Annotated in this window: 49 protein-coding genes; 27 read left to right on the plus strand and 22 right to left on the minus strand. The window is 64.9% G+C overall.

The features are described 5' to 3' along the window. Nucleotides 1-307: 307 nt before the first annotated feature. The 4 genes from MNBBLIKP_RS02680 to MNBBLIKP_RS02690 all read right to left on the minus strand — a co-directional run bounded on the left by MNBBLIKP_RS02680 (nt 308) and on the right by MNBBLIKP_RS02690 (nt 4222). Complete coding sequence (locus MNBBLIKP_RS02680; RefSeq protein WP_140420508.1) at nt 308-775, minus strand: hypothetical protein; 468 nt, start codon at nt 773-775, stop codon at nt 308-310. A gap of 1113 nt (nt 776-1888) precedes the next feature. Further along, nucleotides 1889-2401: a hypothetical protein gene (locus MNBBLIKP_RS02685; protein ID WP_217896643.1), complete on the minus strand. Its 513-nt coding sequence runs from the start codon at nt 2399-2401 to the stop codon at nt 1889-1891. After that, nucleotides 2356-2499 (minus strand): hypothetical protein, encoded by a 144-nt coding sequence (locus tag MNBBLIKP_RS17925; protein WP_176399624.1) that lies wholly within the window; start codon nt 2497-2499, stop codon nt 2356-2358. Before MNBBLIKP_RS17925 ends, MNBBLIKP_RS02685 begins: the two co-directional genes overlap by 46 nt. A gap of 1 nt (nt 2500) precedes the next feature. Continuing rightward, a complete protein-coding gene (locus MNBBLIKP_RS02690) occupies nt 2501-4222 on the minus strand; it encodes an amidohydrolase (RefSeq protein ID WP_176399625.1) in 1722 nt (573 codons plus the stop codon). A 132-nt stretch (nt 4223-4354) separates the two neighbouring features. On the opposite strand from MNBBLIKP_RS02690, the gene MNBBLIKP_RS17930 reads away from it, so the two are divergent. From MNBBLIKP_RS17930 to MNBBLIKP_RS02700, 3 genes are all read left to right on the plus strand, one after another. Then, nucleotides 4355-5155 carry a hypothetical protein gene (locus tag MNBBLIKP_RS17930; RefSeq protein WP_176399626.1) on the plus strand — a complete coding sequence of 267 codons (801 nt, stop codon included), beginning with the start codon at nt 4355-4357 and terminating at the stop codon, nt 5153-5155. 334 nt (nt 5156-5489) lie between these two features. Continuing rightward, on the plus strand, nt 5490-6314 hold the full coding sequence (locus tag MNBBLIKP_RS02695; RefSeq protein WP_088307201.1) for a flagellin N-terminal helical domain-containing protein: 825 nt from the start codon (nt 5490-5492) through the stop codon (nt 6312-6314). 115 nt (nt 6315-6429) lie between these two features. Further along, on the plus strand, nt 6430-8034 hold the full coding sequence (locus MNBBLIKP_RS02700; RefSeq protein ID WP_088307203.1) for a lysine--tRNA ligase: 1605 nt from the start codon (nt 6430-6432) through the stop codon (nt 8032-8034). Nucleotides 8035-8068: 34 nt separating this feature from the next. Here the strand turns inward: MNBBLIKP_RS02700 and MNBBLIKP_RS02705 are convergent, their stop codons facing one another. The 3 genes from MNBBLIKP_RS02705 to MNBBLIKP_RS02715 all read right to left on the minus strand — a co-directional run bounded on the left by MNBBLIKP_RS02705 (nt 8069) and on the right by MNBBLIKP_RS02715 (nt 11546). Further along, entirely contained in the window at nt 8069-8842 is a 774-nt protein-coding gene (locus MNBBLIKP_RS02705) for a DUF2189 domain-containing protein (protein WP_088307205.1), read from the minus strand. Between the two features lie 166 nt (nt 8843-9008). Then, nucleotides 9009-10838, minus strand: coding sequence for a DUF885 domain-containing protein (locus MNBBLIKP_RS02710; RefSeq protein ID WP_254912893.1), 1830 nt, complete (start codon nt 10836-10838; stop codon nt 9009-9011). Then, entirely contained in the window at nt 10839-11546 is a 708-nt protein-coding gene (locus tag MNBBLIKP_RS02715) for a prolyl hydroxylase family protein (protein WP_254912894.1), read from the minus strand. An 83-nt stretch (nt 11547-11629) separates the two neighbouring features. Between MNBBLIKP_RS02715 and MNBBLIKP_RS02720 the strand changes: the two genes are divergently transcribed. Further along, nucleotides 11630-12187 (plus strand): cytochrome b, encoded by a 558-nt coding sequence (locus MNBBLIKP_RS02720; RefSeq protein WP_088307209.1) that lies wholly within the window; start codon nt 11630-11632, stop codon nt 12185-12187. 77 nt (nt 12188-12264) lie between these two features. Here the strand turns inward: MNBBLIKP_RS02720 and MNBBLIKP_RS18215 are convergent, their stop codons facing one another. Together MNBBLIKP_RS18215 and ettA are read right to left on the minus strand one after the other, a co-directional pair. Continuing rightward, nucleotides 12265-12495: an RcnB family protein gene (locus tag MNBBLIKP_RS18215; protein WP_088307282.1), complete on the minus strand. Its 231-nt coding sequence runs from the start codon at nt 12493-12495 to the stop codon at nt 12265-12267. A gap of 989 nt (nt 12496-13484) precedes the next feature. Further along, a complete protein-coding gene (gene ettA / locus MNBBLIKP_RS02730) occupies nt 13485-15164 on the minus strand; it encodes an energy-dependent translational throttle protein EttA (RefSeq protein WP_088307211.1) in 1680 nt (559 codons plus the stop codon). Between the two features lie 236 nt (nt 15165-15400). On the opposite strand from ettA, the gene MNBBLIKP_RS02735 reads away from it, so the two are divergent. The 3 genes from MNBBLIKP_RS02735 to MNBBLIKP_RS02745 all read left to right on the plus strand — a co-directional run bounded on the left by MNBBLIKP_RS02735 (nt 15401) and on the right by MNBBLIKP_RS02745 (nt 20469). Continuing rightward, nucleotides 15401-18118, plus strand: a complete 2718-nt coding sequence (locus MNBBLIKP_RS02735) for a TonB-dependent receptor (RefSeq protein WP_088307213.1) — start codon at nt 15401-15403, stop codon at nt 18116-18118. Between the two features lie 93 nt (nt 18119-18211). Further along, complete coding sequence (locus MNBBLIKP_RS02740) at nt 18212-19096, plus strand: FkbM family methyltransferase (protein ID WP_088307215.1); 885 nt, start codon at nt 18212-18214, stop codon at nt 19094-19096. A 41-nt stretch (nt 19097-19137) separates the two neighbouring features. Continuing rightward, nucleotides 19138-20469: a M28 family peptidase gene (locus MNBBLIKP_RS02745; RefSeq protein WP_088307217.1), complete on the plus strand. Its 1332-nt coding sequence runs from the start codon at nt 19138-19140 to the stop codon at nt 20467-20469. On the opposite strand, the gene MNBBLIKP_RS02750 is transcribed toward MNBBLIKP_RS02745, so the two are convergent. From MNBBLIKP_RS02750 to MNBBLIKP_RS02790, 9 genes are read right to left on the minus strand one after another with little or no spacing between them, the layout of a single operon-like run. Then, nucleotides 20456-21478 carry a hypothetical protein gene (locus MNBBLIKP_RS02750; protein WP_140420509.1) on the minus strand — a complete coding sequence of 341 codons (1023 nt, stop codon included), beginning with the start codon at nt 21476-21478 and terminating at the stop codon, nt 20456-20458. The genes MNBBLIKP_RS02745 and MNBBLIKP_RS02750 overlap by 14 nt on opposite strands. Nucleotides 21479-21489: 11 nt before the next feature. Further along, on the minus strand, nt 21490-22467 hold the full coding sequence (gene virB11 / locus MNBBLIKP_RS02755; RefSeq protein ID WP_088307221.1) for a P-type DNA transfer ATPase VirB11: 978 nt from the start codon (nt 22465-22467) through the stop codon (nt 21490-21492). Continuing rightward, nucleotides 22464-23528 carry a TrbI/VirB10 family protein gene (locus tag MNBBLIKP_RS02760; protein ID WP_088307223.1) on the minus strand — a complete coding sequence of 355 codons (1065 nt, stop codon included), beginning with the start codon at nt 23526-23528 and terminating at the stop codon, nt 22464-22466. The genes virB11 and MNBBLIKP_RS02760 overlap by 4 nt, the downstream gene beginning before the upstream one ends. Then, nucleotides 23525-23890: a TrbG/VirB9 family P-type conjugative transfer protein gene (locus MNBBLIKP_RS02765; protein ID WP_254912895.1), complete on the minus strand. Its 366-nt coding sequence runs from the start codon at nt 23888-23890 to the stop codon at nt 23525-23527. The genes MNBBLIKP_RS02760 and MNBBLIKP_RS02765 overlap by 4 nt, the downstream gene beginning before the upstream one ends. Beyond that, nucleotides 23887-24660: a virB8 family protein gene (locus MNBBLIKP_RS02770; protein WP_088307225.1), complete on the minus strand. Its 774-nt coding sequence runs from the start codon at nt 24658-24660 to the stop codon at nt 23887-23889. Before MNBBLIKP_RS02770 ends, MNBBLIKP_RS02765 begins: the two co-directional genes overlap by 4 nt. Further along, on the minus strand, nt 24657-25883 hold the full coding sequence (locus tag MNBBLIKP_RS02775) for a type IV secretion system protein (RefSeq protein ID WP_088307227.1): 1227 nt from the start codon (nt 25881-25883) through the stop codon (nt 24657-24659). The genes MNBBLIKP_RS02770 and MNBBLIKP_RS02775 overlap by 4 nt, the downstream gene beginning before the upstream one ends. 1 nt (nt 25884) lies before the next feature. Beyond that, nucleotides 25885-28257 carry a VirB4 family type IV secretion/conjugal transfer ATPase gene (locus tag MNBBLIKP_RS02780; RefSeq protein ID WP_088307229.1) on the minus strand — a complete coding sequence of 791 codons (2373 nt, stop codon included), beginning with the start codon at nt 28255-28257 and terminating at the stop codon, nt 25885-25887. After that, nucleotides 28236-28523: a type IV secretion system protein VirB3 gene (locus MNBBLIKP_RS02785; RefSeq protein WP_088307231.1), complete on the minus strand. Its 288-nt coding sequence runs from the start codon at nt 28521-28523 to the stop codon at nt 28236-28238. Before MNBBLIKP_RS02785 ends, MNBBLIKP_RS02780 begins: the two co-directional genes overlap by 22 nt. Nucleotides 28524-28526: 3 nt before the next feature. Further along, nucleotides 28527-28835, minus strand: a complete 309-nt coding sequence (locus MNBBLIKP_RS02790) for a TrbC/VirB2 family protein (RefSeq protein WP_254912896.1) — start codon at nt 28833-28835, stop codon at nt 28527-28529. Between the two features lie 221 nt (nt 28836-29056). Here MNBBLIKP_RS02790 and MNBBLIKP_RS02795 point away from each other — a divergent pair, with 221 nt between their 5' ends. From MNBBLIKP_RS02795 to MNBBLIKP_RS02810, 4 genes are all read left to right on the plus strand, one after another. Further along, nucleotides 29057-29680, plus strand: coding sequence for a dienelactone hydrolase family protein (locus MNBBLIKP_RS02795; RefSeq protein WP_088307235.1), 624 nt, complete (start codon nt 29057-29059; stop codon nt 29678-29680). A gap of 69 nt (nt 29681-29749) precedes the next feature. Then, nucleotides 29750-30697, plus strand: coding sequence for an HPr kinase/phosphorylase (locus MNBBLIKP_RS02800; protein ID WP_088307237.1), 948 nt, complete (start codon nt 29750-29752; stop codon nt 30695-30697). Next, nucleotides 30697-31572, plus strand: a complete 876-nt coding sequence (locus tag MNBBLIKP_RS02805; protein ID WP_088307239.1) for a sulfotransferase domain-containing protein — start codon at nt 30697-30699, stop codon at nt 31570-31572. The genes MNBBLIKP_RS02800 and MNBBLIKP_RS02805 overlap by 1 nt, the downstream gene beginning before the upstream one ends. After that, a complete protein-coding gene (locus MNBBLIKP_RS02810; protein ID WP_088307241.1) occupies nt 31569-32012 on the plus strand; it encodes a lasso peptide biosynthesis B2 protein in 444 nt (147 codons plus the stop codon). Before MNBBLIKP_RS02805 ends, MNBBLIKP_RS02810 begins: the two co-directional genes overlap by 4 nt. On the opposite strand, the gene MNBBLIKP_RS02815 is transcribed toward MNBBLIKP_RS02810, so the two are convergent. Continuing rightward, entirely contained in the window at nt 32009-32629 is a 621-nt protein-coding gene (locus MNBBLIKP_RS02815; protein WP_088307243.1) for an aspartyl/asparaginyl beta-hydroxylase domain-containing protein, read from the minus strand. The genes MNBBLIKP_RS02810 and MNBBLIKP_RS02815 overlap by 4 nt on opposite strands. A 43-nt stretch (nt 32630-32672) precedes the next feature. On the opposite strand from MNBBLIKP_RS02815, the gene MNBBLIKP_RS17935 reads away from it, so the two are divergent. From MNBBLIKP_RS17935 to MNBBLIKP_RS02845, 7 genes are all read left to right on the plus strand, one after another. Beyond that, nucleotides 32673-33905, plus strand: coding sequence for an aspartyl beta-hydroxylase (locus MNBBLIKP_RS17935; RefSeq protein ID WP_176399627.1), 1233 nt, complete (start codon nt 32673-32675; stop codon nt 33903-33905). A 52-nt stretch (nt 33906-33957) separates the two neighbouring features. Continuing rightward, complete coding sequence (locus MNBBLIKP_RS17940; RefSeq protein ID WP_176399628.1) at nt 33958-34233, plus strand: PqqD family protein; 276 nt, start codon at nt 33958-33960, stop codon at nt 34231-34233. 16 nt (nt 34234-34249) lie between these two features. Next, the gene (locus MNBBLIKP_RS02825; RefSeq protein ID WP_088307247.1) at nt 34250-36184 is read left to right on the plus strand and encodes an asparagine synthetase B family protein; all 1935 of its coding nucleotides are present in this window, start codon (nt 34250-34252) and stop codon (nt 36182-36184) included. Nucleotides 36185-36695: 511 nt separating this feature from the next. After that, nucleotides 36696-37232, plus strand: coding sequence for a phage tail protein (locus MNBBLIKP_RS02830; RefSeq protein WP_088307249.1), 537 nt, complete (start codon nt 36696-36698; stop codon nt 37230-37232). A 46-nt stretch (nt 37233-37278) separates the two neighbouring features. Next, the gene (locus MNBBLIKP_RS02835; RefSeq protein ID WP_088307251.1) at nt 37279-37824 is read left to right on the plus strand and encodes a phage tail protein; all 546 of its coding nucleotides are present in this window, start codon (nt 37279-37281) and stop codon (nt 37822-37824) included. Between the two features lie 18 nt (nt 37825-37842). Further along, nucleotides 37843-38382 (plus strand): phage tail protein, encoded by a 540-nt coding sequence (locus MNBBLIKP_RS02840; protein WP_088307253.1) that lies wholly within the window; start codon nt 37843-37845, stop codon nt 38380-38382. Between the two features lie 25 nt (nt 38383-38407). After that, the gene (locus tag MNBBLIKP_RS02845; protein WP_088307255.1) at nt 38408-38944 is read left to right on the plus strand and encodes a GNAT family N-acetyltransferase; all 537 of its coding nucleotides are present in this window, start codon (nt 38408-38410) and stop codon (nt 38942-38944) included. On the opposite strand, the gene MNBBLIKP_RS02850 is transcribed toward MNBBLIKP_RS02845, so the two are convergent. After that, nucleotides 38937-39254, minus strand: a complete 318-nt coding sequence (locus tag MNBBLIKP_RS02850; RefSeq protein ID WP_088307257.1) for a DUF6916 family protein — start codon at nt 39252-39254, stop codon at nt 38937-38939. The genes MNBBLIKP_RS02845 and MNBBLIKP_RS02850 overlap by 8 nt on opposite strands. A 4-nt stretch (nt 39255-39258) precedes the next feature. On the opposite strand from MNBBLIKP_RS02850, the gene MNBBLIKP_RS02855 reads away from it, so the two are divergent. The 8 genes from MNBBLIKP_RS02855 to MNBBLIKP_RS02890 all read left to right on the plus strand — a co-directional run bounded on the left by MNBBLIKP_RS02855 (nt 39259) and on the right by MNBBLIKP_RS02890 (nt 49694). Next, on the plus strand, nt 39259-40485 hold the full coding sequence (locus tag MNBBLIKP_RS02855) for a nucleotidyltransferase domain-containing protein (RefSeq protein WP_217896644.1): 1227 nt from the start codon (nt 39259-39261) through the stop codon (nt 40483-40485). Then, nucleotides 40482-41195 carry a polysaccharide biosynthesis/export family protein gene (locus MNBBLIKP_RS02860; protein WP_088307261.1) on the plus strand — a complete coding sequence of 238 codons (714 nt, stop codon included), beginning with the start codon at nt 40482-40484 and terminating at the stop codon, nt 41193-41195. The genes MNBBLIKP_RS02855 and MNBBLIKP_RS02860 overlap by 4 nt, the downstream gene beginning before the upstream one ends. 140 nt (nt 41196-41335) lie before the next feature. After that, entirely contained in the window at nt 41336-41620 is a 285-nt protein-coding gene (locus tag MNBBLIKP_RS02865; RefSeq protein WP_140420510.1) for a hypothetical protein, read from the plus strand. Nucleotides 41621-41696: 76 nt separating this feature from the next. Then, on the plus strand, nt 41697-43007 hold the full coding sequence (locus MNBBLIKP_RS02870) for an O-antigen ligase family protein (RefSeq protein ID WP_088307265.1): 1311 nt from the start codon (nt 41697-41699) through the stop codon (nt 43005-43007). A 120-nt stretch (nt 43008-43127) separates the two neighbouring features. Further along, the gene (locus MNBBLIKP_RS02875) at nt 43128-45395 is read left to right on the plus strand and encodes a GumC family protein (protein WP_088307267.1); all 2268 of its coding nucleotides are present in this window, start codon (nt 43128-43130) and stop codon (nt 45393-45395) included. Further along, nucleotides 45392-46012 (plus strand): hypothetical protein, encoded by a 621-nt coding sequence (locus tag MNBBLIKP_RS02880; RefSeq protein ID WP_088307269.1) that lies wholly within the window; start codon nt 45392-45394, stop codon nt 46010-46012. The genes MNBBLIKP_RS02875 and MNBBLIKP_RS02880 overlap by 4 nt, the downstream gene beginning before the upstream one ends. After that, complete coding sequence (locus MNBBLIKP_RS02885) at nt 46009-47793, plus strand: ABC transporter ATP-binding protein (protein WP_176399630.1); 1785 nt, start codon at nt 46009-46011, stop codon at nt 47791-47793. Before MNBBLIKP_RS02880 ends, MNBBLIKP_RS02885 begins: the two co-directional genes overlap by 4 nt. Next, nucleotides 47790-49694 (plus strand): acyltransferase family protein, encoded by a 1905-nt coding sequence (locus MNBBLIKP_RS02890; protein ID WP_088307273.1) that lies wholly within the window; start codon nt 47790-47792, stop codon nt 49692-49694. The genes MNBBLIKP_RS02885 and MNBBLIKP_RS02890 overlap by 4 nt, the downstream gene beginning before the upstream one ends. Before the next feature lie 210 nt (nt 49695-49904). Here the strand turns inward: MNBBLIKP_RS02890 and MNBBLIKP_RS02895 are convergent, their stop codons facing one another. Next, complete coding sequence (locus MNBBLIKP_RS02895) at nt 49905-50858, minus strand: glycosyltransferase family A protein (protein ID WP_088307275.1); 954 nt, start codon at nt 50856-50858, stop codon at nt 49905-49907. Nucleotides 50859-50935: 77 nt separating this feature from the next. Here MNBBLIKP_RS02895 and MNBBLIKP_RS02900 point away from each other — a divergent pair, with 77 nt between their 5' ends. Further along, nucleotides 50936-52015, plus strand: a complete 1080-nt coding sequence (locus tag MNBBLIKP_RS02900) for a glycosyltransferase (RefSeq protein ID WP_088307277.1) — start codon at nt 50936-50938, stop codon at nt 52013-52015. On the opposite strand, the gene MNBBLIKP_RS02905 is transcribed toward MNBBLIKP_RS02900, so the two are convergent. Beyond that, nucleotides 51991-52948: glycosyltransferase family 4 protein (locus tag MNBBLIKP_RS02905; RefSeq protein WP_088307278.1), on the minus strand; the 958-nt coding region annotated here is incomplete at its 5' end. The two genes, MNBBLIKP_RS02900 and MNBBLIKP_RS02905, sit on opposite strands and share 25 nt — an antisense overlap.

Raw genomic sequence — 52948 nt, forward strand, 5'->3', positions numbered from 1 at the left:
ATTTTGCGGGAGGGGTAGGGGGTGGAGTGATCTCAATTCCGCAGTAGGGCATGATTTGGAATTCCTGAGTACTTCCTTCACTTGCCCTTGGTCGAGGTAGAATTTTTTAGGGATTATGCACCTTACATACCCACTCACAACTGGCGGTGCCGAGCCTGAGAGGCCGACACTCGAAATCACGCCAGAGTTGATCGCGTAGGGGGCTACCGAACTTGCTTTTGATAGCGAGTTGATCAGGGCAGACGTAGTTATCGATGTTCTAATCGCCGCCCTAGAAGCAGGGGGTTTTAAAGTCACCTTGCATCGCCTAGACTAGCCGAAGACTTGCCTCCAATTTCTTGATTTTCTTGGTCCGCAATGCGCAACCTCGTTGCATAACGAGCACCCAAATTCCGCAACAAGCCATCTCATATTTCAGCCTATGGCTCGATACTTCTCGCCCTTTTGGCATATCGGGATATTCATAATCCGCTAGCTTGTCGCAAACCATCTGAATGCCTTCATCTCCGAACCCGATTGGTTGAAGCGCATGGGCAAACTGGTTTCGCAGATCTCGTATGAGATCCAAATCCTGCTGCTCACGTTCGGTTAGCAACCCCATAGCCCGAGCTGCCACAATTCGATTGCTAAACGTCCCAAAGGGCGCGCCTTGATCGTAGAAGAGAGCGGCCTTAGGCTCATCGTAAACTAGGAAGGCCTTGATGCTCTCAACGAGTGCGTCCTCAACTAGCGCCGCCCCTATCAAGGCTGAAACGCGATCACCCCCCATGTGCATTTCGCGTACACCCGAAATAAACTCATCATCATCGAGTTCTTTCCGGGAATAGCGGCTGCTTAGAGACTTTTTTTAGCCATCGAATCCCCCACCTAGAGGGCTATCTAGGATTACGGTGAGAGGTGTGCAAACCTCCAAATAGCAGCATCAATCCTTAGCAAAGCCTGATAGCACCGCGTTACACGCCATCTCCGGATTTTCGGGTTCACGCAGAGGCCGCAGAGGAAGAAGAGGGGCGCGGAGGGGGTGTTCTGGGCCGTGGGAACTGCTTCCTTCTCCACGCTCCGGTTGGCGGGGCTGGGAGGACGGGTGCGCAGTCCCCCAAACCCAACCACCTCGTCGCCCGCGTAGCTAGGCACGTGGCTCGCGGAGCCTTGATCCGGGGCCGGGCTGCCTTTGCGGGCCTCACACTTTGCCGCCAGCGCGCAGCAGAAAAGCCAAGGACCATGCCAGGAACGGGGCGACAGGTTCTGGTGTTTGCTATCGAACGCCTGCCCCGCAAAACCATTTTCCTACACGCCCCCAAACTGTCACTCTCGCCCCGGCCCCCGACGAATCGTTGTGGCTGGGCTTCTTTGACATTGTCGATGCAGCGGTGTTTCCCGGGGTTTGAACGTGCCGCGCCCAGGGACCGGGCGAGGGCCTTGGGGAGGGCCTTGGGGAGGAGACCTGTGGGCAGAACGGAAAGTGACACACAGGGCACGTTTTCGGCATCGCCTGGGCGGAATATTTACGAGCTTGATCAGCAGCTTGATCGCCTTTGCCAGGTTCCGAAAGTCACAGCAATTCCCCCACGTTTGGGTGTCAACCAGGTCCGCGTTTTGCCGGAGAGGCCAGCGCCTGAATTGCGGGTTCACGCAGAGGCCGCAGGGGGACGCAGAGGGGGTGTTCAGGGCCGCAGGCGCAGCTTCCTTAGCCAGGGGTGCGGTTGGAGGGATGGAGGCAGCGGAGAGCGGCAAAGCCGCTGGCGCGGCATCTCTGCGCCGCTACTTTCTTCTCTGCGGGCTCTGCGTGAACCCCCTTTTTCTAAACCCGCCGGTGGACGCAAAGCCCATGCCCCCTCCGCCTCGCTGAGCTCGGCACCTCCCCCAGAGGGGGAGGATTTTCGCCGACTTATCCCCCCGCCAGCGCCTTCCTTGCCCGCACCTGTTCCAGCAGCAACCGTTCCAGCCGCGCGGCATCAGGAACGCCCAGAATGGTGAAAGCATCGGTGCGGCGATCACGGTTGCGGTCGATGAATTGGGTGGTGGCGATGGAGAGGCGGCCATAGCCGTCGGGATCGTGCTGGGCATCGACTTGCCCGACCTGATCGATCTGGACCGACTGCACTTTGGTGCTGCGCCCGGCATAGAGCTGGATCACACGCTGGTCGGTCAGGGCATAGACCACGCGGCGCGCGCGCAGCAGCAGGCGGAACGGGGTGGCCAGCATGCCCAGCCCGATCAGGATGAAGGGCAGGCCGAACAGCGGAAAGCCATATTCGATATAGCCGCCGATGTGCTGCCCTTCACGCAGCGGGGTGGCGGCCAGCCAGGTCCAGAACAGCGCGAACGCGGTCCACGGGATCGCGAACAGCCAGATCAGGAACACCAGCCCTGCTTGCGCGGGCGCGGCTGGGCGCTCCACAGTACGCGTTCCCCCAGCAGCAATTGCGCGCGCAAGGCCGCATCGAACTGCGGCGGCAGGGCTTGCGGGAACAGGCCGGGGGGCAGATCGGGGTTCACTCTATTCCCCGCGCCGCTGCCACACGCTTTGCCCCTGCTTGACCGTTTCCAGCACCTTGATGGCGCGGATCTGATCGACCGGGGTGGTCAGCGGATTGCGGCTCAGCACCACGAAGTCTGCCAGCAGGCCGGGCTTGATCCGGCCCTTGCGGCCTTCCTCAAACACTTGCCAGGCCGGACCGGTGGTCAACATCTGCAGGCCCTGCCATGCCGAGAGCCGCTGGTTCGCCCCGCTGACCACGCCGGTCAGCGACTGGCGCGCCATGCTGCTCCACAGCTGGGTCAGCGGATCGAGCGGGGTGACCGGCGCGTCCGAATGGTTCGACGGGTGCAGCCCGGCCTTCAGCGCCGATTGGAACGGACTGATGAAATCGACCACTTCCCTGGGGAAGTTGCTGCGGTGGATATCGGCAAAGTAATAGGTGTGGTTGCTGAAATAGGCGGGGCCGACGCCGATCCGGGCATAGTCCTTCAACTGGTCAGGGCGCTGGAACTGCGAATGGATCACCACCGGGCGGGCATTGTCTTTCGCCTTGATCCCGACCGCGTCGAAGCCCTTGATCGCCATGTCGATCGCGGCATCGCCGTTGGCGTGGACGAACAGCTGCCAGCCCTTGTCATGCGCGCGTTTGGCTTCGGCGTTGAACTGGTCCTGCGTCATGTTGGAGGTGCCGTGCCAGGGGTGGTGGCCATCGGGCGCGCCATTCTTGTAGTCCCGCGTGAAGAACCCGGTGCGGGCCTGGGGGGAACCATCGAGGACGAACTTGATCCCCTCCAGCTTCACATGGCCCTGATAGGGGCCAAAGGTCAGCTCCGGGCGTTTGAGCAACGCGTCGATGGTCTGGCTCGTCGGGATCATCGCCAGATCGAGCTTGAGGCGGCTGGTGGCGGCCGGGCTTTTGAGGAACAGCACGTCCGGCAGGCTCGATGCGCCGTCCTGCATATGGGTGAAGCCGTTGCTGGCGTATTTGAGCTGCGCCGCATCAAGCGCGGCCAGCCGTTGTTCCGGCGTCAACTGGGGCAGCTTCATATAGACCGGATAGGCGGCGTTTTCGAAGAACACCCCGGTCAGCTTGCCATCGGCGCCGCGCAGGGTGATCCCGCCGGTCGGGTTGGGGGTGGCCTCGGTGATCCCGGCGGCGGCCATGGCGGCGCTGTTGGCGGCCAGCCCGTGGCCAGTGAAGTGGACCAGCACCACCTTGTAATCGCCCAGCCTATCCAGCTCGGCAGCATTGACGTGGCGGTGTTCGGCCAGCTTGCCGTCGTCATACTGCCACGCGACCACCCAGCCGCCCGGCTGGATCCCGCGCGCGGCGATCCCGGCCTTCAGGGCTTCGAGCAGGCTGGGCACGTCCTTCACCGGCGCGGCGGGATCGCCCAGATCCACCCCGCTCGCCACCTGCATCGCCATCGTGAAGTGCGAATGGGCATCGACGAAGCCGGGCAGCATGGTCGCACCTTTGAGGTCACGATCGGCTGCTCCTTTGCCCGCCACCTTGCGCGCCTGCGCCAGCGGCCCGGCGAAGACGATCGTGCCGCCGCGTTCGACCACCGCCTGCACGGTGCGCGGGGCGGGGCCGTCCATGGTCAGGATCGGGCCGCCGTGCCACAGGCTGACGGACGGCGGCGGCGGGATCAGGACTGGCGGCTGATCGGCAAAGGCTGGCTGCGCGAACACCACCGACAGCAGCAGTGCCGGGGCGACCTTGTTCAGGCGTGACATGAGTTCTCTCTCCTCTTGCCGCGCACAGTGATACAGCCCGGCGCGCGGTGCAAGATGGTGGCGCTTGCCAAGCGCGCGGCAATGTCCTTTCATGTGCACAGGCGCGCTGGTTGGTATTGTTGGAGCATTTGCATGACCTTGCGCCGCGCGCTTTGCCTGATCCTGTCCCTGTCGATTGCCGGACCCGCGCTGGCCGCCCCGGCGCAGCTGCTGCGCGAACAGCGCGCGGTTACGCTGGGCGGCGCGGCGGAGACCTGGCAGCTGGTGTGGCAAGGGCGGCCGCGCTCGATCTGCGGGCCGGAAGATGTCGAGATGGCGATCACCTGTCCCTGCACCGGCTTTGCCTATGGCGAGCTCGGCAAGCTCGATCTGGTCCGGCTGCGCGGGGGCAAGGTGGTGGACCGGATGGATCTGGGCCCGCTGTTCAGCGATCTGCCGGCCGACGATGCAGACGGCCTTGCCGCGATGCAGTGGCGGCAGATGGTGTCGCGCGACTTTGATGCCGCGGCGGACGGATCGTCCAAGGCGTTCCTGGCCGAAGTTGCCAAGCGCCCCGGACCGCGGATGATGCGGCTGGCTGACTATGACCACGACGGGGTGGCGAGCGAGTTCCTGGTTCAGGTCAGCGCCGGTCCTTGCGGCCATACCGAATATGCCGCCGTCGGGGTGAGCAAGGCGCAGCCGAAACTCCATGCGCTGTCGAGCAAGGACAACCCGGCCTCGCCCTTGGTGCTGCCGGGATCGGCCTGGCAGGCGCTGCTGGGTCCCAAACCGCGCACGGTGGTCAACTATCCCTGCGGCGATCATGGGGCGGATCAGCAGGAGGAACTGGTGGTCGGCGCGGCGGGCGGCACGATCTCGGTCCAGCGGGTGCTGCGCGCTTGCAGCGATGAAGGCGGTGCCGGGGCCGAGGTGGGACGCGAGGCGATGTAGGGCGATTGCGCTGCTTGGTTCACGCAGAAACCACAGGGCAGAAAGGAAGGCGCAGAGGTGTAGCTATCCGCCTCTTTCTCCTCTTCGATCTCTGCGTGAACCCCTTCAAACCGCGCATCCGCAGATTAACGCCCCCGCTTTCACCCCAAGCGAAAAAATATTTCCCAAACCCTTAAACAGCGCAATTTCAGCATCTTGCGAACGGAAATCGCTAAAATCCGAACGGCCCGTTAACCATCCGGATTAAATTCCCCGTCCCGTTGCCGGTCTTTCCCCCAGCAACGGTGAGCGCCATTCGCGGCCCCCACCGGCTCAACCGTGAAGGGAAATTCAAATGGCTGTCATCAACACGAACATCAGTGCCATCCGGGCGGCCAACGCTTCGGTTTCGGCGAACAAGATGCTGGGCACCGCGATGGAACGCCTGTCCACCGGCAAGCGCATCAACGGCGCCAAGGACGACGCGGCGGGCCTCGCCATTTCGACCACCATGACCTCGCAGGTGCGCGGCATGAACCAGGGCATTCGCAACGCCAACGACGGCATTTCGCTCTCGCAGACCGCTGACGGCGCGCTCAACGAAGTGACCAACATGCTGCAGCGGGTGCGCGAACTGGCTGTCCAGTCGAGCTCGGGCACCTATCAGGCGTCGGACCGTACCTATATGCAGTCGGAAGTCACCGCGCTGACCGAACAGATTGACGACGTGCTGACCAGCACCAAGTTCAACGGCAATGCGCTGTTTTCGACCACGGCCGGCACCGATGTCACCTTTGACATTCAGGTCGGAGCGGATTCGGGTGAAACCATCACCATCACTTCGGCCGCGATCGATGGCACCAATATCGACGCCACTGCGCTGGACGTGACTTCGGCGGCGCTGGCCACCACCACGATCGGCAATGTCGATCTGGCCCTGGCCGACGTCAACGCCAGCCGCGCCGGGATCGGTGCGGGGCAGAACCGGCTGGAATCGGTGGTCAACAACCTGACCAGCAACGCGACCAACCTGTCGGATGCGCGCAGCCGGATCGAGGATGCGGATTATTCTTCGGAAACCACCGCGATGGCCAAGGCGCAGATCCTCAGCCAGGCCTCGACCGCGATGATCGCACAGGCCAACCAGAGCCAGCAGAACGTCCTGTCGCTGCTGCGCTAAGTCCAGATACCCGGCTCTCCAGTTCAGCTTGGGGGCAAGAGGCCGCCGCTCTGCACAGCGCAGGGCGGCGGTTTCGCTTGCCTTGAGCGCGCGGGTGCGCAAAAGCCCCGCCACTATGACCGACGCCGAACTGCATGCCGCCGCCCAAGTCTCCAAGGCCTGGCCTTTCGAGGAAGCCCGCAAGCTGTTGAAGCGCTATCCGGACGGGAAACGCGGCCCAAATGGGCAGATCGAACCCGTGCTGTTCGAAACCGGCTATGGCCCCTCGGGCCTGCCGCATATCGGCACTTTTCAGGAAGTCCTGCGCACCACCTTGGTCCGCCGCGCCTATGAAGCGCTGACCGGCGGCGCGCCGACGCGGCTGGTGGCGTTCAGTGATGATATGGACGGGCTGCGCAAGGTGCCCGACAATATCGAGAACAAGGCCGTGCTCGAAGCCAACCTGGGCAAGCCGTTGACCCGGATCCCCGATCCGTTCGGCTGCCACGAAAGCTTTGCCCACCACAACAACGCGATGCTGCGCCAGTTCCTTGACCGGTTCGGGTTCGATTACGAATTCGTCTCGTCAAGCGATCGCTACAATTCCGGCGCTTTCGACGGTGCCCTGAAAAACATCCTGCGCCATTTCGACGGGATCATGGACGTGATGCTGCCGACCCTGCGTGAGGAACGCCGCAAAACCTATTCGCCGGTCCTGCCAGTCAGTCCCACCACGGGCGTGGTGCTGCAGGTGCCGGTGCAAGTGATCGATGCCGAAGCCGGGATCGTGCGGTTTGAGGATCAGGGCCAGATGATCGAACATTCGATCCTGGGCGGCTGGTCCAAGCTGCAGTGGAAAGTTGACTGGGCGATGCGCTGGGTTGCGCTGGGCGTCGATTATGAAATGTGTGGCAAGGATCTGACCGATTCCGTGCGCGAAAGCGGCAAGATAACCCGCGTGCTGGGCGGGCGCCCACCCGAAGGGCTGATCTACGAGCTGTTCCTGGATGAGAACGGTGAGAAGATTTCCAAGTCCAAGGGCAACGGCCTGACCATCGACCAGTGGCTGACCTATGGCAGCGAGGAAAGCCTGGGGCTGTTCCTGTTCCGCGAACCCAAGAGCGCGAAGAGCCTGCACACCGGGATCATTCCCAAGAACGTCGATGAATACTGGCAGTTCCGCGAAAAGCTGCCCGGCCAGCCGATCGAACAGCAATTGGGCAACCCCGTGTGGCACCTGCTGCGCGCCAACGGTTACCATGGCGGCGATGGTGACAAGCTGCCAGTGACCTTCGGACTGCTGCTCAACCTGGTCGGTGTGCTGGGTGCCAATGCCACGCGCGATCAGGTGTGGTCGTACCTGGCAAATTACATCGCCGATGCCCGGCCCGAGGCGCATCCCGCGGTCGATGTGCTGGTTGAAGCCGCGCTCGCCACCAACCGCGATTTTATCGCCCCGACGCTGCTGCGCCGCAAGCCCGAAGCGGGCGAAGCCAAGGCTCTTGCCGCGCTCGATGCCGCGCTGGCCGAAACGGCCGGCGATGCCTCAGCGGAAGACCTGCAGAACCTGGTCTATGAGATCGGCAAGAACCCCGATTTCGGGTTCGAGAACCTGCGCGACTGGTTCAAGGCGCTGTACGAAACCCTGCTGGGTTCCAGTCAGGGCCCCCGCATGGGCAGCTTCATCGCGCTGTATGGCATTGCCAACACGCGGAACCTGATTGCCGAGGCGCTAGCCTGAGATCCTCTCGTTTTGTGCTTCACAGGAACGGGCTCTAAGCGACCACCGCGCGCCGGTACAAATGCCAGGTTGCGTGGCCCAGGACGGGCAGTGCCACCAGTAGCCCGGCGAAAGCGGGAAGCATCGCGGCGAACAGGGTCACCGCGATGAACGCGGCCCACAGTGCCATAACCACAGTGTTCGATCGCACCGTGGCCAGGCTGACGATGATCGCGGTCAGGAAATCGACATTGCGGTCCACCAGCATCGGCAGGCTGATCACGGTCACCATATAGAACACAAATGCCACGCCCGCGCCGATCACACTGCCGACCGAAAGCATCGCAATGCCGGTGCCGGTGGACAGCAAGCTGAGCGATTCTGCACCCATGCCGCTTTCAGACATGAAGATCGCGAAGATGCCGTGGGCCAGGATCATCCAGAACGTAAAACCGACGAATATGAACCCGCCCATCATCGGCAGTTGTTCATCCCCATGCCCGCGCAGTGCGCCCAGCACGCCGCCCCAGGTCAGCGGCAGGCCAGCTTCGCGGCGGCGGCTGACTTCATAAAGACCCACGGCGGTGAACGGCGCGATCAGCGGAAAGCCCGCCACCACCGGGATCAACCACATCGATTGCCCCTGCGTGGTCAGCGCGTACCACAGATACAATCCGGCCAGCAGGTAGATCGCGCCAAAGAACAGGCCGTAACCGGGAGCAGCGCAGAAGTCGCGCCACCCGGCGGCCAGCGCGGTCCGGAGGTCCGCAATCGAAAGGTCCTTCGCCACCGTGACCGGTGCGACACGCGCTTGTTGGGTGGTCACCATGCGCCCCCATCCTCGTTATCCCGCACCGGAAAGTGCCTCAAATGCCGGAGGAGGGCAAGATGGTGTCCGGCAGTTCGGCGGCAGGCGCGTCCCTCTCCCGCTTGGGGTAGGGGGAAATGCGCGCTACTTCCAATCGCGATTGCCCCGCGATGCAGCGAGTGACGAGTTACCCCCCCGCAGTGATCCAGCGGTTTATCTTGGCTTCCAGCACCGGCAGCGGCAGCGCGCCGGATTCCAGCACCTGGGCGTGGAACTGGCGCAGGTCGAACCTGGCGCCCAGCGCGGCCTCAGCCTTGCGGCGTAGCCGCTGGATGGTCAGGGCGCCGATCTTGTAGCTCAGCGCCTGCGCAGGCCAGGCGATATAACGCTCAACCTCTGCCGTTGCGTCGCTGCGTCCCATGCCGCTGTTGGCCAGCATATAAGCGATCGCCTGCTCGCGGCTCCAGCCCCTGGCGTGCAGGCCGGTGTCGACCACCAGCCGCATCGCCCGCAGCATCTCGTCATCCAGCGTGCCCCAGTGCTGCATCGGATCGCGGTAAAGCCCCATTTCGTGGCCCAGCGTTTCGGCATAGAGCGCCCAGCCTTCAACATAGGCATTGTTGCCGCCAAACCTTTGGAAATCGGGCAGACTCTTGTCCTCCTGCGCCAGACTGATCTGGAAATGGTGCCCCGGCGCGCCCTCGTGCAGGTACAGTGTGGTGATCCCGGTCAGAAAGCGGCTGGGCAGATCATAGGTGTTGTAAAAGAACACGCCGGGGCGGCTGCCATCGGCGCTGCCTTCGTTATAGCTGCCACCCGCATCGTATTTTGCCCGGTATTCGGGGTAAGGCTGGATCTCGAGCCGGGTGGCGGGGGTGTGCAGGAACAGGCGCGGGATATGGGCGTCCACGGCCCGCGCGGCCTTGGCAAAGCCATCGGCCAGTTCCTGTGCGGTCTGCGGATGATAGCGGGGATTGGTGCGCACTTCTTCAAAGAAGCCTTTGAGATTGCCTGAATAACCCAGCTTCACCTTGACCTGCTCCATCTCGCGCTGGATCCGCGCCACTTCGGCCAGGCCGAGCTGGTGGACCGCTTCGGGATCGAGCGACAGGGTGGTCTCTTTCTCGATCAGGCGGCGATACAACCCCGCGCCGCCCTTCATCGCGGACAGCCCCACCGCCTCGCGCGCGGCCGGCAGGTATTCATCGTTCAGGAACTTGCGCAGGCGGCGATAGGCCGGGAGCACATCATCACGCAGCGCCGCGCCATAGGCCTGGCGCAGTTGCGCCCGGTGCGCCTCGGGAACACCTTCGGGGAACGACGCCACTGGCGAGAGAAACGGCGACTGATCCTGCGGTTGGGCCAGCAGGGCATCGATCTGGGCGATCATGTTGGCGGTGGTCAGCCGGGTTTCCACCACTCCGCTGTCCAGCCCCTGGCGGAATCGCAGTTCGGCATTGGCGAACATGACCGGCAGCATCCGCAGCACCGCCAGATTACGCCAGTAATCGGCCTCGCTGTCATAACTGACTGCCCCGTTCGCCGCCATGATCGAAGGAAATTCGATGTGCAGGCCCCCGAAATGGTCCATCGGCCGCACCGCCGTCAGTGCGATCATGTCTGGTGCGAGCCATTCCAGCTCCTCGCGCTTGTTATCGAGGAACACATCGTAAGAGATCTGGCGCTGCGGGGTGAGGCGGCGGCGGTCGATCCGCTTCAGCGCCGCCATGCTTTGCTGGGCAGACTGGCGGGTCAGGCGCAGTTGCTCATCGGTGAAGACCCGGCGCAGCTCGCCCGGCGGCACTTCCGCGCCGTGGAACAGCAGCTGCAAAGGATCGAGCATCTGTTCGCGCCGCTGATCTTCGCGAAACAGGGCAATCAGGCGCGAATCCTCGGTGATTGCGCTCGCTGCGCTGCGCGGAGTCTGCGCCCCGGCGGGATGTGCAACCAGCGCCAGCACCAGCAGCAAAGCTGCGGCCAGTCGCTTGCCCAAATGTCGCCACGGCTCCAGCGCCACCTAGCCCCACCTGCCGACGCGGTACCATTTTGTTATGATGTACTTTGATCCCCGGATCACCGGTTTGCCGGCGTGGATCGTATCCTGGTTGAGCGAGCCGTCACGACAGGCATTGTTCCACACGATCAACGCGCCCTTTTGCGGCGGGATAGTGACGCCGATGTTGTGGAAATGGGTCTCCCCGCCTTCCGCGACATGGTTGAGATAGATCATGGCCGTAAAGCAGCGCTGCCCGCCGCGTTTGGCTTCCTGTTTCCAATAGGGGGCCTTGGTCCAGAACCAGTCCATGTGAGCCCGGAATTCCTGCCCTTCGGCATAGCGCTGGCCCTGGATCGTCTCGCCATTGTCATGCGGCAGTCCGAGCGTATCGTCGATCCGCCGCTCAATCATCCGCACGAACGGATCGTTGCGATCGAAATTGCCCGAATAGCTGGTGCGATAGGTGCTTTCATGGCCATAGCCCTGGTCAAGCAGGTCGCTGGGACGGGCGGCTTCGTCCACCAGGGCCATCAGCCGGGTGCATTCCTCGTCCGAAACGAACTCGCTGATTGCCCAGATCTCGGCTTGCTCCACTGGAACCTGCTGCGCCAGCGGTTCAGCCTCAAGCCTTCGCCGCACTTGCGCCCCGGCGCGCAGCAAGGCCAGCTTGTCCGGGTTGGGACATTCCGGATAGCGCATCGGTTGCCAGTCTTGTTCGGCGGCGGTCATGCTCGCCTGACTACCGCCTGCGCGGGCCGGAGCAAGCAAAAGCTGCTTGCCCGAAGGGCTGTTTTGCGCCAGTTTCTCCGATTATGGCCACCAACACCGCATCTGCCGATCGCTATTCGCGCGGCGCCGTCATCCTGCATTGGCTGATCGCCGTGCTGATCGTGCTCAACTATGCCGCCGCCTGGGTTGCTGAAGACATGCCCAAGGAAGCGAAGATGCAGGTGATGGGGAACCACAAGGCAATCGGGATAACGATCCTGCTGCTGACCGTGCTGCGGATTGTCTGGCGGTTGATGCACAAGGCTCCGCCGCTGGTCGAAACGCTGAAAGCCTGGGAAGCAGCGCTGGCGCGGGTGACGCATCTGGCGCTGTATTTCCTGATGCTGGCCGTGCCGGTGGCGGGCTGGGGGCTGCATTCCGCATCCAGCCAGGGCGCGCCCGTGGGCATGTTCGGCTTGTTCGGCTTTCCCGCACTGCCAGTCGGTTCGGACAAGCCGACGATCGGCATGTTCCATGAACTGCATGAGGTGTTTGCCACTCTGATGCTGGTGCTGGTGGTGGTGCACGTGGCGGCCGCGCTTAAGCATCACTTCAAGGACAAGGACGGAACCCTGCGCCGCATGGTGCCGTGGCTGCCCTGATCGGCTGATTCCAATGTGGATTGGAACAGGCCCCCGCCGCAAGGACGGGGACCTGTTCGTGTCTGCTTCCGGCGGCCTTACCAGAAGAAGTTGTTGATCACGTCCACCACTTCGCCGGTATAGACGTTCACCAGCAGGGCATCGTCGTAATAGCGCACCCAGCGGTACGGACCATAGACGTCGGGCAGGCGGTACTGCCACGGATCGTTGATCCAGTAGTTCTGGCTGAAGAACAGCGAATCCAGGAAAAACCCGATGCTCAGCCGGCGATAGGAATAGCCGCGATAGGGGGCGTAATAGCTGCCCATGCGATAGATCCCCGGGTTGCCGCGGCGATAGCTGTTCCAATCATACCGGCTGTTGCTGCGCCAGCGGTTGTCCCAGCGCCGGTAATCCTGGTTGTAGCCATGCCGCGATCCGCTCCAGCCCTGGTTGCGGTTCCAATTGTTGTTGCCGCGATAGCGATCGCCATCATGCCTGCGGTCACGATCGTGCGATCCGCTCCAGCCCTGATTGCCGGACCAGTTGCGATTGCGGTCGCGGTTCTGATCATGGTTGCGATCACGATTGGGCGATGTGGTGTAGTTGCCGTTCCAGCCACCCTGACTGGGGGCAGGGCGGTTCCAACCCTCACCGCCGCGACCTTCGCCGCCGTTCCAGCGCTGCTGCGGAGCAGGAGCCGGAGCCGGAGCAGGTGCCGGGGTGGGCTGGCGGGCACCGCCGCCGTTCCAGCCGCCACCGCCGCCGCGCTGACCGCCCGACNACCAGCCGCCGCCCGAATTCGTGCCGCCCGCTTGGCCGCCACCGTTCCAGCCGCCGCGCTGGCCGCGATCGCCGCTCCAGTTGGCGCTGGGCGCAGGAGCGGCCTGCGGAACAGGAACGGCAACCGGGGCAACACGTTCTGGGGCCTGGGGGCGGGACCATCCGCCGCTGTCATTGCCGCCGCCGCCACGACCGGCCCAGGTCTGCTGAGGCTGGGGCTGCGGCGCAGGACGGTTCCAGCCGCCTGCGCTGATATTCCCCGCCGCTTCATTGTCACCGCCGCGCCCACGCCAGCCGCCGCGATCTTCACCGCCGGGCTCAGCCGAAGCGATGCCGGGCAAGGTCAGCGCCATCAAAGCCAGTGCAATCGCACTGCTGCGACCCCTATTGGAAAGCTTGCTCACGGCCATGGCCGTATCTCCATCCATCGCGCCGCACCATCGGCGGCGACCATGGCAGCATGGCTATCCGATTCGCGCTGTCGCAAAGGTGAATGACTTGGTAAGCTATTCGTTCAGGTTTGGAGGGGCTGAAATTAACGCGTAAGCTTCTTGTAAGCGAGCCGCGTCGGGCGGTCCGCCGCATCGCCCAAGCGGCGGCGTTTGTCTTCTTCATAGGCCGCGAAGTTGCCTTCGAACCATTCGACGTGGCTGTTGCCTTCGAATGCCAGGATGTGAGTGGCGAGGCGATCGAGGAAGAAGCGGTCGTGGCTGATGACCACTGCGCAGCCGGCGAAGTTTTCGATGGCTTCTTCCAGCGCGCCCAGCGTTTCCACGTCAAGGTCATTGGTCGGTTCGTCGAGCAGCAGCACGTTGCCGCCTTCTTTCAGCATCTTGGCCATGTGCACGCGGTTGCGTTCACCGCCAGACAGCTTGCCGACGTTCTTCTGCTGGTCAGCGCCCTTGAAGTTGAACGCGCCGACATAGGCCCGGGTGCTCATGTCCTGCTTGTTGACAGTCATGTAGTCATGCCCGCCGCTGATCTCTTCCCAGACATTGTTCTTGGGGTTGAGATCATCGCGGCTCTGATCGACAAAGCCGAGGTGGACGGTGCTGCCGATTTCAACCGTGCCGCTGTCGGGCTGTTCCTTGCCGGTCAGGATCCGGAACAGGGTTGATTTACCTGCGCCGTTCGGGCCGATGATGCCCACGATTCCGCCGGGGGGCAGCATGAAGCTCAGGTCTTCGAACAGCAGCTTGTCGCCATAGGCTTTGGAAATGCCCTTGGCTTCGATTACCTTGCCGCCAAGCCGTTCGGGCACCTGGATGACGATCTGGGCCTTGCCGATCGGCCGGTTGTCCTGCGCGTTCTGCAGTTCCTCGAACTTGCGGATACGCGCCTTGCTCTTGGTCTGGCGTGCAGCGGGAGTCTGGCGAATCCATTCGAGTTCGCGGCTGAGCGCCTTCTGCTTGCCGCTTTCCTCGCGTTCTTCCTGCGCCATGCGCTTGGCCTTGGTTTCGAGGTAGGTCGAATAGTTGCCTTCGTAGGGGAAGTATTTCCCGCGATCGAGTTCAAGGATCCAGCCGACCACGTTGTCCAGGAAGTAGCGATCGTGGGTGATCATCAGCACCGCACCGGCATATTCCTTGAGGTGGTTTTCCAGCCATTCGACCGATTCCGCGTCGAGGTGGTTGGTCGGTTCGTCGAGCAGCAGGATGTCCGGCTTCTGGATCAGCAGTCGGGTCAGCGCGATGCGGCGCTTTTCACCGCCGGACAGATTGTCCACCGCCCAATCCCCCGGCGGGCAGCGCAGCGCTTCCATCGCAACTTCAAGCTGGTTGTCGAGCGTCCAGCCGTCAACCGCGTCGATCTTGCCCTGCAGCTCGCCCATTTCCTCCATCAGCGCGTCGAAATCGGTATCGTCCTGGGGATCGCCCATTTCGGCGCTGATGGCGTTGAAGCGGTCAACCAGATCGGCCGTCGCACGTGCGCCGTCCTTGACGTTTTCCAGCACGGTCTTGGTCGTATCGAGTTCGGGCTCCTGTTCAAGGTAGCCGACCGTAATGTATTCCCCCGGCCAGGCCTCGCCAGTGAAATCCTTGTCGATCCCGGCCATGATCTTGATCAGGGTCGATTTACCTGCGCCGTTCGGGCCGACGATGCCGATCTTCGCGCCCTGGTAGAATTGCAGGTTGATATTGCTCAGCACCGGCTTTTGCGCGCCGGGGAAGGTCTTGGTCATGTCCTTCATCACGAAGGCGTACTGGGCGGCCATGCTGGATCCTTGATCTTAAGCGTAATGTTCGGGTTTGGCGCGCCTCTACAGGCCCGCACGCGGCGGGGCAAGCATGACGCGCGGCAGTGAATGCGCTGCGTGACTTACGATTGGTGGCAGAGCTGCAACAGGTGCGCGCGAATGTGCATGGCCCCGGTGGCACCTCTTCATGCAGATCGCTATAGAGGGCGTCCCAAAACATATCGGCTTTACCCCTGAAGCCTTTGGAGGATACCATGAAATTCAAGCTTGTAGCGGCCTTTGTTGCCAGCACGTCGGCCTTTGCCTGGACGCCTGCGATGGCCCAGGATGCCGTCCCGCAGGCCGATACCGCGACCACCGGAGAGGAAGGCGAAATCATCGTCACCGCGACCCGCCGCAGCGAAGCGCTGTCGGACGTGCCGATCGCAGTTTCGGCGGTTTCAGGCGAAACCTTGGCCAAGAGCGGCGCGACCGATGTGCGCGCGCTCAACCAGGTTGCCCCTTCGCTGCTGGTTTCCGGTGCGACCAGCGAAGTCAACTTTTCCGCGCGTATCCGCGGGATTGGCACCGTGGGTGAAAACGCCGGTCTGGAAAGCTCGGTCGGCCTGTTCATCGATGGCGTGTACCGCAGCCGCACCGGCGTGGGCCTGACCGAACTGGGGGACATTGAACGCGTCGAAGTGCTGCGCGGGCCGCAAGGCACCCTGTTTGGCCGCAACAGCACCGCGGGTCTGATCAACATCGTCACCAAGGGGCCGGACCTGTCGGGCCTGATGGTCAAAGGTTCGGCCAGCTATGGCAACTATGACTATTGGCGGCTTGATGGCGCGGTCAACGCGCCGCTTAGCGATACCGTTGCCGCGCGGCTCGATGGTGTGGTGATGAAGCGCGATGGCTTTATCAAGCAGATCACTCCGGGCGAACCGGCGATCAACGATCGCGATCGCTGGTTGTTGCGCGGCCAGCTGCTGTTCCAGCCGAACGACGACATGAAGCTGCGCCTGATCGGCGATTACGGCGTGCACAAGGAAAACTGCTGCGGCGGCGTGCTGCTCAGCCCGGTGCGCAATCTCAGCCGCGGGACCGATGGCTTCCCGGTTGCTTCGGCCAACACCCTGCTGCCGCTGCTGCAGGCGTTCGGCGCGAACTATCAGGTGCCCCAAGGGACCGATCCGTATCAGCGCGTTGCGGCGACCACCAAGGGCGTCCCCTATCGCTCGGACAGCAAGGATTGGGGGCTTTCGGGCGAACTCAGCTGGAAGCTGGGCGAAGTCAACCTGACTGCGATCAGTGCCTATCGCGATTATCTGAACGAACAGGGACAGGACGCCGACTTCCAGGCGATGGACATCCTGCGCCGCACCGATCTGGACCGACATTTCCGCATCTTTACCCAGGAATTGCGCTTGCAGGGTGAAGCGCTGGACGGGCGGGTCAACTGGCTGGTCGGCGGCTACTATGCCAATGAAAAGCTGTCTGTGGATGACGATATCAAGTACGGCGCGGACTATGAACGCTATGCCAACTGCCTGGCGGCGACCGCGCTTTCGGCGGCCAACGTCAACCCGGCATCGGCCACCTGTTCGAACCTGCCGACCACCAGCTGGCCGGGCTTCCAGGGCCTTGCTACGCTGACCGGCGCAGCGCGGCTGAACGGCACCGGCAACAACGGCTCGACCTTCAACCAGAAGAGCGAAAACTACGCATTCTTCACCCACAACACCTTCGATATCGTTGAAAACAAGCTGAAGCTGACGCTTGGTGCGCGCTATACGCACGAAACCAAGGATCTGACGGCGCAGGCGAATTTCACCAACACGCTGTGCCCTGCGATTCTGGCAACCCCGTTCCAGGCGCTGGCTTCGATCGCCTGCGTGATCAATGGCGCGGGGAGTTCGTTTGGCCAGGGCGCAACCGGCACGCATTTCGGTGAAGGTCAGTGGACCGGCACCGCAGTGCTGAGCTGGAAGCCCAGCAACGACGTGCTGGTCTATGGTTCGGCGTCAAAGGGCTACAAGGCCGGCGGGTTCAACCTGGACTTCTCGGCACTTGACCGTCCGTGCAGCACCACTGGCGGTTCCGCGGCGCAGAATGCTGCATGCACTTCCTTGCTGGCCCGCCCGGCTTTCACCCCAGGGAATGCCCGTGCCGAAGCCACTGACCTGCAATTCGCCAGCGAAAAGGTGGACGCGTTCGAAGTGGGGATGAAGTACAACGGACGCGGCTTTGATCTGAACGTTGCGGCGTTCTATCAGCGCTATTCCAACTACCAGCTCAACACCTTCAACGGGGTGAACTTCGAAGTTACCAACATCCAGGCTTGCAAGGATGGCCTGGCCGGGGCGGACATCGATGGCTCGTCGTTGACCGGGGCTTGCGCCAGCGACCGGCTCAAGCCGGGCGTCACTTCGAAGGGTTTTGAAGTGGAAGCCTTCCTGCGGCCGGCGCGCAACTTCGGGGTCAACCTGGGGCTGACCTATGCCGATACAAAGTACGCCAGCGATCTGGTCGGCACGTCTGGGCGCGCGTTGAGCGCGGTGCTGTTCCAGCTGCCGGGCCGTGCGGTTTCGAACGCGCCGCAATATGTGGTTACGGCCGGGGTCAGCTGGACGCCGGAACTGGGCAGCACTGGCCTGACCGGTCTGGTCTACCTCGACACCCGCTTGCAGAGCGATACCAACACCGGGTCTGATTTGGATCTGGAAAAGATCCAGGATGCCTATGCGCTCTTCAATGGCCGCATCGGGGTCTATGGCCCGGGCAAGCGCTGGGGGGTTGAGCTGTGGGGCCAGAACCTGCTCAACAAGAAGTACCAGATGATCGGTGCCGATATGCCGCTGCAAGGCAGCGGTACGTTCCGTGCGGTGGCTTCAGCCGCTTCGACCGGTCTGGCGGGCACTGCCAACCAGCTGTTCGTCGGCTTCCCCGGCGAACCGCGCACCTATGGCGCGACGATCAAGTTCACGTACTGATCGGCGCACCAGCGGGATGAACATGGGGCCGGTGGGAGCAATCCCGCCGGCCCTTTTGCTTGTGCTGACCGGGGCGTGCGTTAAAGCGCAGCCATGGGGATCAAATCTGGCCTGGGCCACCTTCTGTCCGCATTTTGCCGTGCCGCGCCTGCGGCGCTGGGCCCTGGACGCGTGTTTGAACGGCTGCGCTGGCGGCTGGGTATGGCGGCATACCGCCTTATCGGGAATAGTCCGGCGGACGCACAGCTGCGTGTGGTGCTCGCCCGCAATGGTGCGCGGATGGAATTGGCGCTGGACGAATTTGTCGATCGATCCATTTATTGCACCGGGGAATGGGAGCCGCGTGAAACTGAATTGATCCGCCGCCGTTTGCGCCCGGGGGACTGCATGGTCGATGTCGGGTCCTACATCGGCTGGTTCACCTTGCTCGGCGCGCGGCTGGTTGGTCCGGCGGGCAGGGTAATCGCGTTTGAAGCCAATCCGGCCACTTATGCGCGGCTTCAGCGCAACCTGTCACTGAATGGCCTGACTCAGGTGGAACCGCACAATCGTGCAGTGGGGGATCAGCCGGGCCGGGTCCGCATCGGATCGCGCACACCCGGCAATGCCGGGGGCGATTTCGTCGATTTCAGTCAGTCAGACGCGGCAGACGGGGTGGAGGTCGTGCTGCTCGATGATGTGCTGCGGGATCAGTCGGTCCGGGTGCTCAAGATCGATATCGAAGGAGCAGAGGCCAAGGCGCTGCGCGGGGCGCGTGAATTGATGGCCCGGGCCGACGCGCCCGATCTGGTGCTTGAACTGACCCCGGCCTATATTCGAGCGGCCGGTGATGATCCGGCGGAATTGGTCGAACTGTTGCGCAGCAGCGGCTATCGCTTGCTGGAAATCGGGCAGTTCGCGCTGGCCCTGCCGCAGGGAGATCTGGCCAAGCGGGAGCAGACCTATCTCTATTGCACCAAGGATTTGGAACTGGGCTGAACAGCTTGTTTTCGTAGCGGGCACGGCTTACCCCTTTGGTGATGAGAAACCTGCTCCGCACCGCCGCCTGTTCCGCCCTGGTCCTTGCCTCTGCTGTTTCAGCGCAGGAGCCGCAAACCGTCAGCTGGGAGATCCTGGCTGACCTTACGACCGAAATTGGCCCGCGCCTGCCCGGCTCACCGCGCGAGGCGGCAGCACGGGACTGGGCTGTGGTGCGGCTCAAGGCGCTGGGGCTGGCCAATGTGCGCAGCGAGGCCTTTACCATTCCAGGCTGGGTGCGCGGCGTGGAAGTTGCGCAGTTGACCGCACCCTATCCGCACAAGCTGCATATCACCGCACTGGGCAATTCTGCCCCGACCCCGGCAGCCGGGATCAGCGGTGAACTGATCTATTTCCAGTCGCTTGCCGCGTTGCAGGCGGCCCCCGATAGTGCAGTGAAAGGCAAAATCGCCTTCATCGATCATGCGATGAAGGCCAATCAGGACGGTTCGGGCTATGGCCCTTCCGGTCAGGCCCGGCGGCAGGGACCCAGTGTGGCTTCGGCCAAGGGCGCAGTGGCGGTGGTGATCCGTTCGATCGGGACCGATCACAACCGCGATCCGCACACCGGTGTCACGAATTTTGACCGCGGTGCGGCGGCGATTCCGGCCGGAGCGGTTTCGGCCCCCGATGCCGATCTGATCGCCCGCGTGGCTGCCAAGGGCAAGCCAATGACGGTTGCCCTGACGTTGACGGGACGTCCCCAGGCCGGCCTGCCATCGGGCAATGTCGTGGCCGAAGTGCCGGGGCGCGATCCGACATTGCCCGCGATCCTGATCGGCTGCCATCTCGACAGCTGGGATCTGGGCACCGGGGCAATCGATGATGCCTCTGGCTGCGCGATCATCACTGATGCTGCGTTGCGGCTGAAAGCGCAGGGACAACCGCTGCGCACCGTGCGACTGTTGTGGGCAGGCAGCGAAGAGCTGGGCGGGTTTGGCGGCGATGCTTTTGCAGCCGCCCACGCCAACGTTCCGCATGCTTTGGCGATGGAAAGCGATTTCGGCGCGGACCGGGTATGGCGGGTAGGTTTTCGCCTGTCAGAGGCCAACAAGCCTCTCGCGGACAAGGTCGCTGCTGCGCTCGCTCCGCTGGGGATCGTGCGCGGGGCTAATCGCGCCAATGGCGGGACGGACGTGGAACCGATGATTGAGCGTCAGAAGCTGTCCGTGATCGATCTGGATCAGGACGGCTCCCGCTATTTCGATCTGCACCACACTCCGGATGATACGCTGGACAAGGTCGATCCGGTGCAGCTGGAGCAGAACGTCCAGGCCTGGCTCGCCGTGCTGGGGATTGTCGCGAACGAGGCGGGGCCGATCAGCCCGAACTGATCGCCCGCGCTAGTTGCCGCGCGGCACGGGGGAGCAAGGCATAGCCGATGAACCACATCGGCAGCACGGTGAAGCCCCAGTAGAAGTTGTCGCTGCGCGAAAACAGCATCAGCATCAGCGCATAGCCGCCCAGCAGCAGCTGCGCGAACCACGCGCTGCGTCCGGGCAGGGCCAGCCAGCCCAGCCCGGGCAGCAGGGCCAGCAGCATGGCAATCGGCTGGGGCAGGACCTGCCAGACGGAGGTATAGGCCACCCCCATCAGGAACCCGCGCAGGCCCTGGCCGCCGCTCCACCCCTGTGACGGCAGGTCTTCGGGGCGTACCACCTGAGCGACGAAATGGGCGTGGATCGCCATCGCCCCGGCAAACACGGCCAGTACGCCAATCCAGCGAAAGGCCGCCGCCCGGTCCCGCTGAACCAGCGCAAAGGCCAGCGCCAGCAGCGCATAGGGCAGCGCCAGTTCGCGCAGCAGCAACGCTGTGCCGATCACCAGGACTTCCGCCCAGGGCCAGCCGCGCAGACGGCAAGCCAGTGCCAGGGTCAATAGCAGTCCAACCCATGGCTCGGTCCCCACAAGCAGCCCCTGGTTGGCCAGTGCCAGCGCGCCCAACGCCAATCCCGCCAGCGAAGCGATCCGCTCGGCCCGGCTGACCAACGGCACCAGCGCCCGGGTCCAGACCAGTAGCGCCGCCACGGCCAGCCCCATGGCCAGCCCCTGCATTGCCCCCCAGCCCAACCGGGCCGCAAGCACCGACAGTGCCGGTTCGCGCATGGTGAAGAAGGGGTGCAGCGGATAGCCATGTTCGCGCTGCAATTCGGCCGCCGCCTGATGATAAGGCACGCCTTGCGCAACCCGCGCGGTCACGTCGCGGAACAGCATCAGGTCGGTATATTCGTTGCCTACCGCCCCGTCTGGCCGGACCGTGGGGGCCACAAAGCACCACGCCGCGCCCAGCAGGAACAGGCCCAGTACCAGCAAGGCCAGTGGGCGGGGCAGGCGCTCCAGCATCGCGCCGCCGCTCAACCGATCACCTGCACTTGCGCAATCCGGCGGCGGCCGTGGCGGTGCTCAAGCTGGACCACGATGTCGAGCGAGCGGCGCACATAAGTTACCACATCGTCCCAGCCCATCCGCGTGCCCGCCTGCATCACCAGCAGAGCGAGCTGATCAACCGCGCGCAGCGGCGAATCCGCGTGGATCGAGCTCATCGAGCCGGGATGCCCGGTGTTGACCGCGCGCAGGAAACTGATCGCCTCGACCCCGCGCACTTCGCCCAGCACGATCCGGTCAGGCCGCATCCGCAGCGACGCGGTGAGCAGGTCTTCAGCCGTCACATCGGCCTCGCCCATGGCGCCGCGCACGGCAATCAGGCCGACGGCATTGGGATGGTCGATCTGCAGTTCGGGCGTATCCTCGATCAGCACCAGCCGTTCCTCGTGCCCCACTTCGCGCAGCAAGGTGTTGAGAAAGGTCGTTTTACCGGTGGCAGTGCCGCCCGATACCAGGATGTTGCGGCGTTCGCGCACCGCGCGGCGCAGCATCGCGACCGGACCCTCGGCAGGGTCGAGCGGGGGGCGGCTGGCAGGTGCATGTCCGGCGGCGATCAGATCGGCATCAGCGAAAGCCCCGGTTTCGGCATAGTCCTCAAGGCTTAACCCCGCGATCACGTGCTTGCGGATCGCTATGGCGATTTCGCCGCGGGTGGCCGGGGGAAGGATTACCTGCACGCGCTCTCCGCCGGGCAGACTGGCAGAAAGCAGGGGATGTTCGCGGCTGATCCCTTGCGCGCTGGTCGCGGCGACTTGCCGGACCAGTCGGGTCAGCGTCTCTTGCCCCAGTTCGGCCACCTCGATCCGTTCGGGCACCTGACCCAGCCGCTCGACCCACAATTCTCCCGGGCGGTTGATATACAGGTCAGTCACGTCCGGTTCGGTCAGCCAGGCCTGCAAAGGCGCCAGGAATGCGCCGAGATAGACGTTGTCTGCCGTGCTGTTCACTGTTCGACCGACGAAAAATCAAGATCGCGCGTCACAAAGACCGAAACCGATGAGCCTTGCTTGACCTTGATTGTTGGCTTGACCGCTTCCTGCCCGGGCACTTGGACCGAATTGGTGGAACCAGGCAGGCCCAGGATCACTGTTCCATCGGTGACGCTGCGGGTGGCGAGGCCAACGCCGATGTCGAGCGCGGATTGCAGGATTGCTGCGCCGAAACGGGAGAAGAAGTGACTGTTGACCTTGCCTTTGACACCGGTGCGGCCCTGTGGGTCGGCGGCGGGGCTGTCGAGCGCGATCTGCACGCCATCAGGGCGGGTCAGCCGCTGCCAATTAATGCCGATCCGGTTCTGGCCCAGCGCGACGTCTGCCTGGTATTCGCCGAACAGGCGGCTGCCACGCTGGATCAGCACCTTGCTTCCGTCGAAACTGCGCACATCGCGTGAAATGATCGCGCGGGCAAAGCCGGGGCGGTTGGAATCGAGCGCGGTTTCCAGCACGGCCTGGATGATCGCACCCTGCGGCACGGTCAGCCCCGGATTGGCAAATCGCGAAGCAGTGACGCGGTTTGCGCCTGCACCGGCGGCAGGCTGGGGCGGCGCGGGCACTTCCACTGCGGGCGACGTTGGCGCCGGGGGCAGGGCAATCGGCGGTCCCTGATAGTAGGGCGGGTTCTGCACCCGGGGCGCGCTTGGCACCCCTGGCAGGGTGCGGGGAACGGACGTAGGGACAGTCGGGGGCGGGGGGATAAACCCTTGGGCGGAGCCGGCTCCAAGCCCTTGCAGTCCGCCAACAGTCGGTCTGTAGCCATAGGCATCGGCCCAGGCGCTGTCAGCCGGAACGGCGAGTTCTGGCGGAGCGCTGATCGTGCCGCTACCAGCCACCTGGCGCGGGATCGTTCCGCGCGTCACCACGGATTGGCGGCGAGCCTCCAACGCGCTGAACAGACCGATTGCACCCAGCGCCATAGCTCCGGCAAAAATCCACACCGCGCGATTGCGGACTGGGCCAGCGACCAGCGGGCGACCCTCTGAAGCGGGATCCGGCATGGTCTCTTCGCTCATCGCCTGGCTCCGCGCGGGTCGATCCGGCGTGCTTCGGCCTTGTCCTTGTCGATCCGGAAAACGAGGTGCGGATAGACCCGGTCGATCGTGAACAGTTCGCCGCGCATATAGCCATCGACGATCTGTTCGCTGCCACGCGAATCGAGCGCGAAGACTGCCGGGATCGGCTGATCTTCGCTCCATTGGATATAAGTGTGGGTGCCGTCGTCACCAATCCGGACCGGTCGCAGCGTGGCTGCTCCTTTCAGCCGGTAGGTGTTCATTGCGGCCTCAGCGCTGCTGGTCGCCGAGGCATCCTGCGCCAAGGCGGGCGGCGCTGCGCACAGCAGCAACGCAAGTGTGACACTGCGCCGCGCGGTCACGGCATGGCCGCCGGGCTGGGCACGGCGACAGGCGTCGCGGAGGTGATCGGCAAGGGCGCGGGCGGCGGCACCATGGCCGGGGCCGCTTCGGGCAGCATTTCGGGATCGCGGCGATAGCGCAGCACCTGGAAGCCCAGTGGGTTTTCCAGCCGATCAGCCGCGCTCATTCCCTGATCGCTGAACCGGTAGGTCAGGACGGAGGCCCAGCGCTGCGGGGATTGGCCTGCACCAGCCGGGTCGGTCCGCCGGGTCGAAAACCGCACCATCGCCGAATCCGGGCCGAGTGAGCTGACCGATTGCAACTGCACTTCCACTTGCGCCCCGCGCGGCATTGTGGCCAGCGGACTGGTGGGATTGCTGGCCTGCATCAAGGCCAGATACTGGCTGCGTGCTTCCTCTGCCGACCACAGCGCGACCTTGCGGTAATCGCTTTTCAGCGCGGGCGCGGCATAGCCTTCGCGGGCGACGACATATTGCGCCAGGAACGAACGGGTCAGTGCCGAATCCGGGGCAACCCGGCTCTTGTCGAGCGGGTCGAGCGCCTGGACGAAGCCGGTCTGTCGGTCGACCATCAGCATATATGGCACCGCGGTCTTGAGCGGGGTCAGGAACACCAGCGCCAAGGCTTCCAGTAGGGCGATTGCCACGGCAATCCCGGCGATGATCCAGGCGACCTTGCGAGAACCGCGCAGCTCTGCCTCACGGTCAGCCGACCAGGACGAGGCTTCCTGATAATAGGCCTCCAGCTTGCCCTTCGGTTCGGCGTTCATTCCTTCAGATCCCTTCGTACACCCGCCGATGAGGCGCGCGTGGAGCGCCGCGCGGCGCGATAGCTGTCACCCAGCAGTTCAGGCGGGGCCGAGGCGGTGGTGCCGCGCATGTCGGACGGCGCGGCCAGTCGAGTCCGGTCGATCCGCTCACTGCTGCGGCCATCCGCGCCGATGCCCGATGCCTGTTCTTCGCGCCGCATGGTCTGGGCCACGGCCTCGGCCACGGCAAAGGCGCGCGACGGAGGTTCGACCATGCCGCCCGCCAGAGCCGGCTGGCCCGGCGACAGTCCGGGAAAGTTCGGCAGCGGCCGGGCGAGGGCTTCCAGACGCAGCGCGGGCAACCGGGTGAAAAACGCCGCACGCATGATCATGCCCAGCACGACAAACGCAATGATCGAAAATGCCAGCGCGATCACCATCAATTCGGTCGGTGCCGAAGGGGTCAGCACTTTGGTCCCGCGCTGGGCCACGGCATCACGCAGCCATGGCTCCAGCACGGTCAGTTCCACGCCGTAGATCAGTGGCAATACCAGCGCTCCCACCGCAACCGCTGCCAGGCCGCGCAGCCAGCCGAAAAACAGATCGCGCGTACCGGCAAACAGCAACAGCGCAGCCATCAGCGGGGCCAGCGCCAGTAGCAGCCCTGCGCCCAGCCGCACCGCCGCGCTGGGCCCGATCACGCCGCTCAGGAACGCAACGCGCCCGTATCCCAGCGCTGACTGATCCGCCAGCGCCACTCCCCGGAAGCTGTCATTGATCGAATCGCTACGGTTGGTTCCGCCGGTCATCCGGCCGGTGCCATAGATCGTCAGCACCACGATCTGATCGTCTGCCGCCTGAAGCCGTCCGGTCAATTCACCCGGGCCACCGGGCAGGCCCGATGCCAGTCCGATTGATCCGGCCACCGCCGAAGGAGCCTGCAGCACCGTGTTGTAACCCAATACCCGCCAGGCCGGCCAGCTGGTTGCCAGCGTGACGACGATCCCGACGCGCAGTACGTCGAGCATCACATCGCGCCCGGTCATATGCTCGCCCAGCACCAGCCGCAGCCCGAACAGCGCAACGAACACCGTCAGCAGCCCGGTAAAAGCGATTGCCAGCGCCGAATTGGGATTGCTGAGTGCGCCATATCCGTAGGCACCGATCGCCTGCGCCTGACAATCGACATGGATCAGCATGTCCGCCAGAAACCGTCCGCCGGTATGGACTGCAGGGCAGCTCATGTCAGGCGCGCTCCAGCAGGCTGGGCATCCAGTCGGCCGGGTCGACCCCGGTCTGGCTGACCAGCTCGTCAAAGATCCGAACTGTGGATTCACGGCCCGAAAGGATCGTCAGCAGATCCTTCTCGCCATTCAGGTTGAGCCGCGCGACCACGCTGTCATGCCCGTGCTTGATCAGAAAGCAGTGCGAACTGTCGGGCAGGCTGCGGATCAGTTCAAATTCGTGCGGGGTCAGCCCGAAACCATCGATGTAATCCTCGGCTCGGGCCTTGGGATTGATCATGAACACCTGGGTTGCAGCCTGTTCCACGATCGCGCTGGAAATGCGGCTTTCCAGTGCATCTTGCGCGCTCTGAGTGGCAAAGCCGACAATCCCGTTGCGCTTGCGGATGGTCTTTTCCCAGTCCTTGATCCGCCGCACGAACACATCGTCGTCCAGCGCTTTCCAGCCTTCATCAACCACGATGATCGATGGGGTGCCGTCCAGCCGTTCCTCTACCCGGTGGAAGAAATACAGCAGCGCCGGGGTGCGCGCGACCGGATCATCCAGGATCGCGGTCATGTCAAAACCAACCGTAGCGGCGCTGAGGTCGGTCAGGTCGGTTTCGTTGTCGAACAGCCAGGCGCGCTCACCTTCGCCGAACCAGGGGCGCATCCGCGAATGGAGATCGCCCGCTTGCGGCTTGGACCGGCCGCGGAACAATTCGACCAGGTGGCGCAGGCGGCGGTGGAGTAACGGCTGGTCGAAATTGGCGGCGACCGCGTCCTTGATAACTTCGGTTTCGGCTGCACTCGCACCGCCCGCGAGCAATGTCAGCCATTCAAGCAGGAACTGGCGGTTGGCCGCCGTATCCTCAACCTGCAAGGGATTGAGGCCAGAGGGCGATCCGGGCCGCAGCCGGTCATACTGGCCGCCGATTGCACGGATGAACAGTTCGGCGCCGCGATCCTTGTCAAAGAAGACAATGCGCGGCGCGAACTTGCGCGCTTGCGCCAGCAGGAAATTCAGCACCACCGTCTTGCCTGAACCCGACGGGCCGATGACGGTGAAATTGCCCAGATCACCATGGTGGAAACTGAAGAAATAGGGCCCGGCAGCGGTGGTTTCGAATAGCGTTACCGCATCGCCCCAATGATTGCCGCGCGCGCGGCCGACGGGGAAATTGTGCAGGCTGGCGAGCCCGGCAAAGTGCCGGGTGGAAACCATCGCGCGGCGGGCGATATATTTGAAGTTGCCGGGGAACTGCGCCCAGAACGCTGGTTCCAGGGCAATATCCTCACGCACCGCGACAATCCCGAGATCGGCCATCGCGGCCATCACTTCGGCAACATTGCCGTCCAACGCTTCAATGCTGTCGGCATGGACAGTGATTGTGGTGTGATGCTCACCAAAGGCGGCGCGGCCCGATGCGACATCGTCCTTGGCGCGGGCCAGTTCGTCGCGCAGGCTCAGCGCTTCGTCCTCGCTCGATTTCATTCGCCGCAGCGCCAGGTTCATTCGCCCCAGTGCCGCGCCGCGTTCGACAAAAGCGAACGACTGACTGACCGTCATCTGCATTGGCAGGCGGTACAGCTCGTCGAACATTCCCGGCATGGTCTGCGCCGGATAGTCCTTGATCGAAATAATCGCCCCGAACTTGCGCGCGCTGTCCCCCGCTGTGCCCAGTTCAAACGCATCCTGGCCAAAGCTGATCCGCCGCGCCGGGATGTGGTGGCCAATATCGCCGTGCGGCAGCCCGACCGGGCGCATTTCGGCGTTGAGCAGGCAGGACAGAAACTCCAGTGGCTCGCTGCGGAACCCCTGTTCGGTTTCATGCACGCCCAGCAGGCGGGGGCTGTAAGCACCGAGGGCGGCGAGCAGTGCCTCGCTCGCGGTATCGAGCGCGCGCTTTTCGGTGGCGAGCATGGCCGTGCGGTCTTCCACCGTGCGGGCGAACCAGCCGCGGACCCGATCTGCCAGCCCGATCCGGCCCTGCACCGGGCGGCGCACCAGCGTCACGAACAGCTCGTTCACGTACATTTCGCGCGCTTGCAGCCGCTCGCGCCAGCGCTCATCCAGATGGCGTGAAAAAGCGTCGGGGAAGCGCGCGTCGAGCAATGCCTCGGCCTTGCGGCGCACGACGTGGTGGTAGATTGCGAACCGCGATGAAGCGACCGCGCGCAGGGTCGCCTCGCGCAGTTCGGCGCGGTAATTGAGTTCGTCGGTATCGGCCGTTTCGAACAGTAGCCCGCCCAGCCGGATGGTCTGCATCAGCAAACCGTCGCGGGTTTCCAGCGTCACGTCATCCAGATGGCGCGCATAGGGCAGGTGATCGCCCACGCGTTGTTCGTGCGCTGTCACCTTTGGATCGCGGGTCAGGGCTGGTACGAGTTGCATCCCCACACCGCATAATTCTTGACCCGGGGACAGCGGCTGACCTTGGCGATCCACAGATCGAAAAAGCGTGGTTCGCGCAGGCACACCACGGCACCCGCCAGATGGGTCAGCAGCGCGATCGGGATCACCCAGAAGCTTTTGAAGATCAGGAACAGCTCAGCCGCGAGCACGCCGTTGATCACGAAGAAGGTATAGGTCACCCCGCCCAGCATCTGCGGGCGGGTGAGTGCCAGGAACACGCGGTCCTGCCGCAGCCCCGCCGCCATGGCTCAGCCGCCTGCCGCGGCGCGGATGCCGGCAACGATGCTGGCCGCGCCGAACAGGATGAAGCAGCCCAGAATCACCACCGCGCCGTGACGCCAGTTGATTCGGCCCGTCAGCATCATGAAACCCACCGATGCGACCGCGATAACCGCCACGACGGTTGCCACGGTGCCCATCAAAGTGCCCTGCAGCCAATTGACCGCTGCAATTATTGCACCCGATCCTTGCGGGTCCGCCGGAACAGCGGCGAGCACCGGACTCGCCAGGGTCAGCATGGCCAGCGCAAGGGGCAGTCGTCGGGCAAATCTTTGAATCACTGGAAAAGGCACTCCCGTCAGGCGTCAGGCTGGTCGGCAAGGGTCAATGTCTGGCACATTCGCCGCGCCCGCGCCAGCCGGATTTGCACGGGCTGCGCGGCCCGTAGCGGGACAGGGTTTGTGCACAGCGGCAGCGCGAAAGGTGGTTTATCCGCTTGCTGTTCCCTTGCCCAAGGATATAGGTTGCTACTTAGGTAACTTAACTTGGGGAACTTGGCATGCGCAATTCGAACCCGGCCACGGGCCTTTCGCGGCGGCAGTTTGCAGCTTTGGGCGTGGTGACTGCGGCGGCGGCGGGATATTCCGGTGTGGCCCATGCTGCGCTGCCGGTCCAGGAACGCAAGGTTCAGGTAGAAACGCGCGATGGCACCGCGACCGTGCTCTATGCTCACCCTGCAGAAGGGAAGCATCCCGGTGTGGTGTTGTGGCCCGATGTGGCCGGTCTGCGCAGCTCGAATGAAGCAATCGCGCGCGAACTGGCCAGCGCCGGGTTTGCCGTCATGATGATTGACCCCTATTATCGCGCCGGTTCCGCACCGAGCAAGGCGGACAAGTTGGCCAACCTGCGCGAAGAACACGTGACGCGTGACAGCAAGGATTTGACAGCCTGGCTTGATGCTCAAGTTGAAGTCGCCAGCGCCAAGGACGGCTATGTGGTCGAGGCGATGGGCCTTTCGGCCGGCATGCTGGCTGCCAGCGACAGTGCTCAGACCGCCTATCTGGTGGCCAAGCCCCGTGGCAAGACTGCGCTAAGCGGACGCCAGATGGCCGCTCTGGACAGCGCGATCCATGCGACGGACAAGCTCGCCAAGCGCGAACTGACGCACGGCTTCAACGCCTGACCTGATCTGATCCGGCTGGACCTGACCGCGCTGCCGCGTTAGCTGGCGTGCGCGTTCAGGGGAGCATGCATGGCGAGCTATCTGATTTCAGGTCTGCGGGTCGAAAGCGACCTCGCGCTGCCTGGTGCGATTGTCGCAGCGGCAAGCGACGCACAGCCTGACATCACGATCGTGCAGGGTCTGGTGCCGGACCAGCTTGATCCGGCCGATCAGCATGGCCCCAACTGGCAGCTTGCCGGGGACCGCTTTTTGCTGCGGGTTCCCGATGTGGTGCGGATGCTGCTGGATGGCGGCGGCCATCTGACCTGGCAATGTGAGCAAGGCGTCCGACCTGAGGATGCCTCGATCTTTGTCGCGGCCAGCGGAATCGGCCTGTTGCTGCACCAGCGCGGGAGCGTGGTACTGCACGCCAGCGCCGTGGCGGTGCAAGGACGGGCGATGCTGTTCTGCGGGGTATCGGGGGCAGGCAAATCGACTATGGCGGCAGCGCTGGCACAGCGGGGATACACGCTGCTGGCCGATGACCAGTGCCTGCTGACCGGACTTGGGCAAGCCGTGGCGATGGTCCACCCCGATGGTCGGGCGATGAAGCTGTGGCAGCGTTCGATCGAACGGCTGGAACTGGAACAGCGCAGCGGCGGCGCGGTGCGCGATCAGATCGCCAAGTTCTATGTCGAACCCGAAGGTTCCAGTACCGGGCCCTTACCGCTGGGGGCGATCCATATTCTCCGTGAAACCCGCAGTCCGGATCTGGCCGGAGGCGGTCCGGCGATTGCGCTGCACCGCCTGAACCTTGCCGATGCCGCGATCGAGGTACGGCGCAATGCCTATCGCCCGGGGATGGTCAAACGGCTCAACCAGGATTCGTTGTACCTGCAGGCAGCGGCCGGCGCCGTGCAGGCTGACGGGGTCTGGCGATTGATCCGGCCGCTCGATTTTGACCAGATCGATGCAGTAGTCGCCTGCCTGGAACAGCATTGGCACGGCCTGCGCCAGCCAGACGGGAAGGCGGGATAATGGCGCGGGTCTGGCTCGCGTCCTATCCCAAATGCGGCAACACCTGGCTCCGTCTGTTGCTCGCCAACCTTGGTCACGACGAAAGTATCAGCCGGGGTGCGCCGCGGCTGGCGGGTGGGATCGCCAGCGGCCGTGCGCTGATCGATGAAGCCCTTATGTTCGCCACCGGCCTGCTGACTCACGACGAATGCGACCGCATTCGCCCGGCGGTCTATCGGCACGTTTCTGAGCTTGAGGATGAGGCGGAGGCCGTCCATTTTGCCGATACACGCTTTCTCAAGACCCATGACGCCTGGACGCTGACCGATCGCAATGAACCGCTGCTTGGCGGGGCGGAAGCTGCGCGGGCGGCGGTGCTGATCGTGCGCGATCCGCGCGATGTGGTCGCTTCGCTTGCCAACCACAACGGCAAGTCGATCGATGATGCGGTCGCCATCATGGCCGATCCCCTGGATATGCTGGCCGGTGCAACCGACCGCCAGGCGCTGCAATTGCGCCAGCGCCTGCTGGGGTGGAGCGGGTTCAACCGATCGTGGCTGGATCAGCGTGAACTGCCTGTGCACCTGCTGCGCTATGAGGACATGCTGGCCGATACCGCTGGAGAGCTGAGCCGCTTGCTGGACAAGCTGGGCTTTGAGATCGGGCGCGATGCGATTGGACGGGCGGTGGAACGGTCAAGTTTCGAAGCCTTGCAAGCACAGGAAGCGCAGTTCGGGTTTCGCGAGGCTCCTGTGAAGATGAGCGAGGGCCGCTTCTTTCGCAAGGGCCGCGCGGGCGGCTGGCGGGAGGAGCTCACCGCCGCGCAGTGTGCCCGGATCGAAGCCGATCACGCCGGGATGATGCGCCGCCTCGGCTATCTGCCGGAATCCGGATGAGCCGTCTTGCGCGCCTGATCGCGTTGCCAGGAGGGCAGCGCCGGTTGCTGCTGGCGGCTATGGCTGCGCTGGCCCGGGCGGCTCTGCAAGTTTGGCTGGTGCCGTTCCCGCGTATCGCAGCCCAGCTTGGCACGATGCAGCCACCGCAGCCGGTCACGCCTGCAAACGAGATCGAGGCGGAGCAGGCGCGTGAACTGCGGTGGGCGATTGCCGCTGTGATTCACTACACCCCGCTAAGGCCCGCCTGCCTGGCTCAGGCGCTGGCTGCACGCAATCTGTGCCGGGCGCGCGGGCTGCGCTGGGCTCTGCACCTGGGGGCTGCGCCGGGCCAGCCAAAAGGTGAAACCCACGCCTGGCTCGATCTGGGCGGCGTGCCGATTACCGGCTATCCCTTGCCGGCCGACATGGTCGAAGTCGGCTGTTTTGCAGGCCGCGTCTAGACTATCGGGCTTGCTGCTGCCTGTTTGAGCAGATCGGTCAGCCATTCATCCACTGCGCAATCGATCACCAGATGGACCCGCGTGGCAGTGCCGGCATTGGTGATGGCGTGTTCGTCTGCCAGGCGCAGGTACCAGGTTGAGCCGGGCGCCATATCGACCCGCTGCTGGTTCAGCCGGAAATCGACATCGGGATTGGTGGTGATCGGAACATGCAGCCGTGCGGTGCCCCGCGCGGCATCAAGGTCAAGATCGCGGTGCGGCTTGATCCGCGAGGCAGGTTCCAGCCGCATCAGGCGCACCGCCAGCAACGGGCATTGGAATGCCGCCAGCACTTGCGTCAGATAGGGTGCGCGCTCCAGCCAGGGCGTGCTTTCGAACTCGGTCGCCTCGGGGTCCGATTGGATCATCAGGATCGGGTGCAATTTACCGGCACCGGCAGTGCACCGCAGCGGAATAACGCTCCACCCGCCTTCATAGTTGCCCGGCACGAAATGGGCGATCCAGTCAGCGTCGGCGATTTCGGCAATGTCTGCCAGCAGGCGCGCCGGATCGAACGCCAAGGGCAGGCAAAGCCGGTCGGGCAAGGCACTGAGTGCGGGGATGGCGGGGGTGTGCATGATCGGCGTTGTCCTGGGGCGACCCTATCGGTTAGGAACAGGAATGCAACAATCAGTCCCGCCGCACCCTTTCACACCTGAACGCACCGATCCCGCCAAACTTGCGGCATTGCGAGCGGCCTTGCTGGCCGATCCGGCCGCGCTGGACCGCATTGCCGATCTGGCAGACCGGGAAGCGGCGCTGGCTGCATTGATAGAATTTGCGACCGGGCACAGCATCGCGCTTGAACCGGAAGGCCTGCGCAATGCGTTGCGGGCCGATCCGCTGGGGCTTGAACGGCTGTCCCAAAGCCCGGTGAATGCTGTGCACCGCCCCGGGCCGCGCTGGCTGCCGACGGGGCTGGGCTCCGATGGCGCGCAACTGGTGATCGACTGGGCGCACTATGGCCAGGCGCCGATGCACGATTCGTTCTTTGACGGAACCCAGCGCCGCGCCCGCGGGCATCCGGTTTCGGTGCTGATCGAATGCCGCACCCCGTTGGGAGCCTTGCTGGACGAACCCGGACTCAATCCACCGCCACGGCTGGACGGGCTGGTGTTCCACATGTCGCGGTGCGGCTCTACTCTGGTCTCGCGCGCGCTGCGGGCCATGCCGGGCAATCTGGTGCTGTCCGAACCACCGCCGTTTGACGAAGTGCTGCAACAGTGCGCCGCGCGTGAGGATATTCCGCTGGAGATGCGGCTGGGGTTGCTGCGCGCCATGGCCGGGGTTCTGGCGAGTGACCGTGATGGCACGGTGCAGCGGCGCTTCCTGAAAACCGATTGCTGGCACGCCGGGGCGCTGCCGCTGCTGCGCGCGGCCTTTCCCGATACGCCGTGGATATTCCTCTATCGCGACCCGGTGGAAGTGTTGATGTCGCACGAACGCATGTCGGGATCGCAGACTCTGCCGGGCCCGCATTCCGCACTGGTCGGGATCGACCCCGTGGGGGCCATCCCGGGGATGGAGTTCACCACGCGCGTGCTGACAGCTACGTGCCACCAGGCGGCCGATCATGCCGGGGTCGGCGGCGGGATTTTCGTGGACTATGCAAGCCTTCCCGCAGCACTGGAGGAACGGATACTGCCCCATTTCGGCATTGCGCCGGATGAAGCAGGACGACAGGCGATCGCCGCTTCGCTGACCCGCGATGCCAAGGAACCCAACAAGGCGTTTGATCCGCACGAACGCCCCACGCGGGCAAAGGCATCGGAGCAGGTGTTGGAAATGGCCGAACGTCTGCTTGCCCCCGCCGTGGCGCGGCTGCGGGCGCTTGATCGGGCAAACGCGGATTGACGGATCAAGCGCAGTGCCTAGTGATGCAGGTTCAACCAGGGAAACAGGCCCGATGATGATCCGCAAGTCCGGTGACTGGCTGTCCGCCCGTGCCGGCGATGAAGTTATGATGATGAGCGCGGCGCGTGGCACCTATCTGGGGCTCAACACCATGGGCGCGCGGATCTGGGATCTGATCGACAGTTGCCCTGACCGCGATGCGCTGTCTGCGCAATTGCTGACCGAATTTGAAGTTAGCCCCGAACAGTGCCGGTCCGAACTGGACACTTTCCTGTCCGAACTGGAGCGGCAACAGGCGATCGAATGGGTGCCGGCGGGCGCGATCTGATCCGGCGGCGCGGGCGATGAGCGCAATTTTCGGTCTGGTGCGCCTGGGCGGCGCGGCGAGCGAAGCGGACCTGGCGCGGATGCAGCGCAGCCTGGTGCATCGCGGGCCTGACGGGCAGGCATCGCTTGCGCTTGGCCCGGTTGGGCTGGGGCACTGCCTGCTGCGGGTCAACCATGAGGACCGGCTGGAAGCGCAGCCCCTGCATGACCGCGACCTGGGGGTAACCCTGGTGGCTGACCTGCGGCTGGATAACCGCGAGGAGCTGGCGCAGGAACTGGGGATCACGCCAGACCGGCTTGGCGGCATGCCTGACAGTGCGGTCGTGCTTGAAGCCTGGCGGCGCTGGGGTCCGGATTGTCTGGACCGGTTGCTTGGCGATTTTGCCCTGGCCCTGTGGGATCACCGTGCGCAGCGGCTCCATCTTGCTCGCGACGGAATGGGGCAGCGCGGGCTCTACCTGCACCACGGCCCCGGGCTGATCGCCTTCGCCAGCGAAGCGAAAGCGCTGTGGACGGTCGAAGGCGTGCCGCGCCGCCTGAATGATGTGGGGCTGGCTAGCCGCTTGCTGGGCCCGGTCGATCCTGCGCCGGATGTAACCTTGTTTGAAGGGATCACAGTGCTGCCCGGTGGGCATCTGCATATCTATGACGCGGCTGGTCAGCTGGAAGTGACCCGGTTCTGGGAGCCCCGCGCCGATCCGCGCCACCTGGGGCAGGACGATGCCTATTACCTCAGCGCCTATCGCCAGGTGGTGAAAGAAGCGATTGCCTGCCGGGTGCGGCGGCTGGATCATCCCCCGATGCTGATGTTCAGCGGCGGGTTCGATAGCGGCACCATCGCGGCCATTGCCGCGCCCTATGCCGTGCGGCAGGGCAAGGCCGTGCTGGCGGTGGCCTCTGTCCTGCCAGAGGGCGAAGGGCGGCCCACGGCCGATGCCCGCCGCGCGGCCAGTGCGTTCCGGAACATGCCGGGGATCGATCTGCGCTGGTATGCCCGGCGTGATGAACATCACTTCATGCATCTGGAACAGGGCTTTGCCGAGCTCGATGATTGCCAGCCACACGATTACGTGCGTCGCAGCGCCTATGTCATGGGCCATGCGGCGGGGGCGCGGCTGGCGCTGGATGGGCACGGCGGGGACTATACGGTCAACCACCTGGAAGGCGGGCTGCTCGGCCAGATCCTGCTCAGCGGCGATTTGCGGCGCTTTGTGCGCGAACTGCGCGCGCGCCGGCGCCGGCACGGGCGGGGTCTGGTCTGGATTCTGACCTATGAAGTGGCGCGGCCACTGCTGCCTGTGGCGATGCTGCGGGCGGCACTGGCGCTGCGGCGCGGCTTGACCCCGTTATGGCAGCTGCGCTTTTCCCGCGACGATTTTGCCGCCCGAATGATCGCTGCGGGCCGGATCAATCCCCGCCGCTTGCGCGATCCCTATGTGGTGCATGGCCGCTGGGCGGGGCGCTGGCGGCATATGTTGCAGCGAATGGGCTGCGCGGCGCCGATGGTCAATAATCTGGCGGCGCAGGCCGGGCTGGATTTCAGCCGCCCGTATCATGATCGGCGGGTAGTGGAGCTGGGGCTGGCCATCCCCGAGCGGCTCTATCTGAAGGACGGGCTGGAACGCTGGCTGGCGCGCAATGCCCTGGCCGACGTGCTGCCGCAGCAGTTGATCGATTCGCCGCCAGGCAATGTTTCAGAACGGCCCGGCCTTTACGCGATGCTGGCGGGCTCGGCCCCCGCCGCGCTGGCAGAGTTGCAGACCGAGGGGCAGGGGGCACCGGCGGCGCGCGCGGTGGACTATGCCAAGCTGGAGCGTGCGTTGGCGAATCCGGGCGATGAAAATGCACCGACCACAAGCCAACTGGCGGTGATCCATGGGGCCACCGCGTTGGTAATCGCCAGATTTGTCAATTGGTTCGAGCGGCAGAACGCCCGCAATCAGGAACCGTAGGTGTAGGACCCTGATGAGCCATCGGCACCGGGAGTGACACTGGCACCGCGGGCATCGCCCAGGCTGGAAACGATCACCTCAGGCGAAGTCCAGGGGGCACGTGCGGGAGCCTGAAGCGCAGCATCAACCTGCGACAGAGCAGCACAATTCTGATCGTTCTGATTCATTTGAGCCCTGATCCTGTAGTTCGCCGCTGTCGGCAGACGGAGCACTGTTGCCAGAAAGTCCAGACGCTTGCAATCGGTTAGCTGTACTTTGCGTGGTGGATGTCACCATTTTGGCATCAACACCGCATCAATACCAATGAATGCCGTCTGCGGCGCTGCGGCATATCAATCAAAAAGCATGATTATTTCGTAAAATAGCGAAAATCTGCGCGGAAAGCGAAAGAATCTGGTGCAAATGGATGCGCAGTTGCTATCCTCCGTATCGATACCTACGGCGTGCAGGGGCTGGACAGCCAAAGGTCCAGCGGGCAAGCTTTGCTGCGTTGAATGAGGGAAAGCGGACGATGACGGATTTTTTTATTGGCCAGATCAGCATGTTCGCGTTCGACTTCCCGCCCCGATTCTGGGCGCAGTGCAATGGGCAGTTGTTGCCGATCGCCCAGAACCAGGCCTTGTTCTCGCTGCTGGGAACGCAGTACGGCGGTAATGGCACGACGAACTTTGCACTGCCGGATCTGCGCGGACGCACCCCGATTGGCTATGCCTCTTCCGTCAACCCCGCGTGGCAGCCGCCTGCGGTCCAGATCGGGCAGGCTTCGGGTCAGGAGAGTGTTACGCTGAGCGCCACGAACTCGCCGACTCACACCCATTCGCTCAACGCGACCACAACCGTCGCCAACAAGCGTGTGCCGACCGGCAAATTGTTCGGAACCGACAGTGCGAGCATTGCGGACTATTATGCCGTGCCAGGCACTAACACCACGCTCAATCCCAGTTCGGTCAGCTCGGTGGGCCAGGGTCAGGCGCACGCCAACATGCAGCCCTATTCCGTGATCAATTTTTGTGTCGCCATTTCGGGAATCTTCCCCTCGCGGAACTGATTGAACACCTTTCCCAAAGCTTGCGGCATCCCAAGGGGATAATACCATGTCCAGTCCATATATCGGTGAAATCAGGTTGTTCGGGGGGAATTTCAATCCCCGGGGTTGGATGCGCTGCTATGGCCAGTTGATTGCCATTGCGGACTACAACGCGCTGTTTGCCCTGATCGGGACCACCTATGGCGGGGATGGCATCACCACTTTTGGCTTGCCGGACCTGCGCGGGCGCATCCCGGTTCATCAGGGAACGGGACCCGGCCTTTCCAACCGCGTCATCGGAGAAAGGGCCGGCGTCGAAACGGTCACCCTGACCAGCAATCAGATTCCGCTGCACACGCACACACCTGTGGCGACCACGGCGGCAGGCAATGTTACCGTTCCCGGGCCGACGGTGATCCCGGCCAAACCGGTTGATACGATCTCCACGCCAACGCTGTATGTCGTTCCGGGCACCAGCACGGTTGTTCCCGGGGCCATGGCTGGCACCAGCATCAGCAGTGTTGGTCAGGGGCAGCCGCACGACAACATGATGCCCAACCAGACGTTGAACTATATCATCGCCGTGGAAGGCATCTTCCCTTCGCGTAACTAAGATCCGGAGCCTGGTATCATGACGCAACCATTCATTGGCGAAATCCAGATTTACGGATTCAATTTCAATCCGCGTGGCTGGGCATTCTGCAACGGCGCGACTCTGTCAATTGCACAGAACACCGCGCTCTTCTCGCTGTTGGGCACAACGTATGGCGGCAATGGAACGACTACGTTCATGCTGCCCAACCTGGCTTCGCGCGCGGTCAGAGGTGAAGGACAGGGGTCGGGGCTGAGCCAGTCCGTCCTTGGCCAGACCGGTGGCTCGACCACGGTGACCTTGACCACCAGCCAGATTCCGCCGCACACCCACACGCTCAGTTCGGCTACGCTGAACACGCCAAATCCGGCGCAGAACGTGGCGACCCCGGGGACCACGGCGATGTTCGGCCTGTCCGGCCCGAACAACACCTACAGCGATACGACCACCCCCAACACCACTTTCAACCAGGCCGCGCTGTCTTCTGTCTGGTCTGGGGGCGCGCATGAAAACATGCAGCCCTATCTGGGGGTGAATTTCTGCATCGCACTGCAGGGCATCTATCCTTCGCGCAACTGATCCAGATTACGGCTTGAAAACTTAGATGCGCAGTCCTCTGGTCCGAATTCCCGCCGCACTGGCTGCGGCGGGTATGCGTTTGCGGCCGGAAGAGCCTGCGGACGATCCGTTCCTGATCGAACTTTATGGCACCACCCGCGTGCGCGAGCTGGAACAGGTCCCGTATTGGAGCGACGAACAGAAACTTGCCTTCGTGCGGATGCAGTTCGATGCCCAGCGCCTGCATTACCAGACGGTGCTGAAGGACGTTTCGTTTGACGTGATCGAATGCGGCGGTGTGCCGATCGGGCGGCTCTATATGCAAGAGCTTGAGACGGCGCTGCATATCGTCGATATCGTCTTCGTGCCTGAGCAGCGCGGCCAGGGCATGGGCGCGGTCTTGCTGCAGGAACTGGCCGATAGCGCGGCCGAAGCTGGCAAAGTGCTGTCCATTTTTGTGGAATTCTACAACCCCGCGCGGCGCCTTTACGAACGGCTGGGGTTCGTCGCGGTCCGCGAAGAGCAGGGCATCTATATCGAGATGGAATTGCCGCTGCCGGCAGACCGCGCCAAAGTCAGTTGAACACAGCCTGATACGTGATCCCTTGCGCATCGCCGGCAATCGGGACGATGAACATTTCGAGAGCTCCCAGCGTTGCATTGTCCATGGCATAGTTGCCCTGCGGCAGGACACGCAGGTCAGGGCAAGCGAACACCAGTTCAAAGGGCGGGCGGCGATGCACTTCGGGATTGAAATGCTTGAGCAGTTCGGCCTCGGTCAGGGTCAGGTCAAAGCGTTCCTCACCCATGGGGATGGCAAACACTTCGCCCACGATCGGTTCGAACAGGTCAAAGGTCAGGTCGGTGGGGGCGGGTTCGCTTTGATTCGTCATGGGCGTGACCGTGGCTGAAGCGGCCCCCGCGATCAAGCAGACCTTGCCCACCACGCAAGAAAGCGGCGGATTGGCCGCGTTTGACATGGTCTGCGCCTGCCTTGCGCCGCAGCGCCCGGAACTGCCCGATCAGACCGGCCTTGACCTGGAGCTGCTGGCCCGCGTCGCCCGGCGGCATCAGGTTTCCGCACTGGTCGCGGCGCGGCTGGCCGAGCAGGGGCGCGAGGCTCCGCCACGGCTGGCCCGCCAGGCCCAGCACGCCCGCCAGCGCGCGATGCGCCAACTGGCCCTGTCGCTCGATCTGGCCGATGCGCTGAACGCGGCTGGGATCGCATTCGCGTTCCTCAAAGGACTGACCCTGTCCCAGCGCGCGTTCGGTTCGCCGCTGCTGCGTTCGGCGGTGGATATCGATCTGCTGGTGCCGCGCGGTGCGGTGGCGCAGGCCTGGCAGGTGCTGGACCGGCTGGGGCTGGCCCGGATCACCCCCGCCGCGGACCTCGGCGGAGCCCGGCTCGCGCTCTATTGCCGGGCCAGCAAGGACAGCATCCACAGCCATCCGGCCAGCGGCATCACGGTGGAACTGCATTGGCGGATGAGCGACGAACTGGCCCGCCCGGAACTTCCCCCCGCCGCAGAGCTGGGCCTGACCGAGCTGTCTCCCGGCCGCGCGGTGCCCGTGCTGGACGATTGCGCGCAGTTCCTGCTGCTATGCACCCACGGCGCGGCGCATGGCTGGGCGCGGCTGAAGTGGCTGGCCGATGTGGCCGCACTGCTCCACCGCAGTGCGGATGGCGGCGCAGCGCTGTGGCACCATGCCCGCGCGCAGGGCGCCGCGATTCCCGCCGCTTCCGCGATCCTGCTGGGTCAGGAGCTGTTCGGCCTGACCCCGCCGCCGGGCTTCACGCCGCCGCGCGGGCTGCGGCTGGGCCTGCTGTTGCGCCTGTCGCGCACCATGCTGCGCGCCGGGCAGGGCGCGCAAGAGCTGGAGGCGACGCGCTGGCGCGGCTGGGCGGAAATGCTGGCCAAGGCGCTGGTCGTAACGGGCGTGCGCGGGCCGATCGCGGTGCTGCGGCGGCTGGCGCTGTCGGGCGAGGATGTGGCCTCCACGGCTTTGCCGCCCACATTGTTCTGGCTCTACCCGGTGCTGCGCGTGCCCTTGCTGGTGCGCCGCCGTTTGACCCGCGCGCAGCGGTTGCGCCGCAGCGGGGGAGAGGATAACAACCCGGCATGATCCCCGCAGCAATCGTATCGCCGCCCCGCTGGCGCAGTCTGGCCGCCATCCTGCTGGCGTTGGCGCTGGCTGCCTGCGCAACGCGCGGCGGAGACATCCCCTATGATCCGGCCGGCTTTGTCGCGCCCGATCCGCTGGCGGACAAGATCCCAAAATTGCCGCCGGTGCTGGCCCCCGGCGATGTGATCACGATCAAGGTCTACAACGTGGAAAGCCTGTCGGGCGATCAGGCGATTGACGTGGCCGGACGAATCAAGGTGCCGCTGATCGGCAATGTTGCGGCCGCGGGCAAGACGACCGATCAGCTGGGGCAGGAAGTGGCCGCAGCGCTGGGTGAGCGTTATCTGCAAGCGCCCGATGTGCAGGTTCTGCTCAAGGCGCCGATGCTGCGGGTGGTGACGGTAGATGGATCGGTCAGCCAGCCGGGGCTCTATCCGGTGGCGGGGCAGACCTCGTTGCTCCAGACCATCGCCATGGCGCGCGGCACGGCGGATGGGGCCAATACCCACCGTGTGGTGGTGTTTCGCACGATCAAGGGCCAGCGCATGGCCGCCAGCTTTGATCTGAATTCGATTCGTGATGGCAAAATGGCCGATCCGGCAATCTATCCGGACGATATTGTGGTGGTCGATGGATCGGCGCTGAGTTCGACCTGGAAGTTGCTGCTGCAATCGCTGCCAGTCGTGGCGTTGTTCAGGCCGTTCGGATAGGATTTGCAACCGGGCAAGGGCCGTGTTACCCAAGGCTGGTAACGGGGCCTGCGTCCCGAGCTAGGGGAATTACCGCGATGCGCAAGGCGATTACTGCTCTGGTGCTGGGAACTGCCGTTCTTGGTCAATCGGTTATTGCAATGGCTGCTACTGCCAAACCGGCTGGTCCGGTCGCTGCTGTGGCCGGTCGAATCAACAACCGGGCGGTGCTTTCGGTTGCTGCGGCGCAGGGTGCGGCTGATGCCTGCGTCCCCAAGAACGCTGAAGACAAGAGCTGCGAAGGCAACAACGGCGGCGGCAACAACAACAACGGTGGCGGCGGCGGCGGTACGCTGCCGATCGTGCTGGTTGGCGTTGGTGTGATCGCCGGTGTCGGCGCTGCAGCCGGTGGCGGCGGCGGCGGTAGTGGTCCTGCCAGCCCGTAACCGACTGGTTCCGGCGAATCGCCTGATTCGCTGTTTCAAACACATATTCTGATCCTCCCGCTGCGATGGTGGTGCGGTGTCCCAACGCGTGCTGCGTGATTACCTGCTGCCAGCCTTGATGCTTGCCGGGCTGGTGCTCGGCGGATCGAGTTCGGGCGGTTATTGGGCCAATATGGTGCTGCAACTGCTGGCGCTTGCCGCACTTGCCGCCCTGCTGATCCAGGCGCGCGCCCTGGCGTTGTCCCGCCCCCTGCTGTTGATCGCCGGGGCAATCATCCTGTTGCCGGTCTTGCAACTGCTGCCATTGCCGCCTGCACTTTGGACGGCACTGCCGGGGCGGGCGGAGATTGCGCAAGGGTTCGATCTGGCTGGCATGCCAAAGCCATGGCTGCCGCTATCACTGGATGGCGATGCCACGCTGACGGCGCTGACCGCGCTGTTCCCACCGCTGGCTGTACTGCTTGTGGCAGCGCAGGCATCGCCGCGGGGCAGGCAGCTGGCGCTGCTGAGCGTGCTGGGGGTTGCGCTGGTTTCGGTCGGTCTGGGGCTGCTCCAGCGTCTGTCCGGCAATGGCGCGGCCTTGCAGCCGTATGAACTGACCAACCCCGGCATGGCGACCGGGCTGTTCGCCAACCGCAACCACTTTGCCACTTTGCTGCTGGCCGCGATCCCTTGCGCTGCGCTGGCCATACCGCTGCGAGCGGCGCTGCTGCCTGTCTGCGCCGGACTGGCGGGGGGCGTCCTGCTGACGGGATCGGATGCGGGGGCTCTGCTGGTGCTGCCCATGCTTGCGGTCAGTCTGCTTTATGTTCGCCCGCTGTGGCCGCTGGGCCGGGGTGTGCTTATGACCGGGGTGGTGCTGGCTACCGTGGTCGCGGGGCTGTTGGGCTTGTGGCAACTGCAACGCAGCCTGGCAGAACCGCCAGCTGGCGGCGCGGAACAGCACCGCCCGGCGATGATTGCCACAACCCTGACCGCAGCCCGCGATTACCTGCCGCTGGGTTCGGGCGCCGGATCATTCCAGCGGATCTACCCGCGTTATGAAGACCCCGCCCGGGCCGATCCCGAATACCGCAATCATGCCCACAGCGATTATGCGGAAGTGGCGCTGGAATACGGCTTACCAGGGCTGGTGATCGCCATTGCCGTGCTGGCCTGGTGGGGCAGCGGCTTGCTGCACGCCGGCGGCGGTGCGGCGCGGGCTGGCGGGGCGGCGCTGGGCGTGATCCTGCTGCATAGCGCGGTAGATTACCCGCTGCGCACGGCTGCCATGGCGATGCTGGCGGCGCTGGCGACAGTGCTGCTGGACCGCGCGGCAGAGCCGGACCAACCTGATTCCACCCCCGCGCGGGATCAGGGGCGCGATGCGCTGCGCATATCGCTCTGACCGGGCCGGGATTGCGGCTTTACCTTGCCCGCGAAGCCTGCCATTCGATGGGCTGATTTCTCCGCTCGCGCCCGCAATCGGGACGCTGTGGAGCGGCAATATTAGCGGAGCATCAAGCAGGTGAGCGAAACGGGAGAGGACGGCGCATCGGGTCAGGGTGGCTCGCGCAGGTTGCTCGGGCTGTCTTTCGCCCCGCGCGAAGCGGTGGCCATGCCTGATGTGCCGGTGACCAAGCGGTTGGTCGATATCGATCAGGCCTTGCGGGTCGTGCTGCGGCATCGCTGGCTGGTGCTGGGCGTGGTCGGGGCCGTGTTGCTTGCGGCGCTGATTGTTACTCTGGCGGCAACGCGCGAATATCGTGCCTCTACAACGGTGCAGATCAATGCCCAGCCGACCCAGATCCTGGGCAGCCGCACCCAGCCGGTGCAGCGGTTCCGCAACGATGACCAGTATTTGCAGACCCAGTTCGGAATCCTGCGCAGCCGCTCGCTCGCCGCGCGGGTCGCGCGCAATCAAAAGCTGGCGGACGATTCCGGCTTTGTTGGACAAGGCGGCGCGCGCGAACAGCGGGAACTGGCCGCCACGTTCAAGTTGATGGCCAATCTGGAAGTGGTGCCACTGCGGGGCAGCGACCTCGTCACCCTGGCCTATACCGATCCCGATCCGGCGCGGGCGGCGCGGATTACCAATGCCTTTGCCAGCGGCTTTGTCGAAACCACCACCGAAAACCGCTACAACACCACCAATTACGCCCGGACCTTTCTGCAGGATCGATTGGCCGCCGCGCGGGAAAAGCTGGAAAACAGCGAGCGCGCTCTGGTGCTCTATGCCCAGCATCAGGGCATCGTTGCGCTGGAAAGCGGCGGGAGCGGCCGCAGCGGGCGCGATGGCCCAAGTTCGGCCACGGGCGATTCGCTGTCCAGCCAGACCTTGATCACGCTCAACACGGCGCTGTCTGAAGCCATGGCCGATCGGATTGCGGCGGAACAGAGCTATCGTCAGGCGGCGGGGCCGGGCAATGCCGGGCAGCTTGCAGGCGATCCGGCGATGCAGGCGTTGCGCGCCGAGCGCGCGCGGCTGGAGGCGGAGTACCGGGAAAAGCTGGGGACCTTCAAGCCGGACTATCCGGACATGCTGGCCCTGCGCGGGCGGATTGCGCAGATCGAAACGTCGCTTGCGCGCGAAGCTGGAACGCTCAATGCCGCGCTGCGCAGCAAGTACCAGGCCGCAGCCGGGCGCGAGAATGAGCTGCGGGCCAAGGTTTCCTCGCTGCGCGCCGATGTGCTGGACCTGCGCAATCGCGGGATCGGCTACAACTTCCTCCAGCGCGAAGTTGATACCAACCGCGAACTTTATGATGCGCTGCTGCAGCGCTTCAAGGAAATCGGGGTAGTGGGCGAACTCGGCGAAAGTCAGGCCACGGTGATCGATACTGCCCTGGCGCCCAAAGCGCCGTTCCGCCCGCAGCCGCTGCGCAACCTGGGGATCGGGCTGGTGATTGGCCTGCTCGCCGGGCTGGGGCTCGCCTTCCTGATCGAATTCATCGACGATACGGTCAAGACGCCCGAGGATATTGGCGAAATGCTCAAGCTCCCGGCGCTGGGCGTGGTCCCGCGGGTCACGCGCGGATCGACCCTGGCGGAGGAACTGGAGGACGCGAAGTCTCCGGTCACCGAAGGCTATCATTCGATCATGACCGCGCTGCGCTTTGTCGGCGAAGGCGGGTTGCCGCGTTCGGTGCTGGTCACCAGTTCCCGCCCGAGCGAGGGCAAGTCCAGCTCGGCCCTGGCCCTGTCGCAGAACCTGGCGCGGATCGGGCTGCGGGTGCTGCTGATCGATGCCGATATGCGCAACCCTTCGTTCCATTCGGCCAGTGGTGATTCGATCGGGCTCAGCGGGCTGCTCGGCACTTCGGAAGGGCTGGCGGAGCAAGTGGTGCCGACCAAGCTCAAGAACATGGCGCTGCTGCCCGCCGGGCCGATCCCGCCCGCTCCGGCGCAATTGCTGGCCACGGTGCGGATCCACGAATTGCTGGCCGAAGCAGAGCGGCTGTACGACGTGGTGATCGTCGATGCCCCGCCGGTGCTGGGGCTGGCCGACGCTCCCGTGCTCAGCTCGATCTGCGCGGCGACCCTGCTGGTGGTCGAAGCCAGTTCGACGCGGCGGTCGGCAGTGCAGGGCACGGTTCGCCGCCTGCAAGCCGCCAACGCGCGACTGGTGGGCGCAGTGCTGACCAAGTTCCAGCTCAAATCCGGGGCGGATAACGAACATTATGGCTATGGCTATGGCTATGGCCCGGAACATGACGCTGCGGGCAAGGGCCTGTTCGGCGGGCTCGGCCGCAAGGGACGGCGGGACGGGCCGAAGACGCTGGACGTCAGCGCGTGAGCCACGCGCAGCGGCGGACCCGCGCCATGCTCAGGTTAAGCCTGGGGCTGGCGCTGTTGCTGCTCTGCGCCGCGCTGGTGCTGCGTGAAGGGCTGGTCCGCCATGCCGAAGCCAGCCGCCCCGATCTTGCCGCGCGGCTCTGGCCGGCCAGCGGCAATGCACTGGCGCTGCTGGCGCTTGAGCGTGCGCGGCAATCCGAAGGGATGGCCGATGCCGCAGGACAGCGCCTGATCGCGCAGGCCATGGCGCGCATTCCGGCGGCCGGACTGCCGCTGGCTCTGGCCGGGCTTGATGCCAGCGCACGCGGTGATCTGCCGCGCGCCACCGCATTGATGGAAGCGGCCCGGCACCGTTCGCCCCGGCTTGCGCTGGTGCGGGGCTGGCTGATCAATGAATATGCCCGGACCGGCCGCTATGATGCGGTCATGGCCGAAGCGGGGCCGGTGATGCGGCTGTCGGTTGATAGCCGTCCGCAGGTCTATGCCCTGATCGCCGCGATTGCGGCCCGGCCAGATGGCAAGGCAGCGGTGGCTGGCGCGCTGGCCGCCGATCCGGACTGGCGCCTCCCCTATCAGCAATGGCTTGCGGCACAGGGACCCGCCGCAGCACAGCAATGACGGCGCCGGTGATGACCCCGCTGGCCGCAGCCCGGCTGATCTATCGCCAGCTTGGCGCACGGCGGCAACGGCAATTGCTGCTGACTCTGGTCTTGATGGTCGCAGGCGCGCTGACTGAAACCCTGACGGTCGGCGCGGTTCTGCCGTTTCTGGCGATCGTGGCCCCGGGCGCGGGCAGCGGGCGCTATGCCTGGCTGGTTGGCCCGGTGGAGCAATTGGGCGCGCTGCTTGGCGTGGCCCCGGTTGCCGCCGCAGCCGGCCTGTTGATTGCCATTGCGGTAGTGGCGGCGGTGATCCGGCTCGTGCTGCTGTGGGTCAGCCAGCACTATGTCTTTGCCGTGGCGCATGACCTTTCGCTGGGCGTCTATGGCCGGGTGCTGCACCGCCCCTATGCCCGTCACGTCATGCACAACAGCTCTGAAACGCTGGCGGCGATGGAAAAGGTCCAGTTTGTGCTGGGCAATGTCCTGCTGCCGGCCATGGCCGGGCTGACCGCGCTGGTCGTAGCCCTGTTTATCCTGAGCGCGCTGATGGCGATCGATGCCAGCACATCGCTGATCGCGGCGGCCTGTTTCGGCGTGCTCTATGCATTGGTCAGCCGTTTCACCCGCAAGCGGCTCTATGCCAACAGCGATGTGATTTCGGGCGCGCTGAAGCAGCGGGTGCAAGTGCTGCAAGAAGGTCTTGGCGGGATTCGCGATGTACTGCTCGATCGGTCGCAGCCGGTGTTTCTGGCGAAATTCGGCGCGGTTGACGATGCCTATCGCCAGGCCCAGGCCGCCAACCAGTTCATCGCCGCCGCGCCGCGCCATGTGGTTGAGGCGGCGGGAGTGGTGCTGATCGCGGTGATCGCGGTCTATGTCTCGGGCCGTCCGGGCGGCATGGCCGGAGCCTTGCCGATGCTGGGCGCGCTGGCAGTAGGGGCCCAGCGCTTGCTGCCGCAGATTCAGCAGGCCTATTTCAGCTGGTCGCAGATCCACGGCCACCGCGCAGCGCTGATCGATGTGGCGCTGCTGATGGAGGAACCCTTTCCCGATGTTCCAGCCCTGCCTCCGGTCACACCGGGCGGCGGCGGCAGCATCGCTTTTCGGCAGGTCAGCTTCGCCTATCCCGGGCACCGCGCCGCAGCGCTCAAGCAAATCGACCTGACGATCGAACCGGGCGCGCGGATCGGGCTGGTCGGGCGTTCGGGCAGCGGCAAAAGCACTTTTGTGGACCTGTTGATGGGCTTGCTCGATCCGGGCGAAGGGGAATTGCAGATCGACGGGCAGCGGTTGGACGAAGCGGGCAAGGCCGCCTGGCAGGCGCAAGTCGCGCATGTTCCGCAGGCGATCTTCCTGGCCGACGGCAGCATCGCCGCCAATATCGCGTTCGGCCGAGCGAGCGGTGAGATCGACATGGAGCGCGTGCGCGAAGCTGCGCGACTGGCCGAACTGGATGAATTCATTGCCGCCTTGCCCGAAGGGTATGACACCACCGTGGGCGAACGCGGGGTGCGGCTGTCGGGCGGCCAGCGCCAGCGCATCGGGATTGCCCGCGCGCTCTACAAGCAGGCCAGCGTGCTGGTGCTGGACGAAGCGACCAGCGCGCTGGACGATGCGACCGAGGCCGCGGTGATGCAATCGGTGTCGCGCCTGCCGCGCGCGCTGACTCTGGTGATCGTGGCCCACCGGCTGACCACGCTGCATCTGTGTGACCGGATCGTGCGGCTGGATGGCGGACGGATCGCGGGGACTGGCACTTATGCCGAATTGATCGGCACGGCGCAGGATCGGGCATGAGCGCGGTGCCAGCGCTGCGGCCGGATATCCAGGCCCTGCGTGGCTACGCGGTAGGAGTGGTGATCCTTTATCACGCCGGGCTGGGGCTGGCCCCCGGCGGCTTCCTGGGTGTGGACCTGTTCTTCGTGGTCTCGGGCTTCCTGATTGGCGGGCATGTGCTGCGCGCGCTGGATGGGGGGACATTCTCGTTCAGGGAGTTCTATTTGCGCCGGATTCGCCGGCTGGCCCCGGCGGCCTATGCCGTGCTGCTGGCCTGCGTGATCGCCGCCGCGCTGCTGCTGACGCCCGATGCCCATGCGCGCTTTACCCAGCAGGCGCTGGGGGCGCTGGCCTATGCCACCAATGTGGTGCTGTGGCAGCAGATCAACTATTTCAACAATGCCGCGGCGAGCGAGCCCTTGCTGCACATGTGGTCGCTGGGGATTGAAGAGCAGTTCTATTTGCTGCTGCCACTTGCGCTGTGGCTGCTGCCGCGCCGGGTGCGCTGGCCGGTTCTGGCCTTGGTCACGCTGGGCAGCCTCGCGGGCTATCTGGCGCTCTATCCGCGCAGCCCGGGGGCGGCGTTCTATCTGTTGCCGACGCGGGCCTGGGAACTGGGGCTGGGGGTGATCGCGGCGCTGCTGGCCGACCGGCCGGGGGTGAGGCAATTCGCCGCGAAGCTGGCGCTGCCCGCGCTGATGCTGGTGCTGGTCCCGGTGCTGTTCACGCTGCCCCTGCCTCAGCACCTGCTAGCGCTGCCGGCCTGCCTTGGCACCATGGCGCTGATCCTGGCGGAACTGCCGGGGCGGCCATGGCTGACGCCGCTGGTGCGGATCGGTGATGCTTCCTATGCGCTCTATCTGGTGCATTGGCCGCTGTTCGCCTTTGCCCATGTGCTGCTGCTGGGTGCGCCGCTGCCGGTGCCCACAGCCTTGGCGCTGGTTGCACTGTCGGGCGTGCTGGGCTGGCTGCTGCACCGCTGGATCGAACTGCCGGGCCGGTTCGCGCCGCTCGCCCCGCGCCGGGTGTTGCTGCTCTATCTGGCGGCCACGCTGCTGCTGGCGGGCGCAGCGCTGGGCGGGGCGGCGCTGGTGCGCGAACGTGGGCCGGGGATCGATCTGTCCGGCGTGACCGGGCTGGACCTGCCCGGCTGCGATGCCGCTGCGACGCGGTTTGACGGGCGCTGCGCCACGTCGCCCGCGCCGCAAGTGCTGGTCTGGGGCGATTCCTTTTCGCAGCAACTGATCCCGGCATTGACCGCGACTGGCCCTGTCGCATTGGCGCAGGCCAGCAAGGGCCAGTGCGCGCCGCTGCTGGGGCTGGCCCCGGTGGACCGCGATGCGACGCAGGACTTTGCGCGGGGCTGCCTGCAATTCAACGCCAACGTGATCGAATACTTGCGCCACAGCCCCGGCGTGCGGGTGGTGGTGCTGTCGGGCTATTATCAGCGCTATGCCCAGCCGGGGACCCTGGCGCTGCATGCCGATGGCCGCCTGCGGCAGGCCGAATTGGCCGGACTGATCGCGGCGCAGCGGGCCACGGCTGATGCTGTGCGGGCGCTGGGAAAGCGGGTGGTGCTGGTGACCGGGCCAGTCCAGGCCGGGTTCGATCCGGGGCAATGCTGGGCGCGGCGGGACCTCGGCCTGCCTTCGCTCGCCTCCGCTGCCGATTGTGCGATCACCGGGCCGGGTGCGGCCCCTGCTGCCGTGTGGAGCGAGGTGCTGTTCGCGCGCTTTGCTGCCGAGGCCGATATGCCCGTGCTGCGGCTGGACCGCCTGCTCTGCCCCGATCCGGCGCGCTGCGAAACCCGGCGCGGCGGCACGGCGCTGTACCGTGATGCCAATCATCTGGGGCTGGACGGAAGTCGGTTGGTCGGGCGCGAATTTGGCCTGTTGCAGCGGGCCGAAGCCATGGCTCGCTAGCGCGTCCCGCCGCGCCACAAGGCATTTTCCTACACGCCGCGAATCTGGCATACCCCGAACGGCTCTTTGACATTGTCGGTTCCGGCCCCTGGGGCCGCAAGTTTTGTGGGTAAGGCCAGTCTGCACCGAAAAACGTTCAAAAAGTGCAGATGTGTCACTTTATTTGCGATAAAACATTGAAATATCGAGATTAATGACCCGGACAGGGTGTCACCTTGTTGTCCGGCCTGTCCGCCCGGCCCGGCGCGCACTCCAGAGGCGGGAGAGCAGGCGTAGCACGGGGGCGGGGACCATGCTGGCAAACCGGTAGAGCCACCAGTTGCCGCCGCGTGCGCTGCTGCCGGAAAGCAGGGCCCGCGCGGCGCGGGGGTGGGCGTTGTAGATCAGCTGGCGGGCAAACCGGCGGCGCAGGCCGTCGCCATAGGCTGCCAATGCCGCATGGCGCGCGGCATGGCGCGGATCGGCCAGCAAGGTGTCGATCGTGGCGAAGACCGGGGATGGCGGGGGTGAGCGCCGCTGCAGGGCGGCCTGCTCGCGGTCCATGATCCCGCCATTGTCGCGGCGGTACAGTGCGGTGACCGCCGGGTTGACGGCAAAGGGGCCGGTCAGGGCCAGGCGGATCCACAGGTCGGTATCCTCACCGACCGGAAAGGCGGCAAACCCGCCGCTGGCGATCAGGCCCTCCCGCCGCGCGGCGACGGCGGAGGTCCAGATCAGGTCGGCCTCGGCTGCGTGGTAATAGTCGATCAGACGGCCCGGAGCTGGCCCGACGGGAGAAAGACGGGGGGGCGTGCCGGTGAAGGTCTGAAAGCCGGTGGCGACCAGCGGGGCCTGTGGGAACTCCGCGACCGTGCGGGTCAGGGCGGCAAGGTGGCCTTCGGTCCAGAGGTCATCGGCGTCAAGGAACGCGATCCAGGGGTGCCGCGCCTCGGCAATGCCGCGGTTGCGGGCCGGGCCGGGGCCGGGTTCGGGTTCGCTGAGCAGCCGGATCAGCGGGCTGTCCAGCTGGCGGACCAGATCGGGCCCGCCGTCGGTCGAATTGTTGTCGATCACCAGCACCTCGCGCGGGGGCAGGGTCTGGGCCAGGACAGAGGCAAGGGTTGCGGCCACATGCTCGCGCTTGTTGTGAAGCGGGATCACCACCGTGAAATCAAGCGGTTCCATCGGGGCAGCGGCGGTCCTTTGGGTGGGGGGCGAATTAGGTGTTACAGTCTTGGCGCGCTGCTGGCAAAGGGTGGCGGATGGATAGCGGGGCAGAGATGGAGTGCGCGGGGCATTTGCTGTTGCTGACCACCGATGACGGCCACAGCCCCGGCGGCGGGCGCGAGCTGCTGTCGCGGTTGCTGCACGGGGTGCTGGGCGAACTGCATGGCGCGGTCAGCGTGCTGCGGCTGACCGGACGGAGCAGCGCGCTGGGCGGCCTGCGCGGCCAGCTCCACGCTCTTGACGGCGCGGCGGGAAAGGAACTGGCGGTGCGGCTGGCGGACGAGACGCTGACCGGGGTGTTCCTTGACGGATCGAACCTGGGCGCGGCGGCGCAGATGGTGCGGAAGATCAGGCCGGACTTGCCGGTGATGACTTTCTTCCACAACTGCGAGACCCGCTTCTTCGCCGATGCCCTGCGCGCCGCCCCGGGCCCGCGCGCGCTGGCGGTGCTGGCGGGGCATTGGCAGGCCGAACGGCTGGCGCTGCGCCACAGCACTTGCCGGATCGCGCTGAGCCAGCGTGACAGTGCAGAGCTGGCTCGCCGCTTTGGCCGGGGCGCCGATGCGGTGCTGCCGATGGCGTTGGAGGACCGGCGTGATCCGGCGGCGGTTCCGCTGACGCGGGCCGGGCCCTTCGCGCTGTTCGTTGGCGGCGGGTTCTATGGCAACCTTGACGGGCTGCGCTGGTACGCCCGCGAAGTGGCACCCCGGCTGGCGATCCCGACGCTGGTGGTCGGGCGCGGGCTGGATGGGCTGGCGGGGGACTTGCCGGCGAGCATGGAGCTGGTCGGCCCGGTGGATGATCTGTCGCCGTGGTACGCCGGAGCCGCCCTGGTGGTAGCCCCGATCCGCGCCGGGTCGGGGATGAAGACCAAGCTGGCCGAGGCTTTGATGCACGGCAAGCGCGTGGTCGGGACGGCGGAGGCTTTCTCTGGCTATGGCGCAGAAGTGCTGGCGGCGAACCGGTGCGAGGATGATCCGGCGCGCTTTGCCGCGGCGATGGCGGACTTGCTGGCCGAGGCGGGGCCTGCCTTCGATCCGGCGCTGCGGGGGCTGTACGATCGGTTCCACTCCCGCGCGGCGCTGCGCGATCAGCTGGCCCGGATGCTGCGGTAAAGCACCGCAAGCTGATCGGCCAGCACGGCGAAGTCAAAGCGCGGGAGCAGGGCCTGGCCCCGCTCCACCAGCCGCGCGGCAAGGGCGGGGTCGGACCACAGCGCCTCGATCGCGGCGGCGGTGGCGGGGGCATCGCCAAGCGGAAAGAACTGTGCCGCATCGCCGGCCAGTTCGCGGAACACCGGGGTGTCGCTGGCGGCCACGGGGCGCCCGGCGGCCATGGCCTCGACCATGGGGATCCCGAAGCCTTCATAGGCCGAAGGAAAGACCATGGCGCGGCTGGCGTGGTACAGGGCGAGCAGATCGGCATGGCTGACCCCGTGCAGCACCCGAACCAGATCGCCCAGACCGTGCCGGGCAATCGCGGCGGCCAGCTCCTCCTCGGCCCCGCCGGGGTTGCCGACCACGACCAGCGGGCGATCCAGCCCCTGGGCGCGGAGCAGGGCCAAAGCCTCGACCAGCTGGGGCAGGTTCTTGCGCCGCTCGATATGCCCGACGGCGAGCAGGAACTGTTCGGGCAGGCGCCAGCGGTTGAGCGTGTCTGCCAGAACTTCGGGCGCGGGGGCGGCGAAGTCGGCGGGGATCACGCCGTTGTAAAGCCGCTCCACCCGCGCGCCGGGGTGGAACGCCGCCAGTTCCGCCGCGACCGTGTCCGACACGGCAAGAGTCCAGGCGGCGCGGCTGAGCGCACGGTGGAGCACGGGGCGAGCGACCAGTCGTTCGGCCAGCGGGGCATCCGGGCGGACCGGGCGAAGATCATGAATGGTGAGCAGCGTCGGGCAATCCGGCGCGATCACGGCGGGGAGGTGGAAAGCTTCGAACAGGTCCAGCCGGTCCGCGCGCAGGGCCTTGTTCCAGTAGCCCCGCCCGGCGAGCAGCCGCGCCACACGGCCTTCGCTGGGGATCGGGGTGGGGCGGGCCTCGACATTGGGG

This window comes from Novosphingobium sp. B 225, assembly GCF_002198665.1.
In the GTDB taxonomy this organism is placed as follows: domain Bacteria; phylum Pseudomonadota; class Alphaproteobacteria; order Sphingomonadales; family Sphingomonadaceae; genus Novosphingobium.

Bases quoted from the DNA above. Each gene is read 5' to 3' on its own strand.
- MNBBLIKP_RS02680 (WP_140420508.1), bottom strand. From the start codon at position 775: ATGCACATGGGGGGTGATCGCGTTTCAGCCTTGATAGGGGCGGCGCTA.
- MNBBLIKP_RS02690 (WP_176399625.1), bottom strand. From the start codon at position 4,222: ATGTCACGCCTGAACAAGGTCGCCCCGGCACTGCTGCTGTCGGTGGTG.
- MNBBLIKP_RS17930 (WP_176399626.1), top strand. From the start codon at position 4,355: ATGACCTTGCGCCGCGCGCTTTGCCTGATCCTGTCCCTGTCGATTGCC.
- MNBBLIKP_RS02695 (WP_088307201.1), top strand. From the start codon at position 5,490: ATGGCTGTCATCAACACGAACATCAGTGCCATCCGGGCGGCCAACGCT.
- MNBBLIKP_RS02700 (WP_088307203.1), top strand. From the start codon at position 6,430: ATGACCGACGCCGAACTGCATGCCGCCGCCCAAGTCTCCAAGGCCTGG.
- MNBBLIKP_RS02705 (WP_088307205.1), bottom strand. From the start codon at position 8,842: ATGGTGACCACCCAACAAGCGCGTGTCGCACCGGTCACGGTGGCGAAG.
- MNBBLIKP_RS02715 (WP_254912894.1), bottom strand. From the start codon at position 11,546: ATGACCGCCGCCGAACAAGACTGGCAACCGATGCGCTATCCGGAATGT.
- MNBBLIKP_RS02720 (WP_088307209.1), top strand. From the start codon at position 11,630: ATGGCCACCAACACCGCATCTGCCGATCGCTATTCGCGCGGCGCCGTC.
- MNBBLIKP_RS18215 (WP_088307282.1), bottom strand. From the start codon at position 12,495: ATGGGCAGCTATTACGCCCCCTATCGCGGCTATTCCTATCGCCGGCTG.
- ettA (WP_088307211.1), bottom strand. From the start codon at position 15,164: ATGGCCGCCCAGTACGCCTTCGTGATGAAGGACATGACCAAGACCTTC.
- MNBBLIKP_RS02735 (WP_088307213.1), top strand. From the start codon at position 15,401: ATGAAATTCAAGCTTGTAGCGGCCTTTGTTGCCAGCACGTCGGCCTTT.
- MNBBLIKP_RS02740 (WP_088307215.1), top strand. From the start codon at position 18,212: ATGGGGATCAAATCTGGCCTGGGCCACCTTCTGTCCGCATTTTGCCGT.
- MNBBLIKP_RS02745 (WP_088307217.1), top strand. From the start codon at position 19,138: ATGAGAAACCTGCTCCGCACCGCCGCCTGTTCCGCCCTGGTCCTTGCC.
- MNBBLIKP_RS02750 (WP_140420509.1), bottom strand. From the start codon at position 21,478: ATGCTGGAGCGCCTGCCCCGCCCACTGGCCTTGCTGGTACTGGGCCTG.
- MNBBLIKP_RS02760 (WP_088307223.1), bottom strand. From the start codon at position 23,528: ATGAGCGAAGAGACCATGCCGGATCCCGCTTCAGAGGGTCGCCCGCTG.
- MNBBLIKP_RS02770 (WP_088307225.1), bottom strand. From the start codon at position 24,660: ATGAACGCCGAACCGAAGGGCAAGCTGGAGGCCTATTATCAGGAAGCC.
- MNBBLIKP_RS02775 (WP_088307227.1), bottom strand. From the start codon at position 25,883: ATGAGCTGCCCTGCAGTCCATACCGGCGGACGGTTTCTGGCGGACATG.
- MNBBLIKP_RS02780 (WP_088307229.1), bottom strand. From the start codon at position 28,257: ATGCAACTCGTACCAGCCCTGACCCGCGATCCAAAGGTGACAGCGCAC.
- MNBBLIKP_RS02785 (WP_088307231.1), bottom strand. From the start codon at position 28,523: ATGGCGGCGGGGCTGCGGCAGGACCGCGTGTTCCTGGCACTCACCCGC.
- MNBBLIKP_RS02795 (WP_088307235.1), top strand. From the start codon at position 29,057: ATGCGCAATTCGAACCCGGCCACGGGCCTTTCGCGGCGGCAGTTTGCA.
- MNBBLIKP_RS02800 (WP_088307237.1), top strand. From the start codon at position 29,750: ATGGCGAGCTATCTGATTTCAGGTCTGCGGGTCGAAAGCGACCTCGCG.
- MNBBLIKP_RS02805 (WP_088307239.1), top strand. From the start codon at position 30,697: ATGGCGCGGGTCTGGCTCGCGTCCTATCCCAAATGCGGCAACACCTGG.
- MNBBLIKP_RS02810 (WP_088307241.1), top strand. From the start codon at position 31,569: ATGAGCCGTCTTGCGCGCCTGATCGCGTTGCCAGGAGGGCAGCGCCGG.
- MNBBLIKP_RS02815 (WP_088307243.1), bottom strand. From the start codon at position 32,629: ATGCACACCCCCGCCATCCCCGCACTCAGTGCCTTGCCCGACCGGCTT.
- MNBBLIKP_RS17935 (WP_176399627.1), top strand. From the start codon at position 32,673: ATGCAACAATCAGTCCCGCCGCACCCTTTCACACCTGAACGCACCGAT.
- MNBBLIKP_RS17940 (WP_176399628.1), top strand. From the start codon at position 33,958: ATGATGATCCGCAAGTCCGGTGACTGGCTGTCCGCCCGTGCCGGCGAT.
- MNBBLIKP_RS02825 (WP_088307247.1), top strand. From the start codon at position 34,250: ATGAGCGCAATTTTCGGTCTGGTGCGCCTGGGCGGCGCGGCGAGCGAA.
- MNBBLIKP_RS02830 (WP_088307249.1), top strand. From the start codon at position 36,696: ATGACGGATTTTTTTATTGGCCAGATCAGCATGTTCGCGTTCGACTTC.
- MNBBLIKP_RS02835 (WP_088307251.1), top strand. From the start codon at position 37,279: ATGTCCAGTCCATATATCGGTGAAATCAGGTTGTTCGGGGGGAATTTC.
- MNBBLIKP_RS02840 (WP_088307253.1), top strand. From the start codon at position 37,843: ATGACGCAACCATTCATTGGCGAAATCCAGATTTACGGATTCAATTTC.
- MNBBLIKP_RS02845 (WP_088307255.1), top strand. From the start codon at position 38,408: ATGCGCAGTCCTCTGGTCCGAATTCCCGCCGCACTGGCTGCGGCGGGT.
- MNBBLIKP_RS02850 (WP_088307257.1), bottom strand. From the start codon at position 39,254: ATGACGAATCAAAGCGAACCCGCCCCCACCGACCTGACCTTTGACCTG.
- MNBBLIKP_RS02860 (WP_088307261.1), top strand. From the start codon at position 40,482: ATGATCCCCGCAGCAATCGTATCGCCGCCCCGCTGGCGCAGTCTGGCC.
- MNBBLIKP_RS02865 (WP_140420510.1), top strand. From the start codon at position 41,336: ATGGCTGCTACTGCCAAACCGGCTGGTCCGGTCGCTGCTGTGGCCGGT.
- MNBBLIKP_RS02885 (WP_176399630.1), top strand. From the start codon at position 46,009: ATGACGGCGCCGGTGATGACCCCGCTGGCCGCAGCCCGGCTGATCTAT.
- MNBBLIKP_RS02890 (WP_088307273.1), top strand. From the start codon at position 47,790: ATGAGCGCGGTGCCAGCGCTGCGGCCGGATATCCAGGCCCTGCGTGGC.
- MNBBLIKP_RS02895 (WP_088307275.1), bottom strand. From the start codon at position 50,858: ATGGAACCGCTTGATTTCACGGTGGTGATCCCGCTTCACAACAAGCGC.
- MNBBLIKP_RS02900 (WP_088307277.1), top strand. From the start codon at position 50,936: ATGGATAGCGGGGCAGAGATGGAGTGCGCGGGGCATTTGCTGTTGCTG.